At 68.7% G+C, this 55,989-nt stretch carries 54 protein-coding genes, 1 tRNA gene, 2 pseudogenes and 1 riboswitch (2 of these 58 running past the window's edge); of the genes and pseudogenes, 26 read left to right on the top strand and 31 right to left on the bottom strand.

Going from position 1 to position 55,989, the window contains the following annotated elements; translation table 11 throughout:
• The 4 genes from HL658_RS02690 to HL658_RS02675 form a co-directional block, all read left to right on the top strand.
• Positions 1 to 277, top strand: the final stretch of a protein-coding gene (locus HL658_RS02690) for an efflux RND transporter periplasmic adaptor subunit (protein ID WP_211109639.1). The gene continues 890 nt to the left of window position 1, outside the view; the window shows 277 of its 1,167 coding nt (coding positions 891-1,167); the start codon falls outside the window, past its left edge; its stop codon occupies positions 275 to 277.
• On the top strand, positions 274 to 3,510 hold the full coding sequence (locus HL658_RS02685) for an efflux RND transporter permease subunit (RefSeq protein WP_180280330.1): 3,237 nt from the start codon (positions 274 to 276) through the stop codon (positions 3,508 to 3,510). Before HL658_RS02690 ends, HL658_RS02685 begins: the two co-directional genes overlap by 4 nt.
• A gap of 220 nt (positions 3,511 to 3,730) precedes the next feature.
• Entirely contained in the window at positions 3,731 to 3,925 is a 195-nt protein-coding gene (locus tag HL658_RS02680; protein ID WP_180280329.1) for a hypothetical protein, read from the top strand.
• A gap of 33 nt (positions 3,926 to 3,958) precedes the next feature.
• Positions 3,959 to 4,489, top strand: a complete 531-nt coding sequence (locus HL658_RS02675) for a DUF421 domain-containing protein (protein ID WP_180280328.1) — start codon at positions 3,959 to 3,961, stop codon at positions 4,487 to 4,489.
• A gap of 25 nt (positions 4,490 to 4,514) precedes the next feature.
• On the opposite strand, the gene HL658_RS02670 is transcribed toward HL658_RS02675, so the two are convergent.
• The 8 genes and pseudogenes from HL658_RS02670 to HL658_RS02635 form a co-directional block, all read right to left on the bottom strand.
• Complete coding sequence (locus HL658_RS02670) at positions 4,515 to 5,660, bottom strand: PRC-barrel domain-containing protein (RefSeq protein ID WP_180280327.1); 1,146 nt, start codon at positions 5,658 to 5,660, stop codon at positions 4,515 to 4,517.
• Between the two features lie 47 nt (positions 5,661 to 5,707).
• Positions 5,708 to 5,890: a hypothetical protein gene (locus tag HL658_RS02665; RefSeq protein ID WP_180280326.1), complete on the bottom strand. Its 183-nt coding sequence runs from the start codon at positions 5,888 to 5,890 to the stop codon at positions 5,708 to 5,710.
• Positions 5,887 to 6,042 carry a hypothetical protein gene (locus HL658_RS02660; protein ID WP_180280325.1) on the bottom strand — a complete coding sequence of 52 codons (156 nt, stop codon included), beginning with the start codon at positions 6,040 to 6,042 and terminating at the stop codon, positions 5,887 to 5,889. Before HL658_RS02660 ends, HL658_RS02665 begins: the two co-directional genes overlap by 4 nt.
• 72 nt (positions 6,043 to 6,114) lie before the next feature.
• Positions 6,115 to 6,477 carry a PepSY domain-containing protein gene (locus HL658_RS02655; protein WP_180280324.1) on the bottom strand — a complete coding sequence of 121 codons (363 nt, stop codon included), beginning with the start codon at positions 6,475 to 6,477 and terminating at the stop codon, positions 6,115 to 6,117.
• A 141-nt stretch (positions 6,478 to 6,618) separates the two neighbouring features.
• Complete coding sequence (locus tag HL658_RS02650) at positions 6,619 to 7,944, bottom strand: DUF2254 domain-containing protein (RefSeq protein WP_180280323.1); 1,326 nt, start codon at positions 7,942 to 7,944, stop codon at positions 6,619 to 6,621.
• A 32-nt stretch (positions 7,945 to 7,976) separates the two neighbouring features.
• The gene (locus HL658_RS02645) at positions 7,977 to 8,303 is read right to left on the bottom strand and encodes a hypothetical protein (protein WP_180280322.1); all 327 of its coding nucleotides are present in this window, start codon (positions 8,301 to 8,303) and stop codon (positions 7,977 to 7,979) included.
• Between the two features lie 269 nt (positions 8,304 to 8,572).
• Positions 8,573 to 8,983 (bottom strand): annotated as a pseudogene (locus HL658_RS38135) (RNA polymerase sigma factor); the annotation flags it as partial.
• 94 nt (positions 8,984 to 9,077) lie between these two features.
• Positions 9,078 to 10,172 (bottom strand): TRAP transporter substrate-binding protein, encoded by a 1,095-nt coding sequence (locus tag HL658_RS02635; protein ID WP_180280321.1) that lies wholly within the window; start codon positions 10,170 to 10,172, stop codon positions 9,078 to 9,080.
• A 198-nt stretch (positions 10,173 to 10,370) separates the two neighbouring features.
• Between HL658_RS02635 and HL658_RS02630 the strand changes: the two genes are divergently transcribed.
• Positions 10,371 to 11,051 (top strand): response regulator, encoded by a 681-nt coding sequence (locus HL658_RS02630; RefSeq protein ID WP_180280320.1) that lies wholly within the window; start codon positions 10,371 to 10,373, stop codon positions 11,049 to 11,051.
• 8 nt (positions 11,052 to 11,059) lie between these two features.
• Here the strand turns inward: HL658_RS02630 and HL658_RS02625 are convergent, their stop codons facing one another.
• The 5 genes from HL658_RS02625 to HL658_RS02605 form a co-directional block, all read right to left on the bottom strand.
• Positions 11,060 to 14,545, bottom strand: coding sequence for a hybrid sensor histidine kinase/response regulator (locus HL658_RS02625; protein ID WP_180280319.1), 3,486 nt, complete (start codon positions 14,543 to 14,545; stop codon positions 11,060 to 11,062).
• 78 nt (positions 14,546 to 14,623) lie between these two features.
• Positions 14,624 to 15,163, bottom strand: a complete 540-nt coding sequence (locus HL658_RS02620; protein WP_180280318.1) for a hypothetical protein — start codon at positions 15,161 to 15,163, stop codon at positions 14,624 to 14,626.
• A gap of 48 nt (positions 15,164 to 15,211) precedes the next feature.
• Positions 15,212 to 16,150, bottom strand: coding sequence for a PRC-barrel domain-containing protein (locus tag HL658_RS02615; protein ID WP_180280317.1), 939 nt, complete (start codon positions 16,148 to 16,150; stop codon positions 15,212 to 15,214).
• Between the two features lie 152 nt (positions 16,151 to 16,302).
• Positions 16,303 to 16,476 carry a DUF1328 domain-containing protein gene (locus tag HL658_RS02610; protein WP_180280316.1) on the bottom strand — a complete coding sequence of 58 codons (174 nt, stop codon included), beginning with the start codon at positions 16,474 to 16,476 and terminating at the stop codon, positions 16,303 to 16,305.
• Positions 16,477 to 16,491: 15 nt separating this feature from the next.
• On the bottom strand, positions 16,492 to 18,840 hold the full coding sequence (locus tag HL658_RS02605) for a membrane-bound PQQ-dependent dehydrogenase, glucose/quinate/shikimate family (protein WP_180280315.1): 2,349 nt from the start codon (positions 18,838 to 18,840) through the stop codon (positions 16,492 to 16,494).
• Between the two features lie 172 nt (positions 18,841 to 19,012).
• Here HL658_RS02605 and HL658_RS36845 point away from each other — a divergent pair.
• Positions 19,013 to 19,177, top strand: a pseudogene (locus HL658_RS36845) (transposase); the annotation flags it as partial.
• Here HL658_RS36845 and HL658_RS36840 read toward each other — a convergent pair.
• Positions 19,124 to 19,402 carry a hypothetical protein gene (locus HL658_RS36840; RefSeq protein ID WP_246337307.1) on the bottom strand — a complete coding sequence of 93 codons (279 nt, stop codon included), beginning with the start codon at positions 19,400 to 19,402 and terminating at the stop codon, positions 19,124 to 19,126. The pseudogene HL658_RS36845 and the gene HL658_RS36840 sit on opposite strands and share 54 nt — an antisense overlap.
• Before the next feature lie 28 nt (positions 19,403 to 19,430).
• On the opposite strand from HL658_RS36840, the gene HL658_RS36835 reads away from it, so the two are divergent.
• Positions 19,431 to 19,721 (top strand): hypothetical protein, encoded by a 291-nt coding sequence (locus HL658_RS36835; protein ID WP_246337306.1) that lies wholly within the window; start codon positions 19,431 to 19,433, stop codon positions 19,719 to 19,721.
• Positions 19,722 to 19,852: 131 nt separating this feature from the next.
• Here the strand turns inward: HL658_RS36835 and HL658_RS02595 are convergent.
• Positions 19,853 to 19,945 (bottom strand) — tRNA-Ser (locus tag HL658_RS02595).
• A 197-nt stretch (positions 19,946 to 20,142) separates the two neighbouring features.
• Here HL658_RS02595 and HL658_RS02590 point away from each other — a divergent pair.
• Positions 20,143 to 20,391 carry a hypothetical protein gene (locus HL658_RS02590; protein ID WP_246337245.1) on the top strand — a complete coding sequence of 83 codons (249 nt, stop codon included), beginning with the start codon at positions 20,143 to 20,145 and terminating at the stop codon, positions 20,389 to 20,391.
• A 39-nt stretch (positions 20,392 to 20,430) separates the two neighbouring features.
• Here the strand turns inward: HL658_RS02590 and HL658_RS02585 are convergent, their stop codons facing one another.
• The 3 genes from HL658_RS02585 to HL658_RS02575 form a co-directional block, all read right to left on the bottom strand.
• Positions 20,431 to 22,491 (bottom strand): PAS domain-containing sensor histidine kinase, encoded by a 2,061-nt coding sequence (locus tag HL658_RS02585; protein ID WP_343054981.1) that lies wholly within the window; start codon positions 22,489 to 22,491, stop codon positions 20,431 to 20,433.
• 70 nt (positions 22,492 to 22,561) lie between these two features.
• A complete protein-coding gene (gatB, locus tag HL658_RS02580) occupies positions 22,562 to 24,013 on the bottom strand; it encodes an Asp-tRNA(Asn)/Glu-tRNA(Gln) amidotransferase subunit GatB (RefSeq protein ID WP_180280313.1) in 1,452 nt (483 codons plus the stop codon).
• 118 nt (positions 24,014 to 24,131) lie between these two features.
• Complete coding sequence (locus HL658_RS02575; protein ID WP_180280312.1) at positions 24,132 to 26,648, bottom strand: esterase-like activity of phytase family protein; 2,517 nt, start codon at positions 26,646 to 26,648, stop codon at positions 24,132 to 24,134.
• 370 nt (positions 26,649 to 27,018) lie between these two features.
• Here HL658_RS02575 and HL658_RS02570 point away from each other — a divergent pair, with 370 nt between their 5' ends.
• Positions 27,019 to 27,678, top strand: a complete 660-nt coding sequence (locus HL658_RS02570; RefSeq protein WP_180280311.1) for a hypothetical protein — start codon at positions 27,019 to 27,021, stop codon at positions 27,676 to 27,678.
• 112 nt (positions 27,679 to 27,790) lie between these two features.
• Here the strand turns inward: HL658_RS02570 and gatA are convergent, their stop codons facing one another.
• Together gatA and gatC are read right to left on the bottom strand one after the other, a co-directional pair.
• Positions 27,791 to 29,272, bottom strand: coding sequence for an Asp-tRNA(Asn)/Glu-tRNA(Gln) amidotransferase subunit GatA (gene gatA, locus HL658_RS02565; RefSeq protein ID WP_180280310.1), 1,482 nt, complete (start codon positions 29,270 to 29,272; stop codon positions 27,791 to 27,793).
• Entirely contained in the window at positions 29,272 to 29,559 is a 288-nt protein-coding gene (gatC, locus tag HL658_RS02560; protein WP_180280309.1) for an Asp-tRNA(Asn)/Glu-tRNA(Gln) amidotransferase subunit GatC, read from the bottom strand. Before gatC ends, gatA begins: the two co-directional genes overlap by 1 nt.
• Positions 29,560 to 29,681: 122 nt before the next feature.
• On the opposite strand from gatC, the gene ruvX reads away from it, so the two are divergent.
• Positions 29,682 to 30,182 carry a Holliday junction resolvase RuvX gene (gene ruvX / locus HL658_RS02555; protein ID WP_180280308.1) on the top strand — a complete coding sequence of 167 codons (501 nt, stop codon included), beginning with the start codon at positions 29,682 to 29,684 and terminating at the stop codon, positions 30,180 to 30,182.
• A gap of 27 nt (positions 30,183 to 30,209) precedes the next feature.
• Complete coding sequence (locus tag HL658_RS02550) at positions 30,210 to 31,127, top strand: AEC family transporter (protein ID WP_180280307.1); 918 nt, start codon at positions 30,210 to 30,212, stop codon at positions 31,125 to 31,127.
• Positions 31,128 to 31,422: 295 nt separating this feature from the next.
• Here the strand turns inward: HL658_RS02550 and HL658_RS02545 are convergent, their stop codons facing one another.
• Positions 31,423 to 31,656: a DUF1127 domain-containing protein gene (locus HL658_RS02545; RefSeq protein WP_180280306.1), complete on the bottom strand. Its 234-nt coding sequence runs from the start codon at positions 31,654 to 31,656 to the stop codon at positions 31,423 to 31,425.
• A 149-nt stretch (positions 31,657 to 31,805) separates the two neighbouring features.
• Between HL658_RS02545 and HL658_RS02540 the strand changes: the two genes are divergently transcribed.
• The 11 genes from HL658_RS02540 to rpmG all read left to right on the top strand — a co-directional run bounded on the left by HL658_RS02540 (position 31,806) and on the right by rpmG (position 44,938).
• Positions 31,806 to 32,729: a transcriptional regulator GcvA gene (locus tag HL658_RS02540; RefSeq protein ID WP_180280305.1), complete on the top strand. Its 924-nt coding sequence runs from the start codon at positions 31,806 to 31,808 to the stop codon at positions 32,727 to 32,729.
• A 75-nt stretch (positions 32,730 to 32,804) separates the two neighbouring features.
• Entirely contained in the window at positions 32,805 to 33,158 is a 354-nt protein-coding gene (locus tag HL658_RS02535; protein ID WP_180280304.1) for a DUF6152 family protein, read from the top strand.
• Positions 33,158 to 33,661, top strand: coding sequence for a DUF6644 family protein (locus HL658_RS02530; protein WP_180280303.1), 504 nt, complete (start codon positions 33,158 to 33,160; stop codon positions 33,659 to 33,661). Before HL658_RS02535 ends, HL658_RS02530 begins: the two co-directional genes overlap by 1 nt.
• A 75-nt stretch (positions 33,662 to 33,736) precedes the next feature.
• Positions 33,737 to 34,717: an aspartate carbamoyltransferase catalytic subunit gene (locus tag HL658_RS02525; RefSeq protein WP_180280302.1), complete on the top strand. Its 981-nt coding sequence runs from the start codon at positions 33,737 to 33,739 to the stop codon at positions 34,715 to 34,717.
• Entirely contained in the window at positions 34,714 to 36,018 is a 1,305-nt protein-coding gene (gene pyrC, locus HL658_RS02520; protein ID WP_180280301.1) for a dihydroorotase, read from the top strand. Before HL658_RS02525 ends, pyrC begins: the two co-directional genes overlap by 4 nt.
• Entirely contained in the window at positions 36,015 to 36,620 is a 606-nt protein-coding gene (gene plsY / locus HL658_RS02515; protein WP_180280300.1) for a glycerol-3-phosphate 1-O-acyltransferase PlsY, read from the top strand. Before pyrC ends, plsY begins: the two co-directional genes overlap by 4 nt.
• A gap of 101 nt (positions 36,621 to 36,721) precedes the next feature.
• On the top strand, positions 36,722 to 37,846 hold the full coding sequence (dprA, locus tag HL658_RS02510; RefSeq protein ID WP_180280299.1) for a DNA-processing protein DprA: 1,125 nt from the start codon (positions 36,722 to 36,724) through the stop codon (positions 37,844 to 37,846).
• 46 nt (positions 37,847 to 37,892) lie between these two features.
• A complete protein-coding gene (gene topA, locus HL658_RS02505; protein ID WP_180280298.1) occupies positions 37,893 to 40,709 on the top strand; it encodes a type I DNA topoisomerase in 2,817 nt (938 codons plus the stop codon).
• Between the two features lie 8 nt (positions 40,710 to 40,717).
• Positions 40,718 to 42,967 (top strand): ribonuclease R, encoded by a 2,250-nt coding sequence (gene rnr, locus HL658_RS02500; protein ID WP_180280297.1) that lies wholly within the window; start codon positions 40,718 to 40,720, stop codon positions 42,965 to 42,967.
• Positions 42,968 to 43,245: 278 nt separating this feature from the next.
• Positions 43,246 to 44,682, top strand: coding sequence for a S41 family peptidase (locus HL658_RS02495; protein ID WP_246337244.1), 1,437 nt, complete (start codon positions 43,246 to 43,248; stop codon positions 44,680 to 44,682).
• A gap of 88 nt (positions 44,683 to 44,770) precedes the next feature.
• On the top strand, positions 44,771 to 44,938 hold the full coding sequence (rpmG, locus tag HL658_RS02490; RefSeq protein ID WP_180280800.1) for a 50S ribosomal protein L33: 168 nt from the start codon (positions 44,771 to 44,773) through the stop codon (positions 44,936 to 44,938).
• 92 nt (positions 44,939 to 45,030) lie between these two features.
• Here the strand turns inward: rpmG and HL658_RS02485 are convergent, their stop codons facing one another.
• The gene (locus tag HL658_RS02485) at positions 45,031 to 46,443 is read right to left on the bottom strand and encodes a PleD family two-component system response regulator (protein WP_180280295.1); all 1,413 of its coding nucleotides are present in this window, start codon (positions 46,441 to 46,443) and stop codon (positions 45,031 to 45,033) included.
• Between the two features lie 34 nt (positions 46,444 to 46,477).
• Positions 46,478 to 46,882, bottom strand: coding sequence for a response regulator (locus HL658_RS02480; protein WP_180280294.1), 405 nt, complete (start codon positions 46,880 to 46,882; stop codon positions 46,478 to 46,480).
• A gap of 167 nt (positions 46,883 to 47,049) precedes the next feature.
• Here HL658_RS02480 and HL658_RS02475 point away from each other — a divergent pair, with 167 nt between their 5' ends.
• Complete coding sequence (locus tag HL658_RS02475; RefSeq protein WP_180280293.1) at positions 47,050 to 48,336, top strand: DNA polymerase IV; 1,287 nt, start codon at positions 47,050 to 47,052, stop codon at positions 48,334 to 48,336.
• Positions 48,337 to 48,340: 4 nt separating this feature from the next.
• Here HL658_RS02475 and HL658_RS02470 read toward each other — a convergent pair whose 3' ends face one another.
• Positions 48,341 to 49,054 carry a GGDEF domain-containing protein gene (locus HL658_RS02470; RefSeq protein WP_246337243.1) on the bottom strand — a complete coding sequence of 238 codons (714 nt, stop codon included), beginning with the start codon at positions 49,052 to 49,054 and terminating at the stop codon, positions 48,341 to 48,343.
• A gap of 188 nt (positions 49,055 to 49,242) precedes the next feature.
• The gene (locus tag HL658_RS02465; protein WP_180280292.1) at positions 49,243 to 50,220 is read right to left on the bottom strand and encodes a 2-hydroxyacid dehydrogenase; all 978 of its coding nucleotides are present in this window, start codon (positions 50,218 to 50,220) and stop codon (positions 49,243 to 49,245) included.
• Positions 50,221 to 50,327: 107 nt separating this feature from the next.
• Between HL658_RS02465 and HL658_RS02460 the strand changes: the two genes are divergently transcribed.
• The 3 genes from HL658_RS02460 to HL658_RS02450 all read left to right on the top strand — a co-directional run bounded on the left by HL658_RS02460 (position 50,328) and on the right by HL658_RS02450 (position 51,794).
• Positions 50,328 to 51,191, top strand: coding sequence for a cell envelope integrity EipB family protein (locus HL658_RS02460; protein ID WP_246337242.1), 864 nt, complete (start codon positions 50,328 to 50,330; stop codon positions 51,189 to 51,191).
• 9 nt (positions 51,192 to 51,200) lie between these two features.
• Positions 51,201 to 51,422 (top strand): hypothetical protein, encoded by a 222-nt coding sequence (locus tag HL658_RS02455; RefSeq protein ID WP_180280290.1) that lies wholly within the window; start codon positions 51,201 to 51,203, stop codon positions 51,420 to 51,422.
• Between the two features lie 153 nt (positions 51,423 to 51,575).
• Positions 51,576 to 51,794: a hypothetical protein gene (locus HL658_RS02450; RefSeq protein WP_180280289.1), complete on the top strand. Its 219-nt coding sequence runs from the start codon at positions 51,576 to 51,578 to the stop codon at positions 51,792 to 51,794.
• Positions 51,795 to 51,816: 22 nt separating this feature from the next.
• On the opposite strand, the gene thiG is transcribed toward HL658_RS02450, so the two are convergent.
• From thiG to HL658_RS02420, 6 genes are all read right to left on the bottom strand, one after another.
• Positions 51,817 to 52,587, bottom strand: a complete 771-nt coding sequence (thiG, locus tag HL658_RS02445) for a thiazole synthase (RefSeq protein WP_180280288.1) — start codon at positions 52,585 to 52,587, stop codon at positions 51,817 to 51,819.
• A 15-nt stretch (positions 52,588 to 52,602) separates the two neighbouring features.
• Entirely contained in the window at positions 52,603 to 52,818 is a 216-nt protein-coding gene (thiS, locus tag HL658_RS02440; protein ID WP_180280287.1) for a sulfur carrier protein ThiS, read from the bottom strand.
• Positions 52,815 to 53,969, bottom strand: a complete 1,155-nt coding sequence (gene thiO, locus HL658_RS02435; protein WP_180280286.1) for a glycine oxidase ThiO — start codon at positions 53,967 to 53,969, stop codon at positions 52,815 to 52,817. Before thiO ends, thiS begins: the two co-directional genes overlap by 4 nt.
• Positions 53,964 to 54,060, bottom strand: a riboswitch (TPP riboswitch). (Overlaps the previous gene by 6 nt.)
• A gap of 82 nt (positions 54,061 to 54,142) precedes the next feature.
• Complete coding sequence (locus HL658_RS02430) at positions 54,143 to 54,628, bottom strand: DUF4383 domain-containing protein (RefSeq protein ID WP_246337241.1); 486 nt, start codon at positions 54,626 to 54,628, stop codon at positions 54,143 to 54,145.
• Positions 54,629 to 54,669: 41 nt separating this feature from the next.
• Entirely contained in the window at positions 54,670 to 55,395 is a 726-nt protein-coding gene (locus HL658_RS02425) for a protein phosphatase CheZ (RefSeq protein ID WP_180280285.1), read from the bottom strand.
• A 114-nt stretch (positions 55,396 to 55,509) separates the two neighbouring features.
• Positions 55,510 to 55,989, bottom strand: partial view of a protein phosphatase CheZ gene (locus HL658_RS02420; RefSeq protein WP_180280284.1) — the final stretch only. Its footprint extends 516 nt past the window's final position; 480 of the gene's 996 nt are visible here — the last part of the coding sequence; its start codon lies beyond the right edge, outside the window; it ends in the stop codon at positions 55,510 to 55,512.

Genomic DNA, 55,989 nt, shown 5'->3' with positions numbered 1-55,989 from the left:
GGTCGGCATGTACGCGAGCGCCGTCATCGTTGCCGCGGAGAAGCGGGCGGTCGTCCTGCCCCGGACCTCGGTCGGTGCGACCGATGGCGGAGCCGTCGTCCGCAAGATCGACAACGGCGTCGTCCGTCTGGTGCCGGTGACGGCCGGCATCCAGGACGGGGCCTTCGTCGAGATCCTGTCCGGCCTGGCGGCGGGCGAGCAGGCGGTGGCGAAGGCCGGCGCCTTCGTGCGCGACGGCGACCGGATCGTCGCGGTCAAAGCGGAGTCCGGGCCATGAACGTCTCCGCATGGTCCATCCGCAATCCGGTCGCCCCGATCCTGGCGTTCTGCGTGCTGGTCGTGCTCGGCTGGCGATCCTTCGACGCCCTGCCGATCACGCGGTTCCCCAACATCGACGTGCCGATCGTCTCGATCGCCGTCACGCAGGACGGTGCCACCCCCGCCGAGCTTGAGCCCCAGGTCGCCAAGCCGCTCGAGGACGAGGTCGCCGGCATCACCGGCGTCCATCACATCACATCGACGATCACCGACGGCCGTTCCACGACCGTCGTCGTCTTCCGCCTGGAGGTGCCCACCAGTCAGGCCTTGCAGGACGTCAGGGACGCGGTCGATCGAATTCGCGGCGATCTTCCGGCCTCGATCGATGCTCCGATCGTCTCGCGGGTCGATGTCGAGGGTCAGGCGATCCAGACCTTCGCCGTCTCCTCGCCCGGCATGACGCTGGAAGAGCTGTCGTGGTTCGTCGACAATACGATCACCCGCGCCATCCAGGGCCAGCGCGGCGTCGGCCGCGTCGAGCGCCATGGCGGCTCCGACCGCGAGGTCCGGATCGAGCTCGATGCCGACCGCCTGAACTCCCTCGGGATCACCGTGGCCGACGTCAACGGCCAGCTCCGCCGCATGAACCTGGACGTCGGCTCCGGCCGCGGGCGAGTTGGCGGTGGCGAGCAGGCGATCCGCCTGCTGGGTGACGCCCGCGACGTGGCGGAGCTCACCGGCACGATGATCGGACTGCCCAACGGCCGCTTCGTCCGCCTGTCGGATTTGGGGCGGATAACCGATGCCTACCAGGAGCCGCGGGCGTTCGCCCGCATCGACGGGCTTCCGGTCGTCACCGTCGCGGTGTTCCGCGCCAAGGGCGCCAGCGAGGTGAGCGTCGCCGACACCGTGGCCCGAACGCTCGACGGCATCCGCGCGCAACGCCCGGACGTCACCATCGTCCTGATCGACGATGCGGTCGCCATCACCCTCGGCACCTATGAGGCGGCGCTTCACACGCTGGCCGAGGGCGGGCTCCTCGCCATCCTCATCGTGATGGTGTTCCTGCGCAACTGGCGCTCCACCCTGATCGGAGCGGTCGCCCTGCCACTTTCGGCAATTCCGACCTTCTGGGTCATGGATCTTCTCGGCTTTTCGCTGAACCTCGTCAGTTTGCTGGCGATGACGCTGTCGACCGGCATCCTCGTCGATGACGCGATCGTCGAGATCGAGACCGTCGAGCGGCACATCCGGAGCGGCAAGCCACCCTACCGCGCCGCCATCGACGCGACGGACGAGATCGGCCTGGCGGTGATCGCCACCACCTTCGCCATCATCGCCGTGTTCCTGCCTGTGTCGTTCATGCCGGGCGTCGCGGGGCAGTACTTCATCCAGTTCGGCCTGACGGTCGCGGTCGCCGTCTTCTTCTCCCTTCTGGTCGCCCGTCTGATCATCCCGGTCATGGCGGCCCATCTGCTGCACCCGGCGGAGGCGGGCCGCCATCCCGACGGCGGGGACAGCGCCATCATGCGGCTCTACACGGCCCTCATCGCCGTGACGACCCGCCGGCGCTACGCCACGTTGCTCGCCGCGATCGGCACCCTGGGCATCTCGGTGCACATCCTGGCCCAGATACCAGGCAGTTTCATGCCGCCGGAAGACAACGCGCGGGTCAGCCTGTCGGTCGAGCTGCCGCCGGGCGCAACGCTGGACGATACCGAACGGACGACGGCGGCGATCCATGACCGGATGAGAGGCATCGACGGCGTCGCGACGGTCTTCGTGCTCGGCGGCGTCTCGCCGACCGGCGATTTGGAGCCGCGCCTCGCCACGGTCACCGTGCGTCTCGAACCGCTCGACCATTCGCTCACCACCACGCTGGTCAACCACGTGATCGGTCGGATTCCGCTGATCGGGCCGCATCTGCCCAAGCGCACGCCGGCCGGCCGCAGGATCCCGCAGTCACGCGTCGAAGCGGAGATCCTCGGCCGGCTGCGATCGATCCCCGACGTCCGCATCGTCAGGATGAACGAGGAGGGGGAGCGCGACCTGTCCTTCAACCTGCTGTCCGACAGCGCGGCGGATCTCGATCGGGCGGTCGCGCGCCTGGAGGCGGGGCTGCGCGGCGAACCGCTGGTCGCCAACGTCGGCACCGACGGTGCGCTGCCGCGGCCGGAGTTGCGGATCCGCCCGCGTGACGACCGCATGTCCCGCCTTGGCGTCACGACGGAGCAGATTGCCCAACTCGTCCGCATCGCCACCATCGGCGACAACGACACGCAACTGACCAGGATCGCGCTCGACGGGCGGCTGATCCCGATCCGCGTCCAGCTCGACCGCGACATCCGCACCGACCTCGCCGCGATCCGCGACCTGAAGGTCCAGACCGCGTCCGGGGCGATGGTTCCGCTGTCGAGCGTCGCGGACATCGACCATGCGGAAGGGCCGGGTTCGATCCGGCGCCACGACCGCCATCGCGTCGTGGCGCTCGGCGCGGACCTGCCAGCCGGGGTCGCGCTCGACACGGCGACCGACCGCGTCCGGGCGATCGTGGCCGAGGCGAAGCTTCCGGCCACTGTCACCGTCGTCGAAAGCGGCGATGCCGAGATCCAGGAAGAGGTGCAGCGGGGCTTCGGCGACGCAATGCTCCTGGGCTTGATGATGGTGCTGGTCGTTCTGATCCTGCTCTTCAAAGACGTGATCCAGCCCTTCACCATTCTGTTCTCGCTGCCGCTCGCCATGGGGGGCGTGGCGGCCGGCCTGATCCTGACCGGGAACGCGCTTTCCATGCCGGTGCTGATCGGTATCCTCATGCTGATGGGAGTCGTCAGCAAGAACGCGATCCTGCTCGTCGACTGCGGCATCGAGACGATGCGTCGCGGCATGGACCGCAAGGCGGCGATCATCGAGGCCGGGCGCAAGCGCACCCGCCCGATCGTCATGACCTCGATCGCCATGTCGGCGGGCATGCTGCCGTCCGCCCTGGGCGTCGGCGAGGGCGGCTCCTTTCGCGCCCCGATGGCGATCGCCGTCATCGGCGGCATCATCGTCTCGACGGTGCTGAGCCTCGTCGTCGTTCCTTCCTTCTTCCTGATCATGGACGACCTCTCGCAGCTGCTCACCCGCGTCTTCGGTCGCATGGTCGGCAGGAGGGATAAGGACTGCCAGCCATTCGACCATGAGATGCGCGCCACGCTCACAGCCGGGCAGAACAGGGGCTCAAAGGCACGGAAGAGCGCTTCAGGAAGCTGACGGGCGGGCGGTGGAACGCATCCCGGAGGGCTCTGTTGCAAAGCCGGTCCGCATCCGGCGGAATACCCGAACGAGATTGGGAGCCGGGCCGTGACGGATTTCAAGGGTCGCCACTTTGGGGGCGAGATCGTGCCCTGGCGCACCAGCGTGCCGGTCGATGACGAATGACGCCGGCATAAGACGGACGAGACGAACGATGCGGCGATGGATTCCGATATGGATGGCCGCCGCGGCATTGACGCTGTCGGCCTGCTCCTCGCCCGACCCCGATCAGACCGGTTTTGCCAGGGAGGAGCCGTACGACGAACCGATCTACGACGAAGGCGGGTTGTACGAGCCGGGTCTCTACGACGGCGGGCTCGACGATCTGGACATGTTGCCCGGCCCGCGGGGCCGGGCCGACCGAGAGCTCTGACGGATCAACGGGAAACAGGATCGGGAGGCGGGAATGTTCTTCGACAGCTGGCAGGGGTTGGGCCGGGTTCTGATCGTCGGGGTGCTGGCCTATGCCGCGCTGGTGGTGCTCCTGCGGCTGTCGGGGAACCGGACCCTGACCAAGCTCAACGCCTTCGACCTCGTGGTGACGGTGGCGCTGGGTTCGACGCTCGCCACCGTGCTGCTGAGCAAGTCGGTCGCCCTGGTCGAGGGCGTGCTGGCCTTGGCGCTGCTGATCTTCCTGCAGTTCGCGATCACGTGGCTGTCGGTGCGCTCGCCGCGCTTCCAGGCCATCATCAAGGCGGAACCGAAGCTGATCGTCCACCGCGGCCAATTCCTGGAGGGCGCCATGACGGCGCAGCGGATCACGCGGGAGGAGGTGATGGCCGCCCTGCGCGCGAACGGGACCGCCGACGTCGCTCAGGTGGCGGCGGTGGTCCTGGAGACGGACGGGTCCATCAGCATCGTGCCGGACGGCGCGGCGAGCGGCACGGGGACGGCCGCGCTCGCCGGCGTCCGTGTGCCGGAGGACGCCCGTTCCTGAGCGCCCCCCCGGCCGTGGCGGACAGTCAGCCCTGGTTCCGCTGCCAGTAGGGAGTGACGCCGAAGTTGTCGTAGAGCTTCTTCAGGTCGCTGGTGCGGACCTGGGCCGGCAGGTCCTGCTTGGGCAGGGACTGCATCCGCTTGAGCTGCTCCTCGTTGGCGTTCAGCACGAAGCCTTCGTCGCCGGCCGACCAGGAGAGCGCCTGGAACGGGACGGGAATCCACTCCTCGCCCATGCCGAGGAAGCCCCCGCGCCCGACCAGCACGTAGGGGATCCGGCCGCGCCGGGTATCGACCATGACGCGATCGATGTCGCCGATGTCGTCGCCGTTGCGGCCCGCAACGGTGGCGCCGCGGATTTCGTCCGGGGACATCAGGGCCGGTGGGGCCAGCAAGGTGATGTACTCGCGCCCGACCAGGATCGCCGGATGGCCCTGGCCCTGCTGGCCCTGGCCCTGCTGGCTCTGGGCTTGTTGGCTCTGTGCCTGCTGTGCGTTCCGGCCCTGGACGGTCTGATCCTGGGGCTGGCTGCCCTGGTTGTTGGCCGTTTGGTTGTTGGCCGTCCGGTTGCCGCCCGCCTGGCTCTGGTCGGCCTGCGCCTTCGGTTGGCCGCCGCCTGAGCCGCTGGCGGACGCCGGCGGGCTGGAGGAGGAGCCGGCCGACCGGTTGGTGTCGTGCGTGGCGTAGTACTCGACGATCTGGGAAACCAGCGCCGGCTCGGTCAGACGCTGGATGTCCTCGCGCGAGAAGCGCTGGCCCTGGCGGAGCCGGTCGAGATCGGTGTCGATGGTGACGGCGCCATATTCGTCACCGGGGACGACCGTCAGGTTCGACCAGGGCACGGGCGTCAAGTCCTCGCCGATGTCGAAGACGCCGCCGGAGCCGATCAGCGCGTAGCGGACGGTGCCGGTCTGGACGTCGATCATCAGATACTCGATCTCGCCGACCTCCTGGCCCATGCGGTCGAGCACGTTGCGCCCGGCGATCGCCGCCGCCGATGTGAGCTGGATGCGGCTCGGCGCCTTCGCTGACGTCCGGGCGGCGGGCTGGGCGGCGGGCTGGCCGGCCGAGGCCGCGGGCTGGTTCGGCTTGGAGGGCGACGGCGATTGGCCGAAAGCGACCGGGGACGCGAGGCCCGCCGTCACCATCGTGGCGATCAGAAGACGGTTCATGATCGATTCTCCTCGTTCTGGTTGCACCCCGCCCGGCTGTGGCCGGCTCAGCCGACCGGCGGCTCTTGCCTGTCCGGCATGGCTCCCCGCGGGACCTGCCGCTTGAACAGGTCCTCCAGGAAGTCGCGCATCGGCGATTCCGGCAGGAAGGAGGACGAGCCGGGGGCTTGCTCCTGACCGGTCGCCGTCCGCTGCTCCGGAAGGGCCGCACGCGACGCCGTGATCGTCACGACGGCCGGAAGCTCCTCCTGGACGAGGTCGGCGAAGCTCGGCTCTGCGCCATGGCCGGCACCGCAGAGCCGGCGGCCAGGAAGCCGGCCAACACGGTCGCGCGGGCGAGCGTGCGGAGGAGGCGCGGGGCTGATCCGACCGTGGTGAACATGGCAACCTCTCCGGGTCGCGGCGGACGAGGGGAGGAAAACTCCCCTCGCGCCCTCGGGTTCATTGGATGCCGCTACTGCTTGGAGGCGTCGCTTTTCCCGGCGGAGCCCGACGCCGAGCCCGAACCCGCACCGGCCTGCGACCCGCTGGCTCCGGAGCTGCCCGACATGGACGGCGGGTTGATCGTCATGAAGACGGTGTTGCCATCCTGCGTCTGCGCCTGGACGAGGTAGGCGGCATCGATCACCTGGATGTTCTTGAAGCCGGCCTGCTGAAGCTGCTTGCGCAGCGTGTCCTGCGACATGGCGGCCGCGTGGTTCTGGCTGGTGGCCTGCTTGTTGCCGGACTGGCTGCCGCCGGACTGGCCCGATTGCGCCAGCGCCGGACCGGTGGCGAGCGCCGCGATGGCGAAGGCGGGAAGGATCAGGGATCGCATCGTTTCTCTCCATTCCGTGGTGGTTGGCAGGATCGGCCTGCGTTCGGGCCAACTCACCGCCGGAATGGTGCTCGCGGATTTTTTTCGGCAAAATGGGGGATTGTTAGCCCGATTGGCGCTGCCGGTTGCGATGGCGGTTTTCTATTTTCCCTGTTTTGGCAGCTCTGTTGCCGATACAGGGCGTGGCACCTCCAGGCGGCGGCGCGCCTCGGCGCAGCGGAGCTTCAACGCACCGTGGTCGCGGGGTATGGACACCGTCTGCTCGGCTGCGATGGCGATCATATCCAGCTGCTCCAGGAGTGGACGGCGCTGCCCGTCGTTGCGCACGTAGGGGGCGAGGCGTGCGATGGAATCCGCCAGACGGATCAGGACGGCCGGCTTGCCGGCGCCCGTCTGCCGGATCTGGTCGAAGGCCGCTCCCACCATGCCGTCGTAGTCCGACACACTGCGGACGACACGGATGCGCCCGTCGGCGTCGCACAGGACCGATGGCTCCAGCCCGCGTTCGAAGATGTGGCCGAGCGAGGAGGAGAGGCTGTCGATCACGGCGAGTGCGGTGAACACGTCGTTGATGCCGGGGGACAGCGCGCGGGTGGACATCTCCACGAGCTGGCGGATGCCGAATTCGAGGTCCTGGGTGGGTGTGCGCTCCGACCCGATGATGAAGGCCCCGCGGACCGCCGTCACCAGATCGGGGCTACGGGTGGAGGCGGGTTCGACGGCGACGTGCTCACCGCGGCTCAGCACGTAATGGCCGGGCCGCGCGTGGAGACGCAGGATGGCGCCGGCGCGGCGTGCCGCATCGACCAGCGCATCGGTGTCGATCTCCTGCACATAGCCGTCCTGTGCCAGCGCCACCCAACCCGGGTCCCGCTCCGGCGGCGGGGTCGGGCAAACGCCGGGCCGCTCGGGAAGCAGCCGTCGGACGCAGTGGTCCAACTCGGCCGCAACCACCTGGACGACGTTGTCGTAGATGATCGAGCGAGCCAGCTTGTGGATGAAGAACAGCAGCACGAACAGACAGAGCATCGTCAGCGCCGTGCCGATGGTGACCGCCAGATGCGGAACGCCGGTGGCCTGGGTGCCGTCGATGGTCCGGAAGACGACCAGCAGGTAGAGGATGTCGGCCAGGAACAGGCCCAGCACGCCCTGGGTCACCCGGTCCTGGATGAAGGTGCGGATCAGGCGTGGGCCGATCTGTCCCGCCGCCAGGGTCAGAACCACCATGGTGATCGAGACCACCAGCGACGTCATGGTGATCATGCCGGACAGCAGCGCCGACATCAGTTCGCGGGCGCTGTCCGCGTCGCCGGAATAGATCAGCCAGAACTCCGTCACCCCGTCCGGCAGCCCGAAGTCGCTGTCGACCATCAACACGGCGAACATGACGGCCACCGCCCCCATGAGGACGGGAACGAACCAGAGGCTCGTCCGCACGAACATCCAGGTGTGTCGAAGCCGGTTCATCCTGCATCCTGCCGGGTTGGGGGCGCTGCCAATCATGGAGCCACGTGAAACCAACGCATGGGTGCCGGGTTGGCTCCCCGCGGCGCCCGCACACCCGGCCGACCAGCCGTTTCGGACAAGTTGCGGTGATGCTCGGTAAGTTCGGGAAGGACGTGGAGGACGATGTATGCAGCCGCGACGCCTCCAGCGACGGACAGCCAGCGGCTGCGCGGAACGGTGTCGAGCCAGCGAATCCGGCCGATGAACAGATGCACGGCTGCGAACCCGGCGATGCAGAGGGTTTCAAGAAGCGCCATGCGCGGGTGCCTGTTGCGGGACCTGTCACGGACGAACCCGGCAACAGGGATGACGTTTCGCATTCCGCCCGTGGCGTCCGCGCCCGGACCGGCCGGCGTGGTGCGGTGTCGGAGTGCCCGGCTTCCGCAGGCTGGACGGGCAGGCGCGCCGCCCGTGCCGGGCCCGCACACCCGGGCGCCGGGTGGGGGGATGGCGCGGGCGGGGCCGCGGGGCACGCAGCCGATGCCTGCGCCACGGGCTCCGACGCCGGCTCGGCCTTGCGGACGGGCGGCGACGGACGACGGATGGTGACCGGAACGGCGCGGCGCACCCTGCGCACCGAGCGGAGTTGCGCGCGCGCTCGGAACAGGCGGGAGCGGATGGTGCCGACGGACACGTCCAGCGCACCGGCCACCTCGTGATAGCTGCACCCGTCGACGGCGACCGCCTCGATCAGCCGCCGGTTTGCGGGAGGAATGCGCGCCAACGCCTCGCCCACCTCCTGGAGCATGACGTGCGCCTCCTGGACTGGTGCGGTGGTGATCGCCTCGTCCGTCAGTTCGGTCCGTTCGACGCGCCGCTCCCGTTTGTGGCGGGAAAAGTGCAGGTTCTTCAGGATGGTGGTCAGCCACGCCTGGAGGTTGGTGCCGGTTTGGAACTTGTCGCGGTGGCGCAGGGCGCGCTCCACGCAGTCCTGCACGAGATCCTCGGCCTCCGGGGCGTTGCGGGTCAGCCGACGGGCGAAGCGCGCCAGGTCCGGCATGCTCTCCACGAGCTCTCGGGTGAAATCGAAGGTCATGATGCGCTCCTTGTCCGGTGGACGCCGCCGCGTGAGCGGGTGGCGTGCCGCCTCCTCCCTAGTTCCGGTTCCGCTCGGCGGAGACCATGGAAACGAAGCGGTCGAAGCTGTTCTCGGCGATGCGGAACCAGAGCTGCTGGTCGTCGCGGAACGGCTTCCAGGAATCGTGGACCTTGCGGAATTGCGGGTCGCCGGCGGCGAGCGATGCCAGATGGTCCTCGGTCGCCTGATAGGCGGCACGCAGGATGTCGAGGCCGAAGGGGCGCAGCAGGGCGCCCTCGGCCAGCAGTCGTTTCAGCGCCGGCGGGTTCCAGGCATCGTAACGGCTGGTGATCCACAGGCTGGTCTCGGCGCAGGCCGCCTTCAGCGCCGCCCGCTGGTCTGTCGGCAGGTTCTCCCAGGTCCGACGGTTCACGTAGCAGGAGAGCTGGGCGTTCCCCCCCCAGAAGCTGGGGTAATAGTAGAAGCGCGCCGCCCGGTGCAGACCGAGGCGCAGGTCGTCGTGCGGGCCGCCCCACTCCCCCGCATCGATCGTGCCGGCTGCCAGGGCGGGACCGAGATCGCGGTCGCCGAGGGTCTGGGGCACGGCCCGCAGCCGGACCAGGATGTCCCTGGCGATACCGGCCACGCGGAATTGCAGGCCGTTGAAATCCTCCATCGTCTGGATCTCGCGCCGGAACCAGCCGCCCATCTGGGTGCCCGTGTGCCCGGCCGGGAACGGCACCACACCGTGGTCGGCCAGCGTCTCGCGGATCAGGTCGAGCCCGCCGCCGTGCTGCATCCAGGCGTTCTGCTGGCGGGCGTTGAGCCCGAAGGGAACGCCGGTGTCGAAGGCGAGCGCCGGTGAGCGGTCGAGGAACTGGTGGCTGGCGGTGAACCCCATCGCGGCGTCACCCCTGGACACCGCGTCGAGGACAGCGGTTTCCGGAACCAGCGTCCCGGCCGGCCGGACGTCGATGCGCAGGGCGCCGCGGGTGAGGGCGGCGACGCGGCCGGCCAGCCGCCCGGCCCCGGCGTGGAGGATGTCCATGCTGTCGGGAAAACCCATGACCATGTCCCAGCGGGCCGTCCCGCCCGCCGCCGGCAGCGGTGCCGCGAGCATGCTCCCGCCCAGCCCGAGGCCGGCGGCCGTCAGGAATTCGCGCCGTTCCATCGCTTGTCCTTGCGTGCCGTCCCGCCTGCCGGGCCAAGGCCTGCCCGTTCGCAGTAGCGCTATGGCGTGCTGCGGTTTGCGGGGCCGGGACTGTTCTCTCCGATGAGAAAGCTAACGCCCTATGGCGGGGCCGACCATTTGACTATGGTTTACGCGGCTGGAATGGAACCTTTCCGGTCGCCGGCGAGGGTCGAGGGTATGGACAAGCGCATCGTCGTCGCCGACGACCATCCGATGTTCCGCGACGCGCTGCGGCTGGCGATCGCGGGCGTCGAGCCGGATGCGGAGATCGTGGAGGCGAGCACGTTGGAGGGCGTCACCGACGCCCTTGCGGCGGAGCGCGAGACGGACCTTGTCCTGCTCGATCTGAACATGCCGGGGATGCAGGGATTCGCAGGCCTCATCCATCTCTGCCAGAACCACCCCGAGTTGCCGGTCGCGGTGATCTCCGCGAACGAGGAGCCGGGCGTGATGCGCCGGGCGATGGAGGCGGGCGCCTCCGGCTACATCCCGAAATCGACCCGGTCGGAGGAGATGCGCATGGCGCTGCGGGCTCTGCTGGCGGGAGAGACCTGGCTCCCGCCCGGCATCGACCTCGACACCGTCCGGCCCGGTGAGGACGCCGCGGTCGGCGCCTGTGTCGCGACACTGACGCCGCAGCAACTGCGGGTTCTGATGATGCTGCACGACGGGAAGCTGAACAAGCAGATCGCCTACGAGCTCGGCGTCTCCGAAGGGACTGTGAAAGCCCATGTCTCGGCGATCCTCCAGAAGCTCGGCGTGACCAGCCGCACCCAGGCCGTCATCCTCGCCCGGCAGCTCGCCGACGAGGTGAACGCCCCGCAGGAGGCGATCCGCCGCGCCGCCTCCGAGGTGTAGCGGCCGGCTCACTCGGCAGCGCGCCGCGCGGTCAGTAGCCGGCGCATCAGCGTGCGCAGCGCCGCGGGGCGGAGCGGCTTGTTCAGCAGCGGCACGCCCGCCGTCCGGGCCCGCGCCTTGACGTCGTCACCGCGATCGGCCGTCACCACGATGGCCGGTGGGACCGGGTCCAGGCGCCGCCGCAACTCGGCGAGGCTGGCGATGCCGTCCTTGCCGCCGCCGAGATGGACATCGACGATGATCAGGGACGGCGCTTCCCTCCCGATGGCCGCCTTGGCCTCCGACAGGTTGGCCGCGGTGACGATCCGGTAGCCCCAGCCGCCGTGCAGGGTCCGCATGGCATCGAGGATGCTGGCGTCGTTGTCCAGGCACAGCACGGTGCCCTGCTCCACCGTCGCCGGACTGCGTGCGGGGGCCGCCGCATCCGACGGTATGGCGGCGGGGGTGCCGAGGGGCACCCGGACCTCGAACAGCGTCCCCCGTCCCAGCCGGGATCGCAGGGACACGGGGTGGTCGAGCATGCGAGCAATGCGCTCCACGATGGACAGGCCAAGCCCCAACCCATGCTGCACGCCGGGCGCATCGGCGTAGCGCTGGAATTCCTTGAAGACGAGGGCCTGCCGATCCGGCGGGATGCCGACGCCGGTGTCCCAGACCTGGATCCGCACCCGGTCGCCGCTGCGGCGGGCCCCCATCAGAACCCGCCCCTCCGGCGTGTAGCGGATGGCGTTCGACAGCAGGTTCTGGAGCATCCGGTGCAGCAGTCGCCAGTCGCTCTCCACCGTCAGTCCGCTCGGCACGACGCGCAGACGCAGCCCCCTGCGCTCCGCCAGCGGTGCGAACCCCACCGACAGGGCGGAGAAAAGGGCGTCCAGCCGGATGCCGCTCCGCTCCGGCATCACGGCGCCGGCGTCCAGCTTGGAGATGTCCAGCAGCTCGCCCAACAGTTCCTCCACGGCGGCCAGGGCGGTGTCCAGCTTGCCCGCAAGCGTCGCGTCGGGGCCGCCGCCCTGTCGTTCGAGCAGGCTGGAAGCGTAGAGCCGCGCCGCGTTCAGCGGTTGCAGCAGGTCGTGGCTGGCCGCGGCGAGGAAGCGGGTCTTGTCGCGGTTGGCGGTTTCGGCCACCGTCTTGGCCCCGGCCAGCTCGGCCGTGCGCTCGCGCACGCGGCGCTCCAGCTCGGCGTTGGCGGACGCCAGCGTGGCGGCCGCGCGCACGCGTTCGGTGATGTCGGACCAGGTCGTCACATAGCCGCCGCCCGGCATCCGGCTGGTCCGCATCTCCAGCACCGCGCCGTCCGGCCGGCGGTGCTCGACGGCCACGGTGATGCTCGCCAGGAAGCGGTCCGTTTCACGGGCGACGAGATCCTCCGCGTCGCCGGGGCCGAAGTCGCCGCGCGACGCGCCGACGCGCAGCAGGTCCGTCAGCCCGGCGCCGATGCCCACCCGATCGCCCGGAAGGTCGAGCAGGCGCCGGAATTGCTGGTTCCAGCAGACGAGGCCCAGATCCTTGTCGAACACGGCGATGCCCTGCGCCACGTTCTCGATGGTCGTCTGCAGCAGGTCGCGGTTGTACTGGATGGCCGCCGAGGCGTCGTCCAGCAGGCGTAGGGCGTTGCCTTGGTCGAGGTTGCGCCGCTCCAGCACCAGGGCCAACACCAGCCGTGCCGACGAGGCGCCGATGGCGCTCGCCAGCAGCCGTTCGGTGCGGCGGACCAGAGACAGGTCGGCCGCGGTGTCCGACGGCGGACCGGCGAACTCCCCGAAGGCGTGGCCGGCCCGCTCAGCGCCGAGGTAGCGGATGGCGACGGCCTGCAACTCCGCCATGGTGACCGAGCCGTTGCGCGGCGTCGCGACCGTCCGGCCCCAATCGGGTGCGGGATCCATGAAGGCGCTGGCCTGCAGCCGTTCGATGGGTCGCGGGACGGTGCGCAGCGACACCGCGACGAAGGTGACGGTGTTCACCATCAGGCTCCACACCACCCCGTGCACCAGCGGGTCGAACCGCACCCCGAAGAGCTGTTGAGGCATCAGCAGGCCGTAGCCCAGTCCAACCTCCATCATCGAGCGCGGGACCCAGCCGGCCTCGGCGAATGACGGCAGGAGCAGCGTGTAGGCCCACACCAGGACGCCCGTCGCCACGCCCCAGAAGGCGCCGGCGCTGGTGGCGCCGCGCCACACCAACCCGCCGATCAGCGCCGGCGCGAACTGGGCGACCGCGGCGAGGCTGATGAGGCCGATGGAGGCGAGTGGGAAGGCGTTGCCGGCCACGCGGAAATACAGGTAGGCGAGCAGCAGCATTGCCACAATGGTCGCCCGCCGGATCCACAGGATCAGGTTGCGCATGTCCGCCCGGTCGGGCGCCCCCCGCCGCACGCGGCGCAGCAGCACCGGCATGATCAGGTCGTTGCTGACCATGATGCTGACCGCGACCGACGACACGATCACCATGCCGGTGGCCGCCGACAAACCGCCGATGAAGGCGATGATGGTGAGCAGCTGCTGCTGCCCCGCCATGGGCAGGGCGAGCACGAAGACATCCGGGTCCACCGTCCCCTCCGGGAACAGCAGGAGGCCGGCGGCGGCGATGGGGATCACGAACAGGTTGATGGCGAGCAGATAGGCGGGAAACAGCCAGGTGGCGACGCGGATGTTCGCCTCGTTGTCGTTCTCCACGATGGCGACGTGGAACATGCGCGGCAGGCCGAGGATCGCCAGTGCCGAAAGCATGCTGACGGTCAGCCACTGCCCGCCGTCGATCCCGCGGCCGAAGAGCTGCCTCAGACCGGCCTCGGCCGTGACAAGGTTCGCCAGGTCGGCGGGGCCATCGAACAGTCCCCAGGTGACGAAGGTCCCGACGGCCAGGAAGGCCACCAGTTTCATCACCGCCTCCGCCGCGATGGCGAGGATCATGCCCTCGTGATGCTCGGTGGCGTCGACGCGCCGCGTGCCGAACAGGATCGCGAAGAGCGCGAAGACAATCGCGGCGACCAGCGCGGTGTCGCGCCAGGGCACGTCAGCGGGTCCTTTGGGGAGCGGCACGACCTCCGGGTATTGCAGGAGCACCGCGTAGCTCGCGGACACGGCCTTCAGTTGCAAGGCGATGTAGGGCACCGTGCCGACGACGGCGACGATGGCGACGGCCGCCGCCACCCGGTGGCTCTTGCCATAGCGCGCGGCGATGAAGTCGGCGACGGAGGTGATGTTCTGCGCCTTGGAGATCCGCACGATCCGGTGGAGCAGCGGCCAGCCCAGCGTGAACAGCAGGATCGGGCCGACATAAACCGGCAGGAATCCATAGCCGGTGGTGGCAGCCAGGCCGACGCTGCCGTAGAAGGTCCAGGTCGTGCAGTAGACGGCGAGCGACAGGGCGTACACCACGGGCCGGACGGCCGGCCGCCCGCGGCGCCGCGCGGCCCGGTCGCCGTGGTGCGCGATGGCGAACAGGACGCCGATGTAGGACAGCGAAACGGCCAGAACCGCCCACCCGACGATCATGGTGCACCCCCGGCTGTCGAGCCCTGTCCGGACAACGGGGAACCGGCGGCGATGCTCCCGCCGCCGGGATCGGCCGCGTCAGCGCACGGTCGAGATGGTGCCGGCATAGGGGTCCATCTCGACCGTCTGCCAGCCGCCGCCTCTCGTCAGGGCGTCGGCGTAATAGCGTTCACCGTCGCGGCGCAGGTTGCGGACCGCTTCGACGCGGTCGAGCGAGGCCAGCGTGTTGAGCAGCGCCGTCTGCCGGAGTTCGAGCTGGGTCCGTGACGGGCCCGCCCGCCGGTCGAGGCCGGACACGCCGTCCAGGCGCGCGATCACCCGGTCGCCACCGGTCGCGCCGCCGCTGCCGGAGAAGCCTTGGCCCCCCGGGCCCGCGCTCGGCGATGTCATCGTGCGGCCGGAGGAACCGGCCGGGACGTCTCGGCGGTTCGGATCGATGCTGCCGTTGTAATCGCGTGGGGCGTAGCCGAACTCCTCGCCGGCGGCGCCGCTGGTGGGTGCCGGCCCCGGGGTGGGGCCGGCACCGCCCCAGCCGAGGGACGGGGGCTGCTGGGCGCCGGCCGCGCCGGCGCCGATCAGCGCCACGGCGGCCACGGTGGTCAGGACGATGCGTTCCATGGTTTCCTCCCGAATCGTTCGGTCGGGCCGGTCGTCACCGGTGACCCGTCATTGGCTTTGTCCAGCTGCGGACCCGGCGGGCGCGCCGCCGCTGGTGCCGGCCGCTCCCTGGCTCTGCGTTCCGCCCTGGGCCAGCCTCTGGTTCCAGAACCGGTCCACCTGCGTGGACAGGTCGCCCTGGGCGAGCTGCCGGGCGGCGTTGGCGTCCACGGCGGGCGCGTCGTCGAACGCGTTCTCCGAAACGTTCAGGACGAAGGTGTCCTGGTAAGGGGCGGTGGTCATCCGCAGGTCCTTCCAGCGCACCGGCACCAGCTGCTCCCCGATGCCGAGGAAGCCGCCGCGCCCGACCAGGACGTGGGTGATGTTGCCGTTCTGCCCCAGGACGACGTCCTCGATGTCGCCCAGATCCTCGTCGCGCATGTTGCGGATGTCGGCGCCGACGATCTGGTCGATCGCCACCGGCGCCTTGGCGTCGGTCACCGGGACCGAGCTGGTGAGGTAACGCTCACGCCAGGCCCGCGTCGCGTCCCGGTCGCCCGATGCGCTGGCGGTCTGGAAGCGTTTCTGGATGTCCTGGACCGCCGAGACGACGGAGCCGCAGGCGTCGCGGTAGCCGTTCATCGCCAGGATGTAGCCGGCGTTCATCAGCGAGCGCATCTCGCCGCGCGGACTCAGCGTTCCGTAGCCGGCCCCGGGTGCCGTCGGGCTCGTGGCCGGTGCGGCCGCCATGCCGTAGGCGCCGTAGGGGCTCCAATAGCCGGTCGGTCCGGCCGCCCCGTAGCCGGTTTCGACGAGCTGCTGGTCAGCTTGCTGAAGCCGGTCGAGGCATTGCTGGGCGACCTGGGGCCGCTGGTTCTGCTGGGTGGCCTGCCCGGACCCGGTGGTCTGGGCCGCCGGTGCCGTCCGGTTCGTTGGTTGGGGCTGGCCCTGTTGGGCGAAGGCGATGGCCGGTGCGGTCAGGCACAGGATGGCTGCGATGGCTCTCATGGCCGGTCTCCGTTGGTGGAGGATGGAAGGCGTGGCCGCATGGCGGCCGCATCCGGTCCAACTCCCCGACCGGGGATGGGTTCGGTGGACATTGGTGGTGCCACCCACCCCATCCGCGTGGCCGGTCCACGGTCCCCGGACCCGGCCGGGCGTCAGAAGACGAGCTCACCGGCCAGCAGCGCCAGCACCAGGAAGATCAGGAAGACGACGAGCGCGATCCCGAACAGCACCTTGGCGATGCCCCGGCTGGCCGAGGAGATCCCGGTAAAGCCGAGCGCACCGGCCACGACGGAGACGACGAAGAAGATCAGGGCCCATTTCAGCATGCGCTGGCTCCCGGATCAGTTGGCTGGAAGTGCATAGGCGATGACGCTGTCACCGGCCTTGGTGCCCAGCGAGCCGTGGCCGCCCGCCACCACCACGAGGTATTGGCGCCCGCTGGGGCCGCGGTAGGTCATGGGCGTCGCCTGCCCGCCGGCCGGCAGCCGGTCCTCCCACAGCCGCTCGCCGGTGGTGACGTCGTAGGCGCGGACGTAGTAATCGATGGTGCCGCTGATGAAGGCCACCCCGCCGGCGGTGATCACCGGCCCGCCGAGATCCGGCACGCCCATTTCGAATGGCAGGGGAACGGGCGACCGGTCGCGCACCGTGCCGTTGTGGCGCATCCACGCGACCTCGCCCGTGCGCAGGTCGGCCCCGGCGACGTAGCCCCAGGGCGGTGCCTGGCAGGGCAGCCCCAGCGGCGAGACGAAGGGCTTCAGCTCCACCGCGTAGGGGGCGCCGAAATTCTCGTTCAGCCCGAGCCCGCCGTCGGTCACGTAGCGTTCGGTGGGATTCTCGCGCGGGATCATGCGGGAGACGAAGGCGAGATAGGCCGGCGTTCCGAACATCACCTGCCGCACCGGGTCCACCGCCACGCCGCCCCAGTTGAAGACACCGAAATTGCCGGGGTGGATCAGCGATCCCTGGACGGAGGGCGGCGTGTAGCGCCCGTCGTAGCGGAGCTGGCGGAACCGGATGCGGCAGACGAGCTGGTCGAACATCGTGCCGCCCCACATGTCGCGCCCTTCCAGCGGGCGGGGCGGTTTGAAGGTGAGGGCGGAGGTCGGCTGCGTCGGCGCGGTGTGGTCGCCCGGCACGGCACCCTGCGGGGCCGGCTGCTCCGTCACCGGCAGGATGGGTTCGCCGGTGCGGCGGTCCAGCACATAGACGTCGCCCTGCTTGGTGGGCGCGACGATGGCCGGCACCACGCCCCGGTCGGTGGTCACGTCCAGCAGGCTGGGCTGGGCCGGCACGTCCATGTCCCACAGGTCGTGGTGCACGGTCTGGAACACCCAGCGGAGTTGCCCGGTGGCGAGATCCAGCGCCACGACCGACGACGAGAAGCGCTCGACGGTGGGGCCGCGGTTGCCGCCGAACTGGTCGGGCGGGGCGTTGCCGAGCGGCACGTACACGAGACCGAGATCCTCGTCGGCGCTCATCGTCGTCCAGGCGTTGGGGGAGTTCTCGGTGTAGGTCTCGCCGGGCGCGATCGGGGCCGTCTCGTCCGGGTTGCCGGAATCCCAGTTCCAGACCAGGGCCCCCGTGCGCACGTCATAGGCGCGGATCACGCCCGATGGCTCGTTCACCGACACGTTGTCGTTGACGGCCCCGCCGATGACGATCAGATCGCGCGTCACCACCGGCGGCGAGGTGGAGTAGTAGAAGCCCGGCTTCTTGTGCGGCATGCCGGCCCACAGGTTCACCGCCCCGTTTTCGCCAAATCCGGGGCAGACCCGCCCCGTGCCGGCGTCCAGCGCGATCAGCCGGGCGTCGGCGGTCGGCATGAAGACGCGCCGGCCACAGGACTCGGCCGCCGCCGCCCCCTGTGCCTCATGGTAGGAGACACCGCGGCAGGTGAGGTGCTGGCGGTTGCTGTCGTCGGGCACCTTGGGATCGAAGCGCCAGCGCTCCCGACCCGTCTCCGCGTCCAGCGCGATGACGAAGTTGTGCGGGGTGCAGAGGTAGAGCGTGTCGCGGACCATGAGGGGCGTGACCTCGTAGGTCGTCTCGTTCGGGTCGCTTGGGCGTCGGACGTCGCCGGTGTGGTAGTGCCAGGCGACCTGCAGGCGGTCCACGTTGCCGCTGTCGATCTGGTCGAGCGGCGAGTAGCGGTTGGCGAGGTTGCTGCGCCCATAGGCGTGCCACTCCCCGGCCGGCACGCCGCCGTAATCGCCCGGCACCGGCGTGACCGCCGCGCTGGGCAGCCGCCCGGTGATGTCACGCGACGGCGGTGAGGCGAAGGCATAGAGCGCCACCGCCGCGGACACCGCCAGCGACAGGGCGAGCGGCACCCCGGCGCCGCGCCACGCCGCCGGCGGCCGGTCGGCGGCCGGGCGGTCGAGCCGCCGGGTGATCCACGGCGTCAGCAGCCACAGGCCCAGGACGACGATCACGTCACCGCGCGGGGCGAGCTGCCACCAGTCGACACCGACCTCGGCAAACGCCCACACCAGCGTGCCGGCCACCAGCAGCGCGTAGACCCACAAGGACGCGCTGCGCCGCGCCGCGAGCAGCGCGCCGGTCGCCAGGAAGCCGACGGCGGCTGCGGCGTAGTACCAGGACCCGCCGAGCGCGACGAGCCAGACCCCGCCGATGCCGAGGGCCAGGCCGATGAGGATGAACAGGATGCCCGTTGCTATCGCCGGCACGGGGAAACCTCCTTGTGCGATGCCTTCTGGCAGGCAACGGCGGCAGACCGGTTCTGTTGCGTCACTGCGCACCCGGACCGGCGTTCAAGATCGCGGTCGCCGATCGGGAACTGCAGATGCCAGCCCACCCACCGCCCACAGGATCACTTCGGCCGTGAATGGCCGGCCCTGGATCGCGACCAACCACCCCAGCTTGCCCATCGCATACCGGCTGTACCTTTCCGACCGGTGGGCCGCCGATGCCGAGCGCCGGGCGCGGGCCGGCATTCCCGACGACGTGGTCTTACAGACCAAGCCCGCCGTCGCGCCGGACCAGATCCGCGCGGCCATGGCGGCCGCCGACGCGGTACGGGCGCTGCTCGGCGACCGCCACACCCTGGCCGGCGCCGCGCGGGAAGCGGGCATCGCCGCGGACCGGCTGCCCCTCCTGCTGGAGGCTGCCGGCGCCTTCGCCGGCGATCCGTTGGACCTTGCTGAGCGGATTGAGCTGGGGCCGGAGGGTCTCGGGCTGACCCTGTCGCTGGGCAGGCTCGCCGGGACCGACCTGCCGGCGATCCGGCACGTGGTTCCCCTTGAGGTGACGCGGCGCGGTGCGCGAGGGCGTCAGCGACCGCTACGTCGGGCACCTGCTGCCGCTGGCCTTCTTGGCCCCGGACATCGTGGAGGCGATCGTCGCCGGCCGCCAGCCGCCGGGCCTCACAGCGGAGTCCCTGATCAAGCGCACCGACCTGCCATTGGATTGGGACCGGCAGAGGGAAGCTCTTGGCTTCACCTGTCCACGCCTCCCGTCACGGATCACCCCACCGGCCCAGGCCTTCACCCGGGCCGCGCTCGTTCGGACGGGCACGCCATGCCCCGAACCGGCCGAGTGGCCGGCGTAGAATTCCGGGTGGGAACGGCGCTGAAATGAGGCTGGAGAGGGCGTCTCCGGTCCGAAACCCCGGCGTGAACCGCCGGGAAGCCGCGGCATTCAGCCCGGCGGCCGGGAAACAGCCCTGTCACAAGGACAAGGTGGCGGAGGGGATGGGATTCGAACCCACGATAGGGCTTTAGACCCTATAACGGTTTAGCAAACCGCCGCCTTCAGCCACTCGGCCACCCCTCCGCACCGGCGGCGCGCTCGAGGTGCGACGCCGGGGGTCGGTGGGTTCTAGCCGGGTGGGGGGTGCTTGTCAACGCCAACCTGTGGCACCGGCATCCCACGCCACTCCCATACGGCTAATGATAAATTAAGATAAAATTTTAGCTTTGCTTTATCGGCTTTTGTGGTAATCTGTCTTCGTTAGGGTGGGAACGTTGACGATGGGGGGTACCATGGCCTTGTCCAAGCGCTGCATCGAGACGCTGCTCGACCTCGTCGAGATCAAGCTGAGCTGCCTGGAGATCACCGACCGCGAGGACCTGCGCGAGAAGGAGCTTCTTGTCCGCTGCCTGCAGGAGCTGAACGCGGAATCGATGGGCGAGGATGGGAGGCTGACCGCCTTCCAGGCGCCCAAGCGGCGGGGCCGGCGACCCAAGCACCTGCAGTATCACGAGCTTCACGTCGCCTGACACGTCCGGCCGGCGTGCCCTGTCCCCTGCCCCGTCCGGTCAGTCTCCGGCCAGAACCGCCGCCTGCGGCGGTGCCTTGGCCGGCGGCGACACGCGGGGAAAGGACAGGATGAAGCGTGTGCCCTGCCCCGGCGCGGACTCGACCTCCACCGACCCGCCCAGCATCTGGGTCACGGTATTGAAGAGGATGTGCAGCCCCAGCCCGGACCCGCCCCGCCCCCGACGGGTGGTGAAGAACGGCTCGAAGATGTGCGACCGCACCTCCGGAGCCATGCCGACCCCATCGTCGGCAAAGGTCAGGACCACAGCGTCGCCACCTTTCGGGACAACGCCGATGCGGATCGTTCCCGATCCCGCCCCGTCCGCATAAGCGTGCACGATGGCGTTGATGACGAGATTCGTCAGCACCTGCGAGAGCGCGCCGGGGTAGCTGTCCATGGTGATCCCCTCGGGGCAATCGACCTCGACCGTCAGCGTGGTGCGCTTCAGCCGCGGGCGCAGGCTGAACAGGACCTCCCCGATGTAGGTCGCCAGATCGAAGCCGCGCCGCTCTCCCGAGCTCTGGTCCACCGCCACCTGCTTGAAGCTCTGGATCAGCTCGGCCGCGCGGGAGATGTTGCTGACCATCAGCCCGCTGCCCTCGATGATGGTCTCCAGATACTCCGCCATCTCCGACCGGCGCAGCGAACCCTGCCTGAACCGGTCGTGCAGCGCGCGGGCCTGCTCGGCGATGTGGGTGGCGGCCGTCAGCCCGATGCCGATGGGAGTGTTCACTTCATGAGCGACTCCGGCGACCAGCGCCCCCAGCGACGCCATGGTCTCCGCCTGGATCAGGCTTTCCTGGGCGACGCGCAGTTCGCCGAGCGCCCGCTCCGCCGCCTCCTTGGCCCGCTTGAACTCCGCCTCCTCCTGCTTGCGGCCGGTGATGTCGTAGAGCCAGGTGACGAGCGCCCGCTGCCCGTCGAACACGATCTCGTCCCACGACGACAGCACCCACACCAAGCTGCCGTCGGGCCGGCGGAATCGGATCTCCGCATCCCGGAAGGGTCCCTCCCGCTGGAAGCGCTCCAAAAGCGCCTTGCGGTCGGCTCGATCGGCGTAGAAGGTCGGTGTTGAGACGCTGGTCAGCTCTTGCCGCGACACCCCCATGATGGCGCAGGACTGGGCGTTGCAGAACAGCCAGTCGCCGCCGGGGGTGGTGATGTTCACCGCCACCGGGGCCGTCTCCAGGATGCGGATCAGACGCGCCTCGCTGGCGCGCACCCGCTCCTCCTGCACCCGGCGCTCGCTGATGTCGGTCATGATGCCGACGTAGCGCACCGCCCTTCCGTCTGCGTCGCGCAGGCATCGGCCCTTGGCCTCGATCCACAGCCATCCGCCGCTCTCGGTGCGCAGGCGGTAGGCGTAATCATAGACGGCGCTCTCCCCCCGCAGGTGCGACTCGATGGTCGCCAGCACGCGGTCCCGGTCATCCGGATGCAGCCGCGACTCCCAGAAATCCGGCGGCATCTCGGGCACGCGGTCGAACCCCAGCATCCGCGGAAAGGTGTCGGACCACCAGAAGCGGCCGGCCACGAGATCGGCGTCCCAGGCGGCGGCGCGCGTCGCCTCCAGCGCCATGGCCAGACGCTCGGCCAGCAGACGGCGGGCGGCGGCCGCGGCCTTTTCGGCGGACACGTCCATGAACCAGGAGATGTGACAGCGCCGCCCGCCGAAATCGATCAGCGCCGACGACATGCGGCCCACGAACCGCTCGCCATCACCGCGCAGGAAAGTCACCTCCTCCTCGGTCACCGCGCCGTCACGGTAGAGCTCCGCGATGTGGCGCGCGCGATCGTCCGGGTCGGCGTAGCGGGCCGTCATGGCGTGCTTGGCGAACTCGTCCGCCGGGACGCGGAAGAAAGCCAGCGCGTGGTCGTTGCGGTAGAGGTTGCGGCCGTCGCGGGTGTTGATCATCACGCCGGCGTCGGCGGTGTCGAGAACCGCACAGAGACGCCGTTCCGCGACAGCGGCGGACGGGAAACGGCGGCCCACCGCGAAGCCGGCCGCCGCCCCGACCACCAGTGCCAGACCGATCCCGATCAGAGTTTCCAATTCCACTCCCCCATCCACGGCCTTCTATGGAGCCGGAGAAAGCGGAAATGCAAGGGATCAGTCAGCACTCCAATGATCAGCCCTTGAGTTTCCGTCCAAGGATCTCATTGACCAGAGCCGGGTTCGCCTTGCCCTGGGTCTGCTTCATCACCTGCCCGACAAAGAACCCAAACAGCTTCTCTTTGCCGCTGCGGTATTCGGCTACTTTGTCCGGATTGGCGGCGAGCACGCCGTCGATGGCCGTCTCGATGGCGCCGGTGTCGGTAACCTGCCGCAGGCCCTTCTTCTCTACGATGTCGCCCGGCTTCTCGCCGGTCTCGAACATCGCCTCGAACACCTCCTTGGCGATGCGGCCGGAGATGGTGTTGTCGGCGATCAGATCGATCAGGCCACCGAGATTGCCGGCGGTGACCGGGCTCTGCTCGATCTCCAGCCCCGCCTTGTTCAGGGCGCCGAACAGGTCGCCGGTGACCCAGTTGGCGGCCAGCTTCGGATCCCGCCCCTTGGCGACGGCCTCGAAATACTCGGCCTTCGCCTTTTCGGCCACCAGCACGCCGGCGTCGTAGGCGGACAGCTTGTAGTCGGCGATGAAGCGGGCCTTCTTGTCGTCGGGCAGCTCGGGAAGGGTGAGGCGGATGTCCTCGACCCAGCCCTCATCCAGCTCCAGCGGCAGCAGGTCGGGGTCGGGGAAGTAGCGGTAGTCGTGCGCCTCCTCCTTCGAACGCATGGAGCGCGTCACGAACTTGGAGGTGTCCCAGAGCCGGGTCTCCTGGGCGATGCTGCCGCCCTCCTCCAGGATCTCGATCTGGCGGCGGGCCTCGTACTCGATCGCCTGCTGGACGAAACGGATGGAGTTGACGTTCTTGATCTCGCACCGCGTGCCGAAGGGAGCGCCCGGCTTGCGCACCGACACATTGACGTCGCAGCGCATGGAGCCCTCCTCCATGTTGCCGTCGCAGGTGCCGAGGTAGCGCAGAATCGAGCGCAGCTTGCGCAGATAGGCGCCCGCCTCCTCCGCCGTGCGCAGGTCGGGCTCCGACACGATCTCCATCAGCGCCACGCCGGCCCGGTTCAGGTCGATGTAGCTCTTGGACGGGTGCTGGTCGTGCAGCGACTTGCCGGCGTCCTGTTCCAGATGCAGGCGGGTGATGCCCACGGTCCGCGAGCCTCCGTCGGGCAGGTCCAGCACGATCTCACCCTTGCCGACGATCGGCTGGGTGTACTGGCTGATCTGGTAGCCGGCGGGCAGGTCGGCGTAGAAGTAGTTCTTGCGGTCGAACACCGAGAACAGGTTGATCTGCGCCTTCAGCCCCAGGCCGGTGCGCACCGCCTGCTCGACGCAGCGCTCGTTGATGACGGGCAGCATGCCGGGGAACGCGGCGTCCACGAAGCTCACTTGGCTGTTCGGCTCGGCGCCGAAATCGGTCGCGGCCCCCGAGAACAGCTTCGCGTTCGAGATGACCTGGGCATGGACCTCCAGCCCGATCACCATCTCCCAATCGCCGGTTTCGCCCTGAATGTACGTCATTATTCCGCTCGATGGACGTGCTGAGAACTGGGGATGTTTTTACCGCCCTTTCCCGCCCACCGCACGCTTTATCGCGCCGGCCGCCACGGGGATCGCCCCGCGGCGGCCGGTGGCCCCGTCAGAACGCGTATTGGAGCGTCGTCAGAACGTTGTGGCTGACGATGTCGGCGCCGTACTTGCCGTCATAGCCGACCGTCCACGACAGCGCACCCTGCGCCAGCGTGACGCCGACACCCACCCGCGCGCCGTCGCGGTCGAGGTCGCCCATGTTGCGGCTCACCCGCGCGATGGACATGGAAGACCGGTTCGCCAGCGACGCCGACAACGTGTCGGCCCCGTCGAAGCGACTCCACTCGTAGCCCAGCCGGAGCTGCGGGATGATATCCATGCTGTCGGTGCGGAACCGCTTGGCGAGCTGGCCGCCGATGTTGGCGCTCCAGCCATCGATGGTCTCGCTCGGCAGGGTCGCGTTCATGTGGATGGCGTCGCGCTCGGTGTAGCCGTCCACCTCGATCCGGGTGTAGCGGACGCCCGCCACCGGACCATAGGACCAATCGCCCCCGCCCAGCTCGTAACCGGCGTTCACCCCGGCGCTGAGCGTGCTGCCGCGGGTGTCGCCGTGGGCGACCAGCCCGTAAGCGCCGGTGTCGCGGGTGATCTTGTCGTAGTCGTTCCACGCGTAGGTGAAGGACAGCCCGCCGTAGAGGCGGCCCATCGACGCGGCGATGTACGGGCTGACCGAGATCGACCGCAGGTCGGCGCTGCCGGCACCGCTGACCGACGCGTCGGCGCTGCCGAACCCGATCGCCAGACCGGCGGTGACCGTCTCCGACAGGCGCAGATCGGCTCCGACCACCACCGCGCGCGCGTTCGAGTCGCCGCTGGCCGTCCCCTTGGCGCTGTCGGGGTTGCTGAAGTTCAGGTCACCGGTGACGTAGAGGCTGAGCGGCATCCCGGTCCCCTCCCCCGCCGACAGTCCGCCACCGCGCAGCTTCGCGAGCTGCAGCGACGCCAGATGGTCGTCCAGGATGCGGGCGCCGGCGGTGGCGACGTCGATGGCGGCGCTGTGGATGCCGCGCGCCAGTGGCAGCGCGGTCTGGTACAGCGACTCCACGGCCACCGGGTCCACATAGGTCGGCAACGTCAGCCGGTAGACCAGCAGCATCGTGTCGACGTCGGCACCGGCGTTGTAGGACGCGCCCACCTGATAGCCGTTGGTGGTCAGGAAATCGTTGTCGTTGCCGACGAACAGGAAGAAGTCGTCGGGGGCGCCCGGATCCAGCGCCGGCAGCAGCCCCATCGCCTCCCACTTCTCCGACAGGTTGTTCCGGTCGTTGGGGGCGCCGTTGCGCAGGCCGAAACGGCCGAGCTGCGCGTTGTTGTTCATGTCCACGAACTGCGTGTAGCTCACCGGCGTGACCGAGGCGACCAGCGCGCCGCCCGGGGCCACCGGGGTGGTGCCCTCATACGCCGTGCCGACGAGGTTGGTGGCGTTGGAGATGTCCACGAAATCAATGCTGCGGTAGCGCGATGTGGTCCCGGACAGGCCCTGACCGTTGTTGCTGTCGCGCGACAGCACCAGGAACTGCGAGCCGTTCAGCGCCAGCATCTCGCTCTGCGCCGCCACGTTGGTGGCGCCGGAGCCGGTGGTGAAGCGCGGGAGCTGGACGACGTAATGACCGGCCAGCACCGGGCTCGACGGGTTCTCGATGTTGTAGACCAGCATGCGTGTGTTGTAGCGCGTGGCCGAGGAACCGCCGGTGCCGCCGTCCTGGCGGGTCGCGCTCTGCAGAAGGGCGACGAGCTGCTTCTGGTCCGGCGTGATCGCCAGCCCTTCCAGGCCCTGGTTGTTCTGGCGGCCGGTGGTGGGATCGGCCGGGCTCGGCGTCGGCTGTCCGGTGGCCGGGTTGTTGGAGGAGAAATCCAGTGATCCGTTGCGGAACGGCAGCAGCGCCCGCGGCGGCTGGATGGCCGACATCAGCGTACCGGTGGACGAGAAGCGGTAGATGTAAGGCCCATACTCGTCGCTGACGAAGAAGCTGCCGTCCGACAGGCGGACGATGCCCTCCGGGTCCAGGCTGATCTTCCCGTTGTAGGCTTGCGGCAGCACCGGCAGGGTTGACGTCGCCGCACGCAGACCGGTGCGCGGCTGTGGGTCGAGGCCGGTCAGGCTGGTGCCGTTCGATTCGGTGAACAGGGTGGTGTCTGTGAGGCTGGCGGCCACCTGATTCTGCTGGGTGGTCGCGGTACTCCCGGTGTAGGGCGTGAAGCTCAGCGCCAGGGTGTTGAATCGTGTGCGGTAATCGGTCGTGCCGACGACGTTGTAGCCGCGGTCGGGCAAGGAGAAGAGCACGCCGGTGTAGCTGTCGCCGTTGCGGCGCCACGCCTTCGCGTCAAAAGCCAGACCGGACATGGAGCCGAAGGTCTCGCCGAACTTGTCGCGCTGACTGGCGGAGATCCGCCCGACACCGACAAGGCCCTGGTTCACCAGAGTGCCGCCGCTGACCGTCAGGCTGTTGACCTGGGCCGACGCACCGCCGGCGGCGACGGTCAGGGAAACGGCGGCCAGCAGTACGGCCGGGCTGCACGCGGACAGCAGCGCACGGCGCAGCCGCGGCGGGGTTGTGTCGGGCATGGGGAATCGCCTTGTCAGGGATGGGACCGGCGCCCTGCATGCCTCACTTGTGCTACCGCCTGCGGACGGTTCCGTGGCGGTTCCGTGACGACTACGGTCGAGCCGGCGGATTCCTGCGCAGTCGACGCAAAAAAAGCCGCCGGTCCGGAATCGATCATCGGTTGCAATGTCTCAAGACGTTGCCCTGGCGGTGGCACACCGCGCGCCCGACCGCTTCATCGATACAGGCCGAATTCCATACATCTTCGGTCGTGAAGCATACAACTTTTCGGGTGCTCCATGCCCATTTTATTGACTTGCGTGGCAATAAAAAGGAATGATTGGCGTTCAAATATTCCAAAATCTACAGCATTCTAGCGGAATCGCGAGCATGGACTTGAAATTCGTCATCGCCTTCATCGGGCGGCAAGGATCGAGCTATCTTGAAGGCCTCCTCCACTCGCATCCCGATGCCCAATGTCACGGAGAGCTTCTGGCTTATTCGGGGATCGGTGACCGGCTGTTCGAGCACGTCGAAAGCCATGTGCACACCAGTGGCAAATCGGCGTCGGGCTTCAAACTCGCGCTCCAACACATCACGGCGTATCCCGAGATCGTCGAATTCATGAAAATCCATGGCTACAAGGTCATCAGGCTGTATCGGGACAACAAGCTTGATCAATACATCTCAATGCGCCTGGCGCAGATAAACTCGTCATGGCGGTCCGATTTCGGGGAATACACAGTCCATACGCTGTCTATTGATCCTGACGACCTGGAATCGGAAATCACACTGTTCCGAGAAAACGATCTTATTCTGGAGAAGGGGCTGGCGGGCTTCCCGCAAATCCAACTGTCCTACGAGGAGTTGACGAAGCCGAACGGCCACACTGTGTGCCTCGACTTTCTCGGGCTCTCCCACTGTCCGCTGAACAGCCCGTTCCGCCGGCAAAGGCGATTGACGCGGCGGGAGACAATCCAGAACTACGACAGTTTGGTCGAGCGCTTCGCCGGAACGGAGATCGCCCGGTATTTTTCACCGGAGGGCTGAATGGCGGTCCAGGGCGCCTGCGCCGGGGATTGACCCGCTCCACGACGGTGCGATCGGCACCGACGACGCCTTCTCGTCCCGGCGCCGCAACGCGCCGGGACGCACGGGACACTTACGCCACGAACGGCGGTTCCGTCTTGAAGCCCGCCGCCTGCTCCAACACCGCGCCGACCTTCAGCATCGTCTCCTCGTCGAAGGGGCGGCCGATGAGTTGCAGGCCCAGCGGCAGACCGTCGGCGCCCACGCCGGCGGGCACGCTCATGCCCGGCAGGCCGGCGAGGTTGACCGGCACGGTGAAGACGTCGTTCAGGTACATCTGGATCGGGTCGTCCATCTTCTCACCGATGCCGAAGGCCGTGCTGGGCGCGGTGGGCGTGAGGATGACGTCGCAGAGCTGGAACGCCTGGTCGAAGTCCCACTTGATGCGGGTCCGCACCTTTTGCGCCTGCAGGTAGTAGGCGTCGTAATAGCCGGCCGACAGCACGTAGGTGCCGATCAGGATGCGCCGCCGCACCTCCTTGCCGAAGCCGGCGCCGCGGGTGTTCTCGTACAGCTCCTTCAGGTTGCCGCCCTCGACCCGCAGGCCGAAGCGCACGCCGTCGTAGCGGGCGAGGTTGGACGACGCCTCCGCCGGGGCCACGATGTAATAGGCGGGCAGAGCGTACTTGGTGTGCGGCAGGCTGATGTCGACGGGCACCGCGCCCGCGGCCTTCAGCCACTCCACGCCCTTCTGCCACAGCGCCTCGATCTCCGCCGGCATGCCGTCGACACGGTATTCCTTAGGGATGCCCACGCGCAGGCCGCGGATGTCGCCGGTCAGTGCGGCGGCGAAGTCCGGCACCGGCATGTCGACGCTGGTCGAGTCCTTGGGATCGAAGCCGCACATGGAGCGCAGCATGATCGCCGTGTCCTTCACCGTGCGCGCCATCGGCCCGGCCTGGTCCAGCGAGGACGCGAAGGCGACGATGCCCCAGCGCGAGCAGCGGCCGTAGGTGGGCTTCACCCCGACGATGCCGGTGAAGCCGGCGGGCTGGCGGATCGATCCGCCCGTATCGGTACCGGTCGCCCCCAGCGCCGCCCGCGCCGCCACCGTCGCGGCCGAGCCGCCGGAGCTGCCGCCGGGCACGATGCGCCGCGACCAGTTGCCCGGCTCGCCGGGACTCCACGGGCTCACCACGTCGCCGTGATGAGAGGTGATGTTGGCCGAGCCCATGGCGAACTCGTCCAGGTTCACCTTGCCCAGCATGACCGCGCCGTCGCGCCACAGGTTGCTGGTGACGGTCGATTCGTAGGGTGGCTTGAAGCCGCCCAGGATGTGGCTGGCGGCGGTCGTCTGGACGTCCTTGGTGCAGAACAGGTCCTTCACCGCGATGGGGATACCCTCCATCGGTCCGGCCCCGCCCTTCGCGCGGCGCTCGTCCGACGCCTTCGCCATGGCGAGCGCCACCTCCGGCGTCTCGGTGATGTAGGCGTTGAAGGGCCGCAGGGCCTCGGTGGCCTTGATGTGGGCCTCGGTCAGCTCGACCGCGGTGAACTCCTTGCGGGCGAGGCCGTCGATGGCCTCCGCCATGGTCAGACGGTTCAACGCGCCCATCACTCCACCACCTTCGGCACCACGTAGAATCCCTCGGCCGTCTCCGGCCCGTTCTTCAGGACGGCGTCCTGGATGCCGCCGTCCGTCACCTCGTCCTTGCGGCGGCGCAGCTTCTGCGCGGCGACGCTGGTCATCGGCGGCACGTTGCCGGTGTCGACCTCGTTCAGTTGTTCGACGAAGCTCAGGATCTGGCTCAGCTCCCCGGCCAGATGGTCCAGCTCTTCCTCGGGCACCTTGATGCGGGCCAGATGCGCGATCCTGGCCACCGTGGCCTTGTCGAGCGACATGCCTTTACTCTCTCCAGCGCGGACGAAATCGGTATAACGAAGCGGCGGCACGCTAGCATCCCCGTCCGCCCGCTGCAACGACGGCTGGACGCGGCGCGGTGCCGGCGCGTAGTGTCCGCGCCATGATCCGCACTCTGCAAGACCTCGCCGGCCGCATCGGCCGTGATCAGCGCCTGCTCGGCCTCGATGTGGGCGAGACCACCATCGGCATGGCGATTTCCGATCCGCGCCTCGTCGTCGCGTCGCCCATCGGCACCATCCAGCGCGGCAAGAAGCTGGCGGCGGACTGCGCCGCGTTGGCGAAGGTGATCAAGGATTACGGAGTCGGCGGGCTGATCGTCGGCATGCCGCTGAACATGGACGGCAGCGAGGGGCCGCGCGCCCAGTCCGTGCGGCAATTCGCCCGCAACCTGGTGGAACGCGCCGACCTGCTGGGTGGCGAACCTGAGATCGCCTTCTGGGACGAGCGCATGTCCACCATGGCGGTCGAGAGGTTCATGATCGGCGAGGCCGACATGACCCGCAAACGCCGCGGCGAGGTCGTGGACAAGATGGCGGCGGCGTATATCCTTCAAGGCGCCCTCGACGCCCTGTCGCACATGCGGTCGTCCGCCGGGGGGTGACCCTCTCCAGGACGCCGCCCTACCTCCATGCTCCCCGTCTTCGGTGCGCTCGCACCCATCTTCCTGCTGATCCTGTTCGGCCATGCGATCCGGCGGCAGGAGATTGTGCCGGACAGCTTCTGGGCGCCGGCCGACCGGCTGACCTATTTCCTGTTCTTCCCCTGCCTGATCATCGACGAGCTGGCGAAGGCGTCGCTGGGCGACCTCGCGGTCTGGCCGATGTCGGCGGCGATGATCGGCGGGGTGGCGGCGGCCACGGTGATCATGCTGGCGGCGCGCCGATTCCTGACCATGGACGGGCCGGCCTACGCCTCGGTGTTCCAGGGGTCGATGCGGGTCAACACCTATGTCGGGCTGGCCGGGGCGAAGGCGCTCTACGCCACCCCGGGCGTCACGCTGGCGGCGGTCGGGATCGCGGTGGTGATCCCGCTGGTCAACATCCTCTGCGTCGTCATCCACGCCCGGTTCGGGCGGGACGCGAAGGGGGTCAGCCTCGGCTCGGTGCTGGGTGGGCTGATCCGCAACCCGATCATCCTGGCGGCGGCGGCCGGCACCTGGCTCAACCTGTCCGGCGTCGGCAAGCCACCGGTGGCCGGCCCCTTCATCGAGATCCTCGGCCGCGCCGCCCTGCCCATCGGGCTGCTGTCGGTGGGGGCAGGCCTCGACCTCGCGGCGGCGCGGGCGGCCGGCATGGGGGTCGCCATCGCCACCGTGACGAAGCTGGTGCTGATGCCGGGAATCACGGCGTTGCTGGGCATGCTGATCGGCGTGCAGGGGTTGACGCTGACCATCGCCGTGCTGTTCAACGCCCTGCCCTGCTCGGCCAGCGCCTACGCGCTGGCGCGCCAGATGGGCGGCGACCACACGCTGATCGCCGGCATCATCACCGTGCAGACCCTGCTGGCCGCGCTGACCATCCCGCTGGTGTTGGCCCTCTACCGCTGACCGGCAGAGACCCGCGGCACGGGAAAATGCCGCGCTTCACACATACGGATGGCGGTGTTAAGGCGTGTGATACCGGCGGGGCATGGGATCCCACGCCGGTATCACAACGGGGGTGTGTATGGCCAAGCCTGCACGTCTTCTAGTGTTCCACATGGTGATCAGGCGACTGCGACTCGTCCTGATCATAATGAGGCCCTAGGAGAGGCGGGGGGGCGAAAGGACCGCTCCCCGGTTCTCCCCTCGAAAATACGCCCGCCGGGGGCCGCGTTCAAGCGCTGTCCGCCGAACCGCCGTCTCACCCCTGCCAGAAGGGCTTGTCGCTCTCCTGGTTCGCGTCGGCACGGGAGACGCCGATGTCATGCAGCAGGTGGTCGGGAAGGGCCTGCAGGGCACGGCGCTCGCGGTAGCGCTCCATCCAAATCCCGGCCACTTCGAAGGCGGCGAAGATGCCGCGGCCCACCGCGCGGGCGACGATGCCGGTGTCGGACTGGGCCACCGGGGCCGTGACGCTGTGATTGCTCTGGCTCATGGTCGTTCCCCTCGTCCTCGGGTGTTGCGGCCCCCGGCCGCGTGCTGCGAACTCTCTCGCTGACCAGGAGAATGAGCCACCCGCTTCTTGCGGACAAACGACGCTTTCTCATAAGCTGGATTAGCAAAACTAATCCGAAGCGACGCCCGATGTCCCGCCGCCTGCCCCCCCTCAACGCCCTGCGCGCCTTCGAGGCGGCGGCGCGCCATCTGTCCTTCACCAAGGCGGCGGAGGAGTTGCACGTCACCCAGGCCGCCATCAGCCATCAGATCAAGGGGCTGGAGGAGTGGCTGGCGATGCCGCTGTTCCGGCGCATGAACCGCGCGCTGATCCTGACCGAAGCTGGGCAGGCCTATCTGCCGTCCGTGAAGGACGCGCTCGACACGCTGGCCCACGCCACCGAACGGCTGTTCCGGCGGGATCAAGCGGGGTCGCTGACCGTCTCGACCATGCCGTCGCTCGCGGCGAAATGGCTGGTGATGCGGCTGGGGCGGTTCCAGGCCCTGCACCCCGACATCGATGTGCTGCTCCAGTCCAACCCGCAGATCACCGATTTCGCGCAGCAGGACGTGGACGTAGCCATCCGCTTCGGGCTCGGACGCTGGCCCGGGGTGCGGGCGGAACGGCTGATGAAGGAGGACATCTTTCCCGTCTGCGCCCCGTACATGCTCAAGGGCCCGAAGCCGCTCCGCACACCCGACGACCTGCGCCACCACACGCTGCTGCACGACGATTACATGATCAACTGGACCAACTGGTTCGAGGCGGCGGGGGTGACCGGCATCGATGTCACGCGCGGCCCGCGCTACACCGACTCCGCCCTGCTCATCCAGGCGGCGACGGACGGCCAGGGGATCGCGCTCGCGCGCGAGGTGCTGGTGGCCGACGACCTTGCCGCCGGACGGCTGGTGCGGCTGTTCACGGTGACGCTGCCGGGCGACTACGCCTATTACGTCGTAGCTCCCCATCACTATTTCGCCCGGCCCAAGGTAAAGGCTTTCCGCGACTGGATTTTTTCCGAAGCGGAACGATACGCTGTTGAAACCATCTCCCAGTCACCCACGAAGATGTGACGCGCGCTCTGCCCTTGCCACACACGTTCCGCGCGTCCATTTCCCTGCAGGTAACGACGGGGAGGAAATCAGTTCATGCTCCGACGCACGACACTCGCCACGGCCCTGGCTCTTGGCCTCGCCTCGGGACCCGCACTCGCCCACCACGGCTGGGGCGGCTATGACAGCAGCAAGACCGTGTCACTGACCGGCACGGTCCAGTCCATCGCCTACAGCAACCCGCATGCGGCGTTGAAGCTGGAGGCGGGCGGCAAGGTTTGGGACATTGTGCTCGCCCCCATCACCCGCATGTCGAGCCGCGGCCTGCCCGACGGCGCGGTGAAGGCGGGCCAGACCGTTACGGTCGAGGGCTATGTCAGCCGCTCGGAACCGGCGGAACTGCGGGCGGAAACCATCACGGTGGACGGCAAGTCCGTCCCGCTGCGCTGATGGAGCACCAGCACTCCGCCGGCGGCGCCATGGGCCTGCTGGAGGCGGTCGAGCGCTCCCCGGTCGGGGAGGCGATGCGCTCGTCCCTCTGGCTGTTCCCGGCGGTGGAGACCCTGCACATCATCGGCTTCGCGCTGCTGGTCGGGTCCATCGTGGTCTACGACCTGCGGCTCCTGGCGGCGAGGCCTCTGGTTCCGGCCGACCATCTGGGCCGGCTGCTGCTACCGGTCTCCGTCACCGGCTTCCTGATCGCGGTGCCGGCGGGCCTGCTCCTCTTCACCTCCGAAGCCACGGCCTTCGCCGAAAACCCGATGTTCTGGGCCAAGATGGGGTTGCTGGCGGTGGGGCTGGTCAACATCGTCGTGTTCCACAACGGCATCGGCCGGCGCATGGAATCCTGGGCCGACCTGCGCCCTCCCCCCGCAGCCCGAGTCGCCGGCGCGCTATCGCTGATCGCCTGGATCGGCGTGCTGATCTGCGGGCGTCTGATCGCCTACCTGTAGGCGCATCCGTCGGTTCCGCCCAGCGCATGGGCGGGCGCTTGCCGGGCGGGGGTGCGGTCCCTATGATCGCGCGCCATGACCGACCAGCCCGACCAGTCGCTGCGACTTCCGTACCGCCACCTGCTCGGAATCGAGGGGCTGCGGGCGCACGAGATTTCCCTCATCCTCGACCTCGCCGACGGCTACGTCGAGCAGAGTCGACGCCCGATGACCAAGTCGGCGCTGCTGACCGGGCGCACGCTGGTCAACCTGTTCTTCGAGAACTCGACGCGCACCCGCACCTCCTTCGAACTGGCGGGCAAGCGGCTGGGGGCCGACGTCATCAACATGGCGGTGGACGCCAGTTCTGTGAAAAAGGGCGAGACGCTCATCGACACGGCGATGACGCTGAACGCCATGCATCTCGACGCGCTGGTGGTGCGCCACTCCGACAGCGGTGCGGTCAAGCTGCTGTCCGACAAGGTGAATTGCGCGGTCATCAACGCCGGCGACGGCAACCACGAGCACCCGACCCAGGCGCTGCTCGACGCCCTGACCATCCGGCGCCGGCTCGGCCGACTGGAGGGTCTGGTGGTCGCCATCTGCGGCGACGTGCTGCACAGCCGCGTCGCCCGCTCCAACATCCATCTGTTGAACGCGATGGGCGCCCATGTGCGCGTCGTCGCACCACCCACGCTGCTGCCCTCTCAGATCGAGCGGCTCGGCGTTGAGGTCCACCACCACATGAAGACGGGCCTCAAGGATGCGGACATCGTGATGATGCTGCGGCTCCAGACCGAGCGCATGGCCGGCCAGTACATCCCCTCCACGCGCGAGTACTTCTACTTCTACGGCCTCGACTACGAGAAGCTGGAGGTGGCGAAGCCCAACGCGCTGATCATGCACCCTGGCCCGATGAACCGCGGTGTGGAGATCGACAGCGAGGTGGCGGACGACATCAAGCGCTCGCTGATTCTGGACCAGGTGGAGCTCGGTGTCGCCGTCCGCATGGCGGTGCTCGACCTGCTGACCCGCGACCGTCGGCTGGGGAACATCGGCGCGGAGGGCGTGGCATGAACGCCCGGGTCCTCTATCGCAACGCCCGCCTGCTGGACCCCGCCACCGGGCTCGACACCCACGGCTCGCTGCTCACCGACGGCACGCGGATCGCCGATTTCGGTCCCGCGCTGCTGGCCGACGCCGTGCCGGAGGACGTGGAGGTCATCGACCTCGACGGCCACTGCCTCGCCCCCGGCCTCGTCGACATGCGCGTGCTGATCGGCGAGCCGGGCTCGGAGCAGAAGGAGACGGTGAAGAGCGCGTCCCGCGCCGCGGCGGCCGGCGGGATCACCGCCCTGGTCTGCCTGCCCAACACCGATCCCGTCATCGACGATGTGGCGGGGTTGGAGTTCGTGGCGCGCCGCGCGCGCGACGTACGCTTGGTCAAGATCTTCGCCTATGCCGCCGCCACCCGCGACACCGCCGGAGCCGAGATCACGGAGATGGGCCTGCTCGCCCGCGCCGGTGCGGTCGGCTTCACGGACGGAACCAAGGCGATCGGCAGCGCCAAGGTGATGCGCCGGGCGCTCAGCTACGCCCGCACCTTCGGCAAGGTGGTCATCCAGCACCCGGAGGATCCCTCGCTCGCCGAAGGCGGCATGATGAACGGCGGCGAGATCGCCACCCGCCTCGGTCTTTCCGGCATCCCGCGGGAAGCCGAGATCATCATGATCGAGCGGGACCTGCGGCTGGTCGAGCTCACCGGCGGCCGCTACCACGTCGCCCATGTCTCGACCTCCGAGTCGGTGGACCTGATCCGCCGCGCCAAGCGGCGCGGGCTGAAGGTCACCTGCGACACCGCCCCGCATTACATGGCGCTGACCGAGACCGACGTCGGCGATTATCGCACCTTCGCCAAGGTCTCGCCGCCACTGCGCGGCGAGATGGACCGCCGTGCGATCGTGGAGGGGCTGGCCGACGGCACCATCGACTGCATCGCGTCCGACCATGTGCCGCAGGATCAGGACGCGAAGCGCGTGCCCTTCGCACAGGCCGGATTTGGCGTGATCGGGCTGGAGACGCTGCTGCCCCTGACTCTCGAACTGGTGCACGACCGCAAGATGACGCTGCTCCAGGCGCTCGCCTGTGTGACTGTGAAGCCGGCGGAGATCCTGGGCCTGCCGCTCGGCCGCATTGCGCGTGGTGCCGCGGCCGACCTCGTGGTGTTCGATCCGGAGGTGCCCTGGACCATCGACGTGGACCGGTTCCGCTCCAAATCCAAGAACTCCCCCTTCGAGGACCGGCCGGTGCAGGGACGGCCCTTGCGCACCGTTGTGGACGGCCGCACCGTCTGGACGCACGAGGACACCGTTCCGTGATCGAACCGATCGGTGCCGCCCTTCTGGGTTATCTGCTCGGCTCCATCCCCTTCGGGCTGGTGCTGACCCGGCTTGCCGGCTATGGCGACATCCGCAAGATCGGCTCCGGCAACATCGGCGCCACCAACGTGCTGCGCACCGGCAACAAGCCGCTGGCCGCCGCCACGCTGCTGCTCGACAGCGGGAAGGGCGCGCTGGCGGCGCTGCTGGCCCTGGTCGTTGCGGGGCCGACCGCCGCCTTGTGGGCCGGCGGCGGCGCCATGCTCGGCCACAGTTTCCCCGTCTGGTTGGGCTTCAAGGGCGGCAAGGGCGTCGCCACGGCGCTCGGGGTGCTGCTGGCGGTGGCGTGGCCGGTGGGTCTCATCGCCTGTCTGACCTGGCTGACCACCGCCGCGGTCTTCCGCATCTCCTCCCTCTCCGCCCTGATCGCCATCGGCACCGCCCCGGTCTGGTCCTGGTTCCTGGCCGGCCCTTCCGTGGCGCTCCTGGCCCTGTTCATCGCCGTGCTGGTCTTCATCCGCCACGAATCCAACATCCGCCGCCTGCTCAAGGGTGAGGAGCCGAAGATCGGGGCGAAGAAGAAGGACGCGGCAGGGCGCTGACGCGTTGCCACCCTTCTAACGCGCATGAAGGGAGCGCGGAGCGCCCCGACACACGAACGCATGTTGCAGACCTCGCCAGTCAAGTTGTACAACAGGGCGGCATGCTCCACCCGCGCCGCACCCTCACCGATTCCGAACGGCTCGACTGGCTCCGTCTGATCCGGACGGAGAATGTCGGGCCCGTGACCTTCCACCGGCTGGTCGAACAGTACGGCAGCGCCAAAGCCGCCATCGCCGTGCTGCCGGAACTGGCGCGCCGCGGTGGGCGGGTGGCGCCGCTGAAGCTGTTCAGCAAGTCGGAGGCGGAACGGGAGGTGGGCGCTGTCCGCAAGCTGGGTGCCCGCCTGCTGTGCGCGTGCGAGCCCGAGTACCCGGCCGGGCTTGCCGCCATCGACGACGCGCCGCCGGTGTTGGCGGTCCTCGGCCACATCCATCTTCTGGCGAAGCGCAGCGTGGCCATGGTGGGCGCGCGAAACGCCTCCATGAACGGCCGCAAATTCGCCGAGATGCTGGCCCGCGACATCGGCAAGGCCGATTACTCCGTCGTCTCCGGCCTCGCCCGCGGCATCGACACCGCGGCCCACCGCGGGGCGCTGGACACCGGGACCGTCGCGGTGGTCGCCGGTGGCATCGACGTGGTCTATCCCGAGGAGAACCGCGGCCTTTACGAACAGTTGGCCGCTCAGGGCGCGGTGGTGGCGGAGTGCGCGTTCAGCACCCAGCCGCAGGCCCGCCACTTCCCACGCCGCAACCGCATCATCTCCGGCCTGTCGCTCGGCGTCGTCGTGGTGGAGGCGGCGCCAAAGTCGGGCAGCCTCATCACGGCCCGCATGGCTTTGGAACAGGGGCGTGAGGTGATGGCGGTGCCCGGCTCCCCCCTCGACCCGCGCTGCCAGGGTTGCAACGCCCTGATTCGCGATGGGGCCACCCTCGTGCAGTCGGCGGAGGATGTCCTGACGACGCTCCGGGATGCGCATCCGCCCGCCGCCGGCGAGCACCAGCCGGATCTTTTTGCCGCAGCCCGCCCGGCCGTTCCCGACGAGGCGGAGCTTGAACGCGCCCGCCCGCTGGTGCTCGAAGCGCTGGGCCCCTCCCCCGTCGCCATTGACGAACTCGTCCGCGGGTGCCAATTGTCACCCTCCGTGGTGGTGGCCGTCGTCCTGGAACTGGAACTGGCCGGTCGTGCCCAGCGCCACCCGGGCAATCGGATCGCACTCTCCTACTGATGCGTCCCGGTTGTCAGAGCACACGAAACACCGGGACGAGGGTCACTTGTCGGGTAGCAACGTCGTCATCGTGGAGTCGCCCGCCAAGGCGAAGACCATCAACAAGTATCTCGGCTCCGACTACACCGTCGTCGCCAGCTTCGGCCACGTGCGCGACCTTCCCGCGCGCGACGGGTCGGTGCGTCCGGACGAGGACTTCGCGATGGAGTGGGAGCTGGGTGACCGCTCCAAACGCCACATCGACGAGATCGCCCGCGCCGTGCGCGGTGCCAAGCGCGTCTACCTCGCCACCGACCCGGATCGCGAGGGGGAGGCCATCGCTTGGCACCTGACGGAGGTGCTGCGGGAAAAGCGGCTGCTCGACAAGGTCGATGTGCAGCGCATCACCTTCAACGAGATCACCAAGAGCGCGGTGCAGGCGGCCATCGCCAGCCCGCGCGCGGTCAGCCGCGATCTGGTGGACGCCTATCTGGCGCGGCGTGCGCTCGATTACCTCGTCGGCTTCACGCTGTCGCCGGTGCTTTGGCGCAAACTGCCGGGCTCGCGTTCGGCTGGCCGGGTGCAGTCCGTGGCACTGCGGCTGATCTGCGAGCGCGAGGCCGAGATCGAGGTCTTCAAGCCGCAGGAATACTGGACCGTCGATGTGGGCTTCACCACCCCCGGCGGCGCGCCCTTCACCGCGTCGCTGACCCATCTGGACGGCAAGAAGCTCGACAAGTTCGGCCTGCCCAACAAGGCCGCCGCCGACGCGGCTGTCGCCGCCATCGAGCCGCGCGATTTCTCCGTCTCGTCGGTGGAACGCCGGCAGGTCCGCCGCAACCCCTACGCACCCTTCACCACCTCGACCCTGCAGCAGGAGGCGTCGCGCAAGCTGGGCTTCGGCGCCACCCGCACCATGCGCATCGCGCAGAAGCTGTACGAGGGCGTCGACATCGGCGGCGAGACGGTCGGCCTGATCACCTACATGCGAACCGATGGCGTGTCGCTGTCGCAGGAGGCCATCGAGTCCTCCCGGTCGCTGATCGGCCAGCTCTACGGCGACAACTACGTCCCGAAGAACCCGCGCATCTACAAGACGGCCGCCAAGAACGCCCAGGAGGCGCACGAGGCGATCCGCCCCACGGACCTGTTCCGCAAGCCGCCCGCCATCGCCGCCTATCTCGACAAGGACGAGTTGCGCCTCTACGAACTGATCTGGAAGCGCACCGTCGCCTCCCAGATGGAAAGCGCAGTGCTCGATCAGGTGTCGGTGGACGTCGCGTCGCCCGACCGCAAGGTGGTGCTGCGCGCCACCGGCTCCATCGTGGTCTTCGACGGCTACATGCGCGTCTATCAGGAGGACCGCGACGACGAGGCGGACGAACAGGAACGCCGCCTGCCCGCGATGGCGGAGGGCGACGCGCTGAAGCGCGGCGCCATCAACCCGGCCCAGCACTTCACCCAGCCGCCGCCCCGCTACACCGAGGCGAGCCTGGTGAAGAAGCTGGAGGAGCTCGGCATCGGCCGCCCCTCCACCTACGCCTCGATCCTGCAGGTGCTGCAGGACCGTGAGTATGTGCGGCTGGACAAGCGGCGCTTCATTCCTGAGGACCGTGGCCGGCTGGTCACCGCCTTCCTCAAGAACTTCTTCCAGCGCTACGTCGAGTACAACTTCACCGCCGACCTAGAGAACAAGCTCGACGACGTGTCCGACGGGCGGATGGACTGGAAGACGGTGCTGCGCGACTTCTGGCACGCCTTCTTCGCGGCGGTCGGAGACACCAAGGACCTGACCATCACCCAGGTTCTGAACGCGCTGGACGAGGAGCTCGGCGCCCACTTCTTCCCCGGCGGGCCGGAGGTGTCGGGGGCCGACCCGCGCGTCTGCCCGTCCTGCCACCAGGGTCGGCTGGGCCTGAAGCTGGGCAAGATGGGCGCCTTCATCGGCTGCTCCAACTATCCGGAGTGCCGATACACCCGCCCGCTGGCCGTGGCCAATGACGACGGGCAGGAGGTGCAGGAAGGTCCGCGCCTGCTGGGCGACGATCCGGAGACCGGGCTGCCGGTCACCGTGCGGCGCGGTCCGTATGGCGCCTACATCCAGCTCGGCCCGGCTCCTGGTGGCGAGAAGGACGAGGAACCGGCCGCAAGGACGGACGAAAAGCCCAAGAAGGGCAAGAAGACCGCCAAGGCGGAAGCCCCACCCAAGCCCAAGCGGGTGTCGCTGCCCAAGGGGATGGCACCGGCCGACGTCGATCTCGACACCGCGCTGAAGCTGCTGGCCCTGCCCCGCACGGTCGGCCCCCATCCAGAGACGCAGCAGGAGATCCAGGCCGGCATTGGCCGCTTCGGCCCATACCTGAAGCACGGATCGGTCTACAAATCGCTGCCACCCGACGACGACGTGCTGACCATCGGGCTCAACCGCGCCGTTGTGCTGCTGGGCGAGGCGGCGAAGAAGGCGTCGACTCCGGGGCGCGAGTTGGGGGCCCACCCCAAGACCGGCAAGCCGGTGACGCTCGGCGCCGGCCGTTTTGGGCCCTACGTCAAGCACGCGTCGCTCTACGCGTCGATCCCCAAGGGTGTCGAGCCGGACAGCGTGACGCTCGCCCAAGCGCTGGAGTGGCTGGACGCCAAGGCCGTCAAGGACGCCGGCAAGAAGGCGCCCGCCAAGGCCGCCACCGATGGCGAGACCGCCGAGCCCGCGGCCAAGCCCAAGGCGAAAACGACGAAGGTTGCTGCCAAGCCGGCCGCCGCCAAGGCTCCGGCCAAGACGGCGACGAAGACGACGGCCAAGGCTCCGGCCAAGGCCAAGACCGCCGCGAAGCCGAAGGCCGCTGATGACGAGGCCGCGCCGCCGCGCCGCCGCGCCAAGACGGCCTGAGCACCCGTATGGCCCCTCGCCTTCCCGCCCCCTTCCCCACGAAGGAGGCGGTGCTCGCGTTCATCCGCAACAGCCCCGTTCCCGTCGGCAAGCGGGAGGTCGCCCGTGCCTTCAAGCTGAGCGGGTCGGCCGACCGCGAGCGCTTGAAGCTGCTCATGAAGGAGCTGGAGGCCGAGGGAACCGTCGAACGAGGCCACGGCCGCCGCGTCGCACCGCCCGCCGCCCTGCCGGAGGTCGCGGCGCTGGAGGTGTCGGCCATCGACCTTGATGGGGAGTTGTCCGCCCGCCCGCTCGTCTGGACCGGCGACGGTGAACCACCGCGCATCTTTCTGGTGCCGGAACGGTCGGGACTGTCGGCGCTGGGGATCGGCGACCGGCTGTTGGCCCGGCTGTCCCGGATCAACGACCGGCTTTACGAGGCACGCTTCATCCGGCGCATCGAAGGGTCCGTCGGCCGTATTCTCGGTGTGTACCGCGTATCGGCGGAAGGCGGGCGCATCGTTCCGACCGACCGGCGCAACCGCACGGAGTTCGTCGTCCTGCCGGCCAACGATGGCGATGCCGAACCGGGAGAGCTGGTGCTGGCCGACGTGCTTCCCGCCACGCGACTGGGACTGCCGCAGGCGCGGGTGGTCGAGCGGCTCGGTTCAACGGCGGAACCACGCGCCGTCAGCTTGATCGCCATCCACGGCCAAGGCCTGCCCACGGTCTTCGATCCCGCTGCCCTGAGACAGGCGGAGCGCGCAACCATTCCACCGTTGCAGGACCGGATTGATCTCCGGCCCATCCCGCTGGTCACCATCGACGGGGCGGATGCGCGCGACTTCGACGACGCCGTGTGGGCGGAGCCGGACACCGATCCCACCAACCCCGGCGGCTGGCACCTGATCGTCGCCATTGCGGACGTGGCCTGGTACGTCCGGGCGGGATCCGCCCTGGATCTGGCGGCCCGCGGGCGCGGCAACTCGGTCTATTTTCCGGACCGCGTCGTCCCCATGCTGCCGGAGGCGCTGTCCAACGGGCTGTGCTCGTTGCGACCGGGCGAGGACCGCGCCTGCCTGGGGTTCCATCTGTGGGTCGGGCGGGACGGAAGGCCGCGCCGCCACGCGGTCTTCCGCGGCCTGATGCGGTCGGCGGCACGGCTGACCTACGAACAGCTTCAAGCCGCGCAGGATGGTTTCCCGGACGAAACGACCGCTTCCCTGACCGAACCGGTGATCGCCCCGCTGTACGGCGCGTTCCGCAGCCTTTGGCAGGCCCGGCAGCGCCGCGGCACGCTCGACCTGGACATCCCCGAACGGAAAATCCGTCTCGACGAGGCTGGCCGGGTGGCGGAGATCGCCCCGCGCCAGCGCCTCGACAGCCATAAACTGATCGAGGAGTTCATGATCGCCGCCAACGTCGCCGCGGCGGAGACCCTGGAGGCCAAAGGCGCCCCCTGCCTCTACCGCGTCCATGACCAGCCTTCCATGGACAAGATGGAAGCGTTGCGGGATTTCCTGCACGGCCTGGGCTATCCGCTCCCCAAGGGGCAGGCGCTGAAGCCCGACCAGTTCACGCGCATACTGACAATGGCCGAGGGTCGTCCGGAGTCGGCCCTGGTCAGCGAGATCATCCTGCGCAGCCAGGCGCAGGCGGCCTATGCGCCCGACAACATCGGTCATTTCGGTCTGGCGCTCGCACGCTACGCCCATTTCACCTCCCCCATCCGGCGTTACGCCGACCTTGTGGTACACCGTTCGCTGATCCGGGCCTGCGGCCTCGGCGAGGGCGGTCTGGATGATGCAGAGGCGGCGCGGCTGAACGATACCGGCGAGCATGTTTCGAAAACGGAACGACGGTCCGCCGCCGCCGAGCGGGATGCCGTCGATCGCTACACCGCCGCTTTTCTGGCCGACCGGGTCGGTGCCACCTTCAGCGGCCGGATCTCCGGGGTGTCGCGTTTCGGCCTGTTCGTGCGACTGGACGAGTCCGGGGCTGACGGTCTGGTGCCCGCGAGCACGCTACCCGACGACCAGTACGAGCATGACGAGGCCGGGCACGCGCTGGTCGGCCGGCGGGAGGGCCGCGTCTTCCGGCTGGCCGCTCCGGTCAAGGTGGAATTGGCCGAGGCAGACCCGCTGACCGGCAGCACCCTGTTCCGCCTCCTCACCGCCGAGGGTGCGGAGATCACCGGGATCGGCGGGCGGACACCGGCGAGCCGGCACAGCGGAGGCGGGCCCAAACGCGGACGTGGCCGCGCGGCCACATCGCGTTGAATTCCCATCACGCGCCCATTCGCAACTCGCATTTGCCCCATCCCCTGACCCGACGGAGGTGATACTTCTCCAACCGGCGGGCCGAGCGTACAGTGTTTCGGTCCGTATCGTCGGGCGGGAGGCAGTTTCGGCACTCCATGGGCAATCGGCATCGTGGTTCTTCATTCCGGCGGCATGTCGTCGCGTCTGTCGCCGCCATAGCCTTCGTCGCCGGGGCCTTCTGGTCATCGGGAACCGGGGCCGCCGAACGAAATCGGATCAATGAGCAGGTCTTCGCGATGGGCTACGGCCGCATCGCCGAGGCGTACCTTGGCCCGGTCGACTTCGTGAGACTGGGGATCGATGGGCTGAAGGGTTTGGCCGGCATCGATTCCGACATCGACACGGAGCTGAACGGCAAGGTCGTACGCGTGTACGCCGCGGGCACACTGACGGGGGAGTACAGCGCGCCGATCGATCCTGGGGGTTGGGCCGCGCTGACGACGAAGGCGGTGGAACGCGCGCGCAGCTTCTCCGTCCAGCTTCGGGATGCGTCGCCCGAGCGCATCTACCAGGCGGTCTTCGACTCCGTCACCGCCGACCTCGACGGCTACTCCCGTTACACCGGCGTGCAGCGCGCGACCAGCGAGCGGGCGCAACGCGACGGCTACGGCGGCGTTGGAATCACGCTCGATTTCGTCAATGGGCGCCCCGTCGTGCGCGACCTGATCGGCCGCGGACCGGCGGAGCGCGCCGGCCTCAAGGCCGGTGACCGGCTGCTGGCGGTCGATGGCGAACCGGTCGCGGCCATGCCGGAGACCGATGTGCGCGACCGGCTGCGCGGCCCCACCGGGACGCTGGTGTCGCTGACGGTCGATCGCGACGGCGGAACCCAACGCCGCTTGTCGGTGCGTCGCGAGCGGGTGGTCCCCAACACGGTGACCGTCAGCATCTCGGACGGTGTCGCCGTGCTGAAGCTGGACCGTTTCAATGCCGCAACGGCCACCAATCTGCGCGATGCGCTGGGCGTGGTCACCCGCGCACCGGCCGGATCGGTGACGGGCGTGGTGCTCGACCTGCGCGGCAACCCCGGCGGGCTGCTGGATCAAGCCGTCGCGGTCGCCGATCTGTTCATCACCAGCGGTCGCATCATCACCACCGAGGGCCGGCACCCCGACAGCCGCCAGCGCTGGGATGCGGCGGACGACGACGCGGCGGAAGGGCTGCCGCTGGCTGTGCTGGTCGATGGGCGCTCCGCCTCCTCCGCCGAAGTCGTTGCAGCCGCGCTCCAGGACTCCGGGCGTGCCGTGATCATCGGCGCCAGCTCCTTCGGCAAAGGAAGCGTGCAGACGGTGACCCGCCTGCCGAACGACGGCGAGTTGTTCCTGACCTGGAGCCGCATCTACACACCCGCGGGCTACACCCTGCACCGGCAGGGCGTCCAGCCCACCGTCTGCACCAGTCGCGGCGGGAGCAACGCAGCCGAACTGCTGGGCGACCTGCGCGACGGCCGACTGCCGAGCGCCGTGCAGCTTGCGGATTGGCGGAGCAAGGCGCCCGACGATGACGCAGCACTCCACCAGCTGCGCGACGCCTGCCCCTGGCGCGAGCATGAACCGGAGCTCGACCTGACTGTGGCGAAGCTGTTGCTGGCCGACCCTGCCCTCTACGCGCGCGCTGTGACCCTGTCGGCCGGACGGACCGTGGCGGCCCGCCAGACCTCCGCAACCCCTTGACACGGCGTCGGATGCGCGTATGTTTCCGCGCAACGACGCCGCCCCGCCGGGCCGGCGGGTGCAGGTTATTATCGTCGGGATCACGATCATGGCAAAGCAGAACACCGTCCTCATCAAGCTGGTGAGCACGGCCGATACTGGGTTCTTCTACGTGAAGAAGAAGAACCCGAAGAAGACCACCGAGAAGCTGGAATTCAACAAGTACGACCCGGTGGCCCGCAAGCACGTCGCGTTCAAGGAATCCAAGATCAAGTAAGGGTTCCGCGACCGCGTGTCCGGCAAAAAAGGCCGCCCTATGGGGCGGCCTTTCGTGTTTGTGCGGGAAACGTCGCCGGGAACGGTCGGCGTTCAGCGCGTCGGGGCGGCGGCGACGCGCATGTCTTCGGTGCGATCGTCGCTCACCACGCAATTGCGGCCTTGCCGTTTGGCCTGATAGAGCGCCTCGTCCGCACGCTTGATCAGCGTGTCCGCGGTGTCGCCGAGTTGACCGCCGACCGACACGCCGATGGACACCGTCACCCGCAGCTCATCGTTGCTGTTCGGCACCGGAAACACGGAATCGCTGATGCGGCTGCGCAACCGCTCGGCCACGATCATCGCCGCGTCACCGTCGGTGTCCGGCAGGATCACGACGAACTCCTCGCCACCGAGCCGGGCGACGAGGTCGAAGGTGCGCAAATTGCGGCTGGCGCGGTTGGCGACCTCCTTCAGCACGACGTCGCCGACGTCGTGGCCGTGCGTGTCGTTGACGACCTTGAAATGGTCGATGTCGAACATCAGAACCGACACCGGCTTGTGGCTGTCGAGGGCCCTCTCCAGCAGCCGCGGCAGGTGCGCGTTGACGTAGCGGCGGTTGAACACGCCCGTCAGGCTGTCGGTCAACGCCATCGACAGGCTCTGTTCGTAGTTCGACCGCAACCGCTCCTGGTACCGCTTCCGCCGGATCTGCGTGCGCACGCGGGCGAGCAACTCGTTCCGGTCGATCGGCTTGATCACATAGTCGTTGGCGCCCAGTTCCAGGCCCTTGGCGACCCGGTTCAGGTCGCCCTCATCGACCACCAGCAGGATGGGCACCTGCCGCGTGCGCTCATGCGAGCGGAGCTGCGAGCAGAAGCGCAGGCCATCCTCGTTCAGCAGGGTCAGGCTGACGACGACCAGTTCGAACTCCTCCGTCATCGCCCGTTCCAGAGCACGCGCTCCGGTGTCGGCGCAGACCACCTCGTCGCTGTCGCGTCGCAACGTGTCGGCAATCTTCTCGAAGTCGAGGACGCTGTCCTCCAGAACGAGCACGCGCGCCCGCTCGTGGGACTCGCTGTGCAGGGTCGCCGTCCGCTCGATGACGCCGAATTGGCCGGAGGTGCTTTCCCGCAGCCGCCACTCGTCCATCATCATCTTCAGACGCACCAGCGACCGGACGCGCGCAAAGAGCGCGATGTCGTTCACCGGTTTGGTCAGGAAATCGTCGGCCCCGGCCTCCAGACCGCGCACACGGTCGGTGACGTCCGACAGAGCCGTGACCATCACCACCGGAATGTGCATGGTCGCAGGGTTGGAACGGATCTTTTCACAGACCTCGAAACCATCCATGCCGGGCATCATCACGTCGAGCAGAACGATGTCCGGTGATTCGCGGTGGACCAGCTCCAGCGCCTCCGGCCCGTTGTAGGCGGTGATCACATCGAAGTATTCCCGCGTCAGCTTGGCCGCCAGGAGTTTGACGTTCGGCAGGACATCATCGACGACGAGAACACGCGCGGACATGTGGCTGTGCAACCCGATTGTGGAGGAGGACCGATCAGCTCAGATAACGTTTCACGACATCAAGGAACTTGGCGACGGAAATCGGTTTCGCGATGTAATCCTCACATCCGCCCTCGCGGATCTTCTCCTCGTCACCTTTCATGGCGAAAGCGGTTACGGCGATCACCGGGATTGCCTTCAGCTCCGCATCCTGCTTGATCCAGCGGGTGACGTCGAGACCGGACACTTCCGGGAGCTGGATGTCCATCAGAACGAGATCGGGCCGGTGGGCACGCACCATCTCCATGGCCTCCAGGCCATTCTGGGTCTGCAGCGTGCGATAACCGTAGGCTTGGAGCAGATCGCGGAAGAGCTTCATGTTCAGCTCGTTGTCTTCCACGATCAGCACGCTCTTGGCTCGATCGCCATGGGGCAGGTCGGCAACGGCTTCGGCATTCATCGCGCTGCTCCCCGGGCTGGCCAACCCGCCGCTCCGGCGGCGATCCGTACCGCACGTTTCTCGCCGGACGGTATAACCCTCTCTCTGATAGGCCGCGTTCGTTAATTTCTCGTTACCGTGTATCGGTGTATGAATAGAGGTGGCCGCGTCCGATCGGAGAAAATCGTTTGATCACCGATGCTTCCGGGCTTTGCCGGGACTGCGGCGCGCGACTGATTGCCCCGGCCGGCCGCTGTCCGGCCTGCGGTTCGCGGCGCTGCGTCATCCACCGCGAGCTGCACGCGCTGCCCATCGCCCACATCGACTGTGACGCCTTCTACGCGAGTGTGGAGAAACGCGACGACCCGGCCCTGGCCGACCGCCCGGTTATCGTCGGCGGCGGGCACCGGGGCGTCGTGTCCGCCTGCTGCTACGTCGCCCGCCTCTACGGGGTGCGGTCGGCGATGCCGATGTTCAAGGCGCTGGCCCTCTGCCCGGACGCGGTCGTGATCCCGCCGGATATGCGCAAGTACCAGACGGTCGGCCACGCCATCCGCCAGATGATGCGGGAGGCGACGCCGCTGGTCGAGCCGCTGTCCATCGACGAGGCCTTCCTGGATCTGTCCGGCACCGACCGTCTGCATGGCGGAAGCCCGGCCCAGACCGTCGCCCGGCTGATCGCGCGCATCGAGCGGGAGGTCGGCGTCACCGCCTCGGTCGGGCTGGCGCCCAACAAGTTCCTGGCCAAGGTCGCGTCCGACCTGGACAAGCCCCGCGGCTTCTCGGTGATCGGCCGGGCCGAGGCGCAGGCCTTTCTGGCACCCAAACCGGTCGGGCTGCTGTGGGGTGTCGGCAAGGCGCTGCAGGCGAAGCTGGAGGCGGACGGCTTGCGCACCATCGGCGACCTCGCGGCCATGGACGAGTTCGTTCTGGTGCGCCGCTACGGCAGCATCGGCCGCCGCCTCGCCCGCTTCTCCAAGGGCCAGGACGACCGGACGGTGGAGCCAGACTCCCCGGCCAAGAGCGTGTCCGCGGAAACCACCTTCTCCACCGACATCGCCGATGCCGCGGCGCTGGAACGTCGGCTGTGGCCGCTGTGCGAGACCGTCGCACGGCGCCTGAAGAGCGCGGATCTTGCCGGCGGCACCGTCGTGCTGAAGTTGAAGACCTCGGATTTCCGCCAGTTCACGCGCAGCCACAAGCTGGACGGCCCGACCCAGCTCGCCGACCGCATGTTCCGCGAGGGGATGGCGATGGTGACCCCGCTGGCCGACGGCACGCGCTACCGTCTGATCGGTATCGGCGTATCGGACCTCTGCAACGCCACCGGCGCCGACGCGCCCGATCTGCTCGACCCCGGCCGGCAACGGCGGGCGAGCGTGGAGCGGGCGATCGACGCGGTGCGGAGCAAGCTGGGCGACAAGGCGATCCTCAAGGGGCGCGCCCTGGCCCCGGACGACAAGGAGCGGCGGTAGCCCGTCAGGCGCCCCGGCGGGCGCGGCGGCGCTCACCCTTGTTGCCGTACATCTTCACATCGGCCTGACGCACCACCTCTTCCTCATGGTCGCCGGCGCCATAGGCCTGCACGCCGATGGAGAAGCGGATCGGCAGTTCCTGACCGTTCCAGGAAGCGCTCTGCGCCCGTGCGGCGTCGGCAAGCTGGCCGGCACGCGCGGCACCCGTCTCAGCGTCCACGCCGGTCAGCAGCACCGCGAACTCGTCGCCGCCCAGGCGGGCCACCACGTCCGTCTCGCGCACCTGCGAGGAAAGCAGCCGTGCCACCTGCCGCAGATAGGCATCGCCGGCCAGATGACCGTGCGTGTCGTTGATGCCCTTGAAGCCGTCCAGATCGATCATCACCAGCACGCCGCACGCCGCCTCGTTCCGCCGGGTCGCCGCCAGCTCACGCCGGAAGTGGGCGTAGAAGCCGCGGCGGTTCACCAGACCGGTCAGCTCGTCGGTCATCGTCAGGCTTTCCAGATAGGCGATGCGCTCCTGCTGCTGGGCGATCATCTCCTCCGCCTCGGCCAGCTTGGCCAGCATGTCGTCCAGCAGATGGGCCGGACGGTCCTCGACCACCGGGAACCCGATGACGACGCCGGCGGTCCCGCGGCGCATCGACGGGATCATGGTCCCTTCGAAGCTGTCGCTGCGGTTCAGGGCGTGCTGGGTGCGGGTGGCGATGGCGTTCATGACGGCGGCTCCCAAGGTCTGGCGGATCGCTGTGCCTCTCCATCAGCAACCGGCGTGCCAGAGCTCAAACCCTTGGAATTCCTCAAGATTGCCACCCGGTCGATTCTGCCGCCCCAGCCCGCCCCCGGCAGGTTTTTCCCGGCGGCGGCCGAGTCGGTGGGAAGTTTCCGCAGCGCACCCGTCCGCCGTCACACCACGCGGTCGGGCGGCTCGCGACCCGCGAAGAAGGCGTCGAGATTGTCGAGCGCCTTGAATCCCATGGCGTTGCGCGTCTCCACCGTGGCGCTGCCCAGATGCGGCAGCAGGAAGGCGCGGTCGAGCGCGCGGTAGCCGGAATGCAGGTTCGGCTCGTTCTCGAACACGTCGAGCCCGATGGCGGCCACATGGCCCGCCTTCACCGCCGCGATCAGCGCCTCGTCTTCCACCGCGGTGCCGCGGGCGGTGTTGACGACCACGGCACCCTTCGGAAGCCGCGCGATCCGCTCCGCGTTCAGCCAGTGCCGGGTCTCGGGGGTCGCCGGGAAATGCAGCGACAGGACGTCGGCCTCTGCCAGCATGGCGTCGGCATCCGCGTGGTAGATCGCACCCAGCTCCTGGTCGGGCGGCAGGCGGCGGCGGTTGGAGTAGTGGATCGCCATGCCGAACGCCCGCGCCCGCGCGGCCACCGCTTGGCCGATCCGTCCCATGCCCACGATGCCCAGCCGCTTGCCACCGAGATGGGTGCCAAGGAGCTGGGTGGGATTCCAGCCCGGCCAGCCGCCCGTCCGAACCATCCGCTCCCCTTCCGACGCTCGGCGGGCGGCGCCCAGCATCAGCAGCAGCGCCACGTCCGCCGTGGCGTCGGTCAGCACATCCGGCGTGTTGGTCACGACGATGCCGCGTTCCCGCGCCGCCGTCAGGTCGATGTGGTCGGTGCCGACGGAGAAGGTTGCCAGGATGCGCACGCTGTCCGGCAAGGCGCGGATGACGTCGACGGTCAGCTTTTCCGCCGGGCAGCAGAGGATCCCATCGGCATCCGTCGCAAGCGACACCAGCGCATCCCCCGACCGGCTCGAGTCGTCGGGGTTGAGCTTGGCGTCGTAATCGCGGGCCGCGCGCTCCTCCACCGCGTCGGGCAGACGGCGGGTGACCAGCAGTATGGGGCGATGTGCGAGCGTTGCGGGCATGTCCCGTCCTTCCCTTGAATGGCGGATTCGTCCAGGCGGGTCTTTCGAACCGCACGGAAAACACCCATACTTCAAACCCGAGGCCTCAATCACCTGTGGACATCGTCTTGCCGAATCGCCGTTCCCCGATCCGCCTCGCCTGTGTGGCGACGGCCGCCGCTGTCCTCGTGTCCCTGGCCCCCCTGTCCTCCCCCGGTGCCGCGGAGCGGCGGCCGGCAGCCCAGCCGCAATCCGCCGTCGCCGCCGACATCGCCCCGCACCGTGCCATCTACCGCATGTCGTTGCTCTCCGCGCGCAACAGCTCGAAGGTGACGGACGTGCGCGGCCGCATGATGTTCGAATGGGCGGACGCCTGCGACGGCTGGACGACGGAGCAGCGATTCCAGCTCCGTTTCGTCTACGCCGAGGGCGACGAGATGAACATGACCACCAACTACACGACCTGGGAGGCGAAGAACGGGCAGCGCTACCGCTTCAACGTCCGCAAGCTGGTCAATGGCGAGGTGGACGAGGATCTGCGCGGCGAGGCGGTGCTGAAGCCCGGCGGCGGGGCTGGCGAAGCCCGTTTCTCCAAGCCGGAGGAGTCGCAGATGGAGTTGCCGCCCGGCACCATGTTCCCCACCGCCCACACGCTGGCGATCCTGGAGCACGCGCGCGACCAGAAGCCCTTCTTCAGCCGCACCATCTTCGACGGGGCCGACGCGGACGGGGCAACCGATGTCAGCGCCGTGATCGGCAAGGCGGCACCCGCGCGAAAGGACACCAACGACCCGCTGTTGCGCAACCAGACGGGCTGGCCGGTGCGCATGGCCTTCTTCCCGCTCGCCAGCGATGCGGCGACGCCGGAATATGAAATGTCCATCCGTCTGCTGCGAAATGGCGTCGTGGAATCCATGCAGATCGATTATGGTGATTTCGCTGTGGATGCGGTTCTGGAGAAGCTGGAGCCGCTGCCGAAATCGGGATGTTGAGGAGGGGCCGTGGTCGTCGCCGACGATATCGCCGTCCTGGTGGTCTGGTACACGGTGAGCGCCTTCGTCGTGCAGCCGGCCGCCCGTTCGGCCGCGAAGAGCATGGCCGAGATGGCGCAAACCAACGCGCAGGTGATCGAACCCGTTCCCGACCCGAACGCCAGCCTGCAATGGCTGACCGACGCGCTTCCGAAGGACGGCCGCCAGAAGCACCTGTTCCTCGGCGACTGATGCCCGCCGCTGCGGCTGATGTGCAACGCATACGCGCGCGTTGTTAAGGTCGCTTGCCTTCGGCCGCTTGCGGTTGTTTACTAAAATCCGTAACACGGGCATCGGGTCGGCGTCGCGTCATGCGGCGGGACAGGCGCTATTGGCGGGGATGGAATGAGCAAGAAGCGCGTTCAGGTCGGTCAGGTCTACCAGACCGTGGGATCGAGCGTCGGGCGCACGTGGCGGGTCAAGGCCACCGTCGATCTTTTCGGCATCCCGCACGCCCGGATCGTCAGCACCGAGGATGAAGGCGACGTGAAGACGCTGAGCTGCACCGTGCTCATCGATGCGGCGCATTATCGCTTGGTGGAAGCGGCGCCCGCGGCGGCGTGACGCCGCGGGGCGCCTACGCCCCTCAGCTCCCCACGAGCCCGAGCTGCGGGCTTGACGGTTCGGCGTGGGTCAGGATCGGGATGCGGCCTGCCGAGCGGGCGAGACGGCCGGCTTCTACGCCGTGTTTCATGGCCGCCGCCATCCTCACGGGATCCTCGGCTTTTGCCACCGCTGTGTTCAGCAGCACCGCCGCGCAGCCGAGTTCCATGGCGAGTGCCGCGTCCGATGCCGTGCCGATGCCCGCGTCGAGGATCACCGGCACCGGGCTGCGCGCGCAAATTCGCTCGATCGCCCGCGGGTTGCTCACCCCCAGGCCGGAGCCGATGGGTGCACCCAGCGGCATGACCGCCGCAGCGCCGGCATCCGCCAGCTTGCGGCAGACGACGGGATCGTCACCGCAGTAGGGCAACACCTGGAACCCGTCACCGACCAATTCCGCCGTTGCACGCAGCAACTCCTCGGAATCGGGGTGCAGCGTCTCCCGGTCGCCGATCACCTCCAGCTTGACCCAATCGATGTCCAGCGCCTCGCGCGCGAGGCGGGCGGTCAGCACCGCCTCCTTCGCGGTCTGGCAGCCGGCGGTGTTGGGTAGCACGGTCCAACGGCCACCGAGCAGATCGACCATGCTCTCGGCATAGCCTTCCAGGCTGATGCGGCGGATGGAGACGGTGACCACCTCCGCCCCGCTGGCCTCGATCGCGTCCAGCATCACCTGGCGGTTCGGGTATCCTGAGCTGCCGATGAGCAGCCGCGAGCCGAGCCTGCGCCCGGCGAGCGTGAAAACATCGTCCATGAGAGGAATGCTCCTTCAGCCGCCCTGGAACGGGCGGACGATCTCGACCGTGTCGCCGGCCGCCAGTGGCGTGCCGGTCCAATCGGCGGCGCGCAGAACGGCGCCGTTCAGCGCCACCGCCACGCCGCGCGTTCCGGGCGGGATCCCGCGGGCGGCCAGCAGGTCACCGACGCAGCCCCAGCCCAGCGCCTCCTCCGCCCCGTTGACGCGGATGGTTGTCACGGCGCTCATGCCGCCCTCCGCACGAAACGGCCGACGCCGAAGGACCGCAGAGCCGGTTCCACCACACCCGTCAGGATGAAACGGGATACGAGGTCCGCCGTGATCGGAGTCAGCAGGATGCCATTGCGATGATGCCCCGTGGCGTAGACGAGGCCGCGCACCGGTCCGGGGCCGAGGATGGGCGCGTCATCCCTGGATCCCGGCCGGAAGCCGACCCAGGTCTCCTCGACCGGCAATTCCTCGATGCCGGGAAGGGCGCGCCACGCGCTGTGCAGCAACGAGAGCAGACCACCGGCGGTGATGCGGGTGTCGAAGCCGCGCTCCTCCACCGTGGCACCGACGAGCAGCCGGCCGTCGAGCCGCGGGATCAGATAGACGCCCGGCGCCCACACCACATGGCGCAGCAGCGGTTCCTCCGTCGCCATGCGGACGGACAGCATCTGGCCCTTCACCGGCCGCACCGGCGGGCGGGCCGCCTCGGGCAGCCCTTCGATGCCGCCGGACCAGGCACCGGCCGCGAGCAGCACCGTGCCGGCTTCATGCTCGGTACCGGCAACGTGCAGGCCGCGCACGGCGCCATTCTCCACCAGCACACGCTCGACCGCGGCACCCTCATGGATGCGGCCACCGGCCTGTGTGAAGGCGACCCGCAGCGCCTCGGCCGCCAGCCGGTTTTCCACCTGATGGTCGCCGGGACTGTGGATCGCGCCGCTCGCCCCTGGATTGAGGCAGGGCTCCCGCTCCCGCAGTTCGGCCGCGGACAGCCAGCGCGTGGGAAGGCCATGCCGCTGCTGGTGCCCGAACTCGGCCCGCAGGCGGCGCAGGTCGTCGCCGGTGAGGGCGACGTTCAGGATTCCATCCTGCCGCATGCCGATGTCGATGCCGGAGGTGGCGACCAGTTCCCGCGCGAAGTCCGGCCACAAGGCCTGACTTTGGCGGTTGAGGGCGGTCAGGGCATGCTCGCCGGGCTCGGCCTCGGCCGATGCGGCGAGCATGCCGCCAGCGGCACGGGTGGCGCCCTGCCCCACCCGCTCCTTTTCGAACAGATCGACGCTCCGGCCCGCCTGGGCAAGCCGCCAGCCGACCGCAAGACCTATGATTCCGCCGCCGACGATGGCGATGCGGTCATGAACGGGGGAAACACGTGATACGGGTGTCATGCGACCCGGCTCCCTTCGCTGGCATTACCCAGACAGGTTCGATGGGTGTGATCTCAGCCGCACGGACAGTGCGGCACCCCAAGCCTGGACTGCAGAATGGCTGCCGAAGGAGGCGGGCGCAAGAGTCTTGTCGCCGTGGCGACCGGTAATGTCCGGCGCCCGCCCTTATCCGGTCAGATACGGCCGCGCTCGCCGGTCCGCGCCGTGGTGACGTCGGATTCCCGTTCGGTCACACCGAACCCGACGATGCCAGCAACCACCGCCAGCAGGGCGTGCAGCCACACATCGTGGCCGTAGAGCGGAACAAGACCGAAGGTGGTGTTGAGGCCGGGAATGATCCCCATGACGGTGAACACCGCATAGACAACCGCGACCGAGCGGAGATACACACGCGACGGCAGGCGACCGCTGAAATAGGCGAAGAAACCCCACAGCCCGAATGCGAGGTGGACGACGTTGTGGAGCCAGTTGACGGGAAACAGGCCGAAGAGACGGCCGTGCATGCCGTCCATCGCCACGCCATCGGCGGTCGGCGGGGCGACGAGTCCGTCGATGAAGCCCGCGATGCCGATGGCCAGGAACGCGATTGCGAAGATGAGCGTGACGTTTCGCCACCACATGGCTTGGATCTCCCATTGACTGTCCGGAGTATTGGACAACCAACCGGCGATCCGGATCCCGCGTTCCTGCCCGTACCGCTTTAGCCGAAGAGGGCGTCGATGTCGGCCTGGCTGATGTTGCCGGCATCCGTGGAGGGAGCCGGGCCGTGCAGGTCGAGGTCGCCATCCTTCTTGGTCACGGACGGCGGCAGCGGCATTGCTTCGAACTCGCGGCGGTTCCAAACGCCCATCATGGCGTCCACCCGCTCCTCGATGAAGGACAGGGCGCGGACGACCTTGGTGATGCGCTGGCCGGTCAGGTCCTGGAAGTTGCAGGCCTCGTAGATGCGCACGATGACTTCCGTCATGTCGTGCACGCGGTCGGCCTGATAGCCCTCCGGCATGGAGGACTTCAGCTCCTGGACGATCTCCTCGAGCTCCTCCGCACAGGCCATGATGGTGTTGGTCGCCACCTCGGTGGCGGAGACGACGGCGGTCAGCTCCTGCGACGCCTGCTCGAACTTGTCCTCGCCGGCCAGCGGGTGGCGCAGGGCCGCCATCTCCACCTTGGTCGCCTTGATCCGGCCGGAGATGTCGGCGATCTCGGTCTGGATATGGTCGATCTGCTGGGCGTCCATGGTCAGGAAGCGGTCGAGCTTCTCACCGAGCTCGCCGATGGCCTTCATGACCTCGCGGTTGTCGACGCTGAGCGGTCCCGATGCCAAGGCCGCCGGAACCGGCGCGCCATCGGCGGCACCCGGCAACGCCTTGCCGTTGCGCTTGGCCTTCTGGATCTCGGCCATGAAGGGCTTGCTGATCTGCTGCATCCCGCTCCTGCCTTCCTGGTCCGCTTCGACTGGTGGTCCGATGTGTGCTCGATACGAAAACGCGACGCTTCTGGTTCCACTGGTCTGTCGGGTGGGCGCACGGCCGCGGTTGGATCAGCCGAACAACGCGTCGATCGCGGCCTGGTCCAGAGCCGGCTGCGCTCCGCCGCCAGCCGGCTCCGCCGCTGCGGGGGCCGGTGGCGATGCCTTGGGGGGAGTTTTCGGCGGCGGCTTTGGCGCCGCCTTTGCCGGAGTCGGCGGCTTGGCCGCCGGTTTGGGTGGCGGTGGGGGCGGCGGCGGCGGCGGTGGCGGCGAATCGAACAGGCTGTCGATATCGGCCTGCGACTGCATCTCCTTCACCGGTTCCGGAGCGGGCGCCGGGGGCGGTGCCGGGGTCGGATCGTCGAACATGCTGTCGACATCCGCCTGACTGACGCCATGCCCCTCGAGCTGCGGACCGTTGAGGAGGTGCGCATCCGGCCGCGTGTCGGTCGGCTCGTGCTGGATATCGAGGTGACGCAGGCCGTCGTCACCCCAGATCCCGATCATCGCGTTGACGCGCTGCTCGATGTAGCGCAGCGCGTTCACCACCTT

Source organism: Azospirillum oleiclasticum, from assembly GCF_013423485.1.
GTDB classification, from domain to species: Bacteria; Pseudomonadota; Alphaproteobacteria; order Azospirillales; family Azospirillaceae; genus Azospirillum; species Azospirillum oleiclasticum.
The sequence above is the reverse complement of the archived record's forward strand: the minus strand, read 5'-3'. Positions and strand labels throughout refer to the sequence as shown.

Coding starts and splice junctions, on each gene's coding strand:
- HL658_RS02620 (WP_180280318.1), bottom strand. CDS start 15,163: ATGGAACGCATCGTCCTGACCACCGTGGCCGCCGTGGCGCTGATCGGC.
- HL658_RS02480 (WP_180280294.1), bottom strand. CDS start 46,882: ATGAATGCCGAAGCCGTTGCCGACCTGCCCCATGGCGATCGAGCCAAG.
- HL658_RS02575 (WP_180280312.1), bottom strand. CDS start 26,648: ATGCCCGACACAACCCCGCCGCGGCTGCGCCGTGCGCTGCTGTCCGCG.
- gatA (WP_180280310.1), bottom strand. CDS start 29,272: ATGGGCGCGTTGAACCGTCTGACCATGGCGGAGGCCATCGACGGCCTC.
- HL658_RS02540 (WP_180280305.1), top strand. CDS start 31,806: ATGTCCCGCCGCCTGCCCCCCCTCAACGCCCTGCGCGCCTTCGAGGCG.
- rpmG (WP_180280800.1), top strand. CDS start 44,771: ATGGCAAAGCAGAACACCGTCCTCATCAAGCTGGTGAGCACGGCCGAT.
- thiG (WP_180280288.1), bottom strand. CDS start 52,587: ATGGACGATGTTTTCACGCTCGCCGGGCGCAGGCTCGGCTCGCGGCTG.
- HL658_RS02630 (WP_180280320.1), top strand. CDS start 10,371: ATGGACAAGCGCATCGTCGTCGCCGACGACCATCCGATGTTCCGCGAC.
- HL658_RS02485 (WP_180280295.1), bottom strand. CDS start 46,443: ATGTCCGCGCGTGTTCTCGTCGTCGATGATGTCCTGCCGAACGTCAAA.
- HL658_RS02425 (WP_180280285.1), bottom strand. CDS start 55,395: ATGCAGCAGATCAGCAAGCCCTTCATGGCCGAGATCCAGAAGGCCAAG.
- thiO (WP_180280286.1), bottom strand. CDS start 53,969: ATGACACCCGTATCACGTGTTTCCCCCGTTCATGACCGCATCGCCATC.
- HL658_RS02525 (WP_180280302.1), top strand. CDS start 33,737: ATGACCGACCAGCCCGACCAGTCGCTGCGACTTCCGTACCGCCACCTG.
- pyrC (WP_180280301.1), top strand. CDS start 34,714: ATGAACGCCCGGGTCCTCTATCGCAACGCCCGCCTGCTGGACCCCGCC.
- HL658_RS02550 (WP_180280307.1), top strand. CDS start 30,210: ATGCTCCCCGTCTTCGGTGCGCTCGCACCCATCTTCCTGCTGATCCTG.
- thiS (WP_180280287.1), bottom strand. CDS start 52,818: ATGAGCGCCGTGACAACCATCCGCGTCAACGGGGCGGAGGAGGCGCTG.
- gatB (WP_180280313.1), bottom strand. CDS start 24,013: ATGACGTACATTCAGGGCGAAACCGGCGATTGGGAGATGGTGATCGGG.
- HL658_RS02495 (WP_246337244.1), top strand. CDS start 43,246: ATGGGCTACGGCCGCATCGCCGAGGCGTACCTTGGCCCGGTCGACTTC.
- HL658_RS02470 (WP_246337243.1), bottom strand. CDS start 49,054: ATGAACGCCATCGCCACCCGCACCCAGCACGCCCTGAACCGCAGCGAC.
- HL658_RS02650 (WP_180280323.1), bottom strand. CDS start 7,944: ATGAACCGGCTTCGACACACCTGGATGTTCGTGCGGACGAGCCTCTGG.
- HL658_RS02615 (WP_180280317.1), bottom strand. CDS start 16,150: ATGAGAGCCATCGCAGCCATCCTGTGCCTGACCGCACCGGCCATCGCC.
- HL658_RS02570 (WP_180280311.1), top strand. CDS start 27,019: ATGGACTTGAAATTCGTCATCGCCTTCATCGGGCGGCAAGGATCGAGC.
- HL658_RS02635 (WP_180280321.1), bottom strand. CDS start 10,172: ATGGAACGGCGCGAATTCCTGACGGCCGCCGGCCTCGGGCTGGGCGGG.
- dprA (WP_180280299.1), top strand. CDS start 36,722: ATGCTCCACCCGCGCCGCACCCTCACCGATTCCGAACGGCTCGACTGG.
- HL658_RS02655 (WP_180280324.1), bottom strand. CDS start 6,477: ATGCGATCCCTGATCCTTCCCGCCTTCGCCATCGCGGCGCTCGCCACC.
- HL658_RS02680 (WP_180280329.1), top strand. CDS start 3,731: ATGGCCGCCGCGGCATTGACGCTGTCGGCCTGCTCCTCGCCCGACCCC.
- HL658_RS02465 (WP_180280292.1), bottom strand. CDS start 50,220: ATGCCCGCAACGCTCGCACATCGCCCCATACTGCTGGTCACCCGCCGT.
- HL658_RS02450 (WP_180280289.1), top strand. CDS start 51,576: ATGAGCAAGAAGCGCGTTCAGGTCGGTCAGGTCTACCAGACCGTGGGA.
- HL658_RS02610 (WP_180280316.1), bottom strand. CDS start 16,476: ATGCTGAAATGGGCCCTGATCTTCTTCGTCGTCTCCGTCGTGGCCGGT.
- HL658_RS02670 (WP_180280327.1), bottom strand. CDS start 5,660: ATGAACCGTCTTCTGATCGCCACGATGGTGACGGCGGGCCTCGCGTCC.
- rnr (WP_180280297.1), top strand. CDS start 40,718: ATGGCCCCTCGCCTTCCCGCCCCCTTCCCCACGAAGGAGGCGGTGCTC.
- ruvX (WP_180280308.1), top strand. CDS start 29,682: ATGATCCGCACTCTGCAAGACCTCGCCGGCCGCATCGGCCGTGATCAG.
- HL658_RS02685 (WP_180280330.1), top strand. CDS start 274: ATGAACGTCTCCGCATGGTCCATCCGCAATCCGGTCGCCCCGATCCTG.
- gatC (WP_180280309.1), bottom strand. CDS start 29,559: ATGTCGCTCGACAAGGCCACGGTGGCCAGGATCGCGCATCTGGCCCGC.
- HL658_RS02545 (WP_180280306.1), bottom strand. CDS start 31,656: ATGAGCCAGAGCAATCACAGCGTCACGGCCCCGGTGGCCCAGTCCGAC.
- HL658_RS02590 (WP_246337245.1), top strand. CDS start 20,143: ATGGGGGGTACCATGGCCTTGTCCAAGCGCTGCATCGAGACGCTGCTC.
- HL658_RS02625 (WP_180280319.1), bottom strand. CDS start 14,545: ATGATCGTCGGGTGGGCGGTTCTGGCCGTTTCGCTGTCCTACATCGGC.
- HL658_RS02645 (WP_180280322.1), bottom strand. CDS start 8,303: ATGCGAAACGTCATCCCTGTTGCCGGGTTCGTCCGTGACAGGTCCCGC.
- HL658_RS02660 (WP_180280325.1), bottom strand. CDS start 6,042: ATGTTCACCACGGTCGGATCAGCCCCGCGCCTCCTCCGCACGCTCGCC.
- HL658_RS02675 (WP_180280328.1), top strand. CDS start 3,959: ATGTTCTTCGACAGCTGGCAGGGGTTGGGCCGGGTTCTGATCGTCGGG.
- HL658_RS02530 (WP_180280303.1), top strand. CDS start 33,158: ATGGAGCACCAGCACTCCGCCGGCGGCGCCATGGGCCTGCTGGAGGCG.
- HL658_RS02535 (WP_180280304.1), top strand. CDS start 32,805: ATGCTCCGACGCACGACACTCGCCACGGCCCTGGCTCTTGGCCTCGCC.